The sequence below is a fragment of the Bacteroides luhongzhouii genome (genome assembly GCF_009193295.2).
Lineage (GTDB): Bacteria > Bacteroidota > Bacteroidia > Bacteroidales > Bacteroidaceae > Bacteroides > Bacteroides luhongzhouii.
The window spans coordinates 1,384,115-1,441,785 of sequence record NZ_CP059973.1; the positions used below are offsets into that span (position 1 = coordinate 1,384,115).

The 57,671-nt window shown below is 40.9% G+C and carries 37 protein-coding genes (2 of these 37 running past the window's edge); 21 read left to right on the forward strand and 16 right to left on the reverse strand.

Going from position 1 to position 57,671, the window contains the following annotated elements:
* The 12 genes from GD631_RS05100 to GD631_RS05155 form a co-directional block, all read left to right on the forward strand.
* Window positions 1-1,069: the 3' portion of a PKD-like family lipoprotein gene (locus GD631_RS05100; RefSeq protein ID WP_143256647.1), read on the forward strand. Its footprint begins 629 nt before the window's first position; the window shows 1,069 of its 1,698 coding nt (coding positions 630-1,698); the start codon falls outside the window, past its left edge; it ends in the stop codon at window positions 1,067-1,069.
* A 76-nt stretch (window positions 1,070-1,145) separates the two neighbouring features.
* The gene (locus GD631_RS05105; RefSeq protein ID WP_143256648.1) at window positions 1,146-3,491 is read left to right on the forward strand and encodes a S9 family peptidase; all 2,346 of its coding nucleotides are present in this window, start codon (window positions 1,146-1,148) and stop codon (window positions 3,489-3,491) included.
* A 13-nt stretch (window positions 3,492-3,504) separates the two neighbouring features.
* Window positions 3,505-6,243, forward strand: coding sequence for a S9 family peptidase (locus tag GD631_RS05110; protein WP_143256649.1), 2,739 nt, complete (start codon window positions 3,505-3,507; stop codon window positions 6,241-6,243).
* A 5-nt stretch (window positions 6,244-6,248) separates the two neighbouring features.
* Window positions 6,249-6,665: a lipocalin family protein gene (locus GD631_RS05115; protein WP_143256650.1), complete on the forward strand. Its 417-nt coding sequence runs from the start codon at window positions 6,249-6,251 to the stop codon at window positions 6,663-6,665.
* 230 nt (window positions 6,666-6,895) lie between these two features.
* Complete coding sequence (locus GD631_RS05120; protein WP_143256651.1) at window positions 6,896-7,465, forward strand: RNA polymerase sigma-70 factor; 570 nt, start codon at window positions 6,896-6,898, stop codon at window positions 7,463-7,465.
* An 89-nt stretch (window positions 7,466-7,554) separates the two neighbouring features.
* On the forward strand, window positions 7,555-8,739 hold the full coding sequence (locus tag GD631_RS05125; RefSeq protein ID WP_143256652.1) for a FecR family protein: 1,185 nt from the start codon (window positions 7,555-7,557) through the stop codon (window positions 8,737-8,739).
* Between the two features lie 38 nt (window positions 8,740-8,777).
* Window positions 8,778-12,158 carry a SusC/RagA family TonB-linked outer membrane protein gene (locus tag GD631_RS05130; RefSeq protein WP_143256653.1) on the forward strand — a complete coding sequence of 1,127 codons (3,381 nt, stop codon included), beginning with the start codon at window positions 8,778-8,780 and terminating at the stop codon, window positions 12,156-12,158.
* 23 nt (window positions 12,159-12,181) lie between these two features.
* Complete coding sequence (locus GD631_RS05135; protein WP_074705678.1) at window positions 12,182-13,615, forward strand: RagB/SusD family nutrient uptake outer membrane protein; 1,434 nt, start codon at window positions 12,182-12,184, stop codon at window positions 13,613-13,615.
* A gap of 136 nt (window positions 13,616-13,751) precedes the next feature.
* Entirely contained in the window at window positions 13,752-14,330 is a 579-nt protein-coding gene (locus GD631_RS05140) for a DUF4843 domain-containing protein (RefSeq protein WP_229067639.1), read from the forward strand.
* Window positions 14,331-14,349: 19 nt separating this feature from the next.
* Window positions 14,350-15,987: a PKD-like family lipoprotein gene (locus GD631_RS05145; RefSeq protein WP_185911579.1), complete on the forward strand. Its 1,638-nt coding sequence runs from the start codon at window positions 14,350-14,352 to the stop codon at window positions 15,985-15,987.
* Window positions 15,988-16,061: 74 nt separating this feature from the next.
* Window positions 16,062-18,647 (forward strand): zinc-dependent metalloprotease, encoded by a 2,586-nt coding sequence (locus GD631_RS05150; RefSeq protein ID WP_143257069.1) that lies wholly within the window; start codon window positions 16,062-16,064, stop codon window positions 18,645-18,647.
* Between the two features lie 8 nt (window positions 18,648-18,655).
* The gene (locus GD631_RS05155) at window positions 18,656-21,262 is read left to right on the forward strand and encodes a zinc-dependent metalloprotease (RefSeq protein ID WP_143256655.1); all 2,607 of its coding nucleotides are present in this window, start codon (window positions 18,656-18,658) and stop codon (window positions 21,260-21,262) included.
* Window positions 21,263-21,438: 176 nt separating this feature from the next.
* Here GD631_RS05155 and ybeY read toward each other — a convergent pair whose 3' ends face one another.
* Window positions 21,439-21,858, reverse strand: coding sequence for an rRNA maturation RNase YbeY (ybeY, locus tag GD631_RS05160; protein ID WP_143256656.1), 420 nt, complete (start codon window positions 21,856-21,858; stop codon window positions 21,439-21,441).
* Between the two features lie 16 nt (window positions 21,859-21,874).
* Window positions 21,875-23,107, reverse strand: a complete 1,233-nt coding sequence (locus GD631_RS05165) for a nucleoside recognition domain-containing protein (protein ID WP_143256657.1) — start codon at window positions 23,105-23,107, stop codon at window positions 21,875-21,877.
* Between the two features lie 127 nt (window positions 23,108-23,234).
* Here GD631_RS05165 and ruvB point away from each other — a divergent pair, with 127 nt between their 5' ends.
* From ruvB to GD631_RS05195, 6 genes are all read left to right on the forward strand, one after another.
* A complete protein-coding gene (gene ruvB, locus GD631_RS05170) occupies window positions 23,235-24,266 on the forward strand; it encodes a Holliday junction branch migration DNA helicase RuvB (protein ID WP_004313748.1) in 1,032 nt (343 codons plus the stop codon).
* Window positions 24,267-24,304: 38 nt separating this feature from the next.
* Window positions 24,305-25,081, forward strand: coding sequence for a carboxylesterase family protein (locus tag GD631_RS05175; RefSeq protein ID WP_185911580.1), 777 nt, complete (start codon window positions 24,305-24,307; stop codon window positions 25,079-25,081).
* 30 nt (window positions 25,082-25,111) lie between these two features.
* A complete protein-coding gene (locus GD631_RS05180) occupies window positions 25,112-26,608 on the forward strand; it encodes an oligosaccharide flippase family protein (RefSeq protein ID WP_143256658.1) in 1,497 nt (498 codons plus the stop codon).
* Window positions 26,609-26,610: 2 nt separating this feature from the next.
* Complete coding sequence (locus GD631_RS05185; protein ID WP_143256659.1) at window positions 26,611-27,966, forward strand: TIGR00341 family protein; 1,356 nt, start codon at window positions 26,611-26,613, stop codon at window positions 27,964-27,966.
* 19 nt (window positions 27,967-27,985) lie between these two features.
* Complete coding sequence (locus GD631_RS05190) at window positions 27,986-30,127, forward strand: S46 family peptidase (RefSeq protein WP_143256660.1); 2,142 nt, start codon at window positions 27,986-27,988, stop codon at window positions 30,125-30,127.
* Window positions 30,128-30,265: 138 nt separating this feature from the next.
* On the forward strand, window positions 30,266-32,914 hold the full coding sequence (locus GD631_RS05195; RefSeq protein ID WP_143256661.1) for a glycoside hydrolase family 78 protein: 2,649 nt from the start codon (window positions 30,266-30,268) through the stop codon (window positions 32,912-32,914).
* A gap of 121 nt (window positions 32,915-33,035) precedes the next feature.
* Here GD631_RS05195 and GD631_RS05200 read toward each other — a convergent pair whose 3' ends face one another.
* From GD631_RS05200 to GD631_RS05245, 10 genes are all read right to left on the reverse strand, one after another.
* Window positions 33,036-34,961, reverse strand: a complete 1,926-nt coding sequence (locus GD631_RS05200; RefSeq protein WP_143256662.1) for a DEAD/DEAH box helicase — start codon at window positions 34,959-34,961, stop codon at window positions 33,036-33,038.
* 114 nt (window positions 34,962-35,075) lie between these two features.
* Window positions 35,076-36,143 (reverse strand): tyrosine-protein phosphatase, encoded by a 1,068-nt coding sequence (locus GD631_RS05205; RefSeq protein ID WP_143256663.1) that lies wholly within the window; start codon window positions 36,141-36,143, stop codon window positions 35,076-35,078.
* Between the two features lie 162 nt (window positions 36,144-36,305).
* Window positions 36,306-37,775, reverse strand: a complete 1,470-nt coding sequence (locus tag GD631_RS05210; RefSeq protein WP_143256664.1) for a glycoside hydrolase family 125 protein — start codon at window positions 37,773-37,775, stop codon at window positions 36,306-36,308.
* 38 nt (window positions 37,776-37,813) lie between these two features.
* Window positions 37,814-38,974, reverse strand: coding sequence for a glycoside hydrolase family 76 protein (locus tag GD631_RS05215; RefSeq protein WP_143256665.1), 1,161 nt, complete (start codon window positions 38,972-38,974; stop codon window positions 37,814-37,816).
* A 22-nt stretch (window positions 38,975-38,996) separates the two neighbouring features.
* Complete coding sequence (locus GD631_RS05220) at window positions 38,997-40,502, reverse strand: sulfatase family protein (protein ID WP_143256666.1); 1,506 nt, start codon at window positions 40,500-40,502, stop codon at window positions 38,997-38,999.
* Window positions 40,503-40,512: 10 nt separating this feature from the next.
* The gene (locus GD631_RS22410) at window positions 40,513-40,929 is read right to left on the reverse strand and encodes a sulfatase-like hydrolase/transferase (RefSeq protein ID WP_143256667.1); all 417 of its coding nucleotides are present in this window, start codon (window positions 40,927-40,929) and stop codon (window positions 40,513-40,515) included.
* Window positions 40,930-40,972: 43 nt separating this feature from the next.
* Window positions 40,973-42,481: a sulfatase family protein gene (locus GD631_RS05230; RefSeq protein ID WP_143256668.1), complete on the reverse strand. Its 1,509-nt coding sequence runs from the start codon at window positions 42,479-42,481 to the stop codon at window positions 40,973-40,975.
* A 114-nt stretch (window positions 42,482-42,595) separates the two neighbouring features.
* Window positions 42,596-44,263, reverse strand: a complete 1,668-nt coding sequence (locus tag GD631_RS05235) for a hypothetical protein (protein ID WP_223225805.1) — start codon at window positions 44,261-44,263, stop codon at window positions 42,596-42,598.
* A 32-nt stretch (window positions 44,264-44,295) separates the two neighbouring features.
* Window positions 44,296-46,149, reverse strand: coding sequence for a RagB/SusD family nutrient uptake outer membrane protein (locus tag GD631_RS05240; protein WP_143257071.1), 1,854 nt, complete (start codon window positions 46,147-46,149; stop codon window positions 44,296-44,298).
* A gap of 21 nt (window positions 46,150-46,170) precedes the next feature.
* On the reverse strand, window positions 46,171-49,326 hold the full coding sequence (locus GD631_RS05245; RefSeq protein ID WP_143256670.1) for a SusC/RagA family TonB-linked outer membrane protein: 3,156 nt from the start codon (window positions 49,324-49,326) through the stop codon (window positions 46,171-46,173).
* Between the two features lie 409 nt (window positions 49,327-49,735).
* Here GD631_RS05245 and GD631_RS05250 point away from each other — a divergent pair, with 409 nt between their 5' ends.
* The 3 genes from GD631_RS05250 to GD631_RS05260 are packed head-to-tail and all read left to right on the forward strand — an operon-like array spanning window position 49,736 to window position 54,056.
* Complete coding sequence (locus GD631_RS05250; protein WP_143256671.1) at window positions 49,736-51,115, forward strand: sulfatase-like hydrolase/transferase; 1,380 nt, start codon at window positions 49,736-49,738, stop codon at window positions 51,113-51,115.
* A gap of 22 nt (window positions 51,116-51,137) precedes the next feature.
* Window positions 51,138-52,499: a sulfatase family protein gene (locus tag GD631_RS05255; protein ID WP_143256672.1), complete on the forward strand. Its 1,362-nt coding sequence runs from the start codon at window positions 51,138-51,140 to the stop codon at window positions 52,497-52,499.
* Between the two features lie 27 nt (window positions 52,500-52,526).
* Window positions 52,527-54,056 carry a sulfatase family protein gene (locus GD631_RS05260; protein WP_143256673.1) on the forward strand — a complete coding sequence of 510 codons (1,530 nt, stop codon included), beginning with the start codon at window positions 52,527-52,529 and terminating at the stop codon, window positions 54,054-54,056.
* Window positions 54,057-54,153: 97 nt separating this feature from the next.
* On the opposite strand, the gene GD631_RS05265 is transcribed toward GD631_RS05260, so the two are convergent.
* The 4 genes from GD631_RS05265 to GD631_RS05280 form a co-directional block, all read right to left on the reverse strand.
* Complete coding sequence (locus tag GD631_RS05265; RefSeq protein WP_143256674.1) at window positions 54,154-55,755, reverse strand: SusR-related protein; 1,602 nt, start codon at window positions 55,753-55,755, stop codon at window positions 54,154-54,156.
* 201 nt (window positions 55,756-55,956) lie between these two features.
* The gene (locus GD631_RS05270) at window positions 55,957-56,877 is read right to left on the reverse strand and encodes a carbohydrate kinase family protein (RefSeq protein ID WP_143256675.1); all 921 of its coding nucleotides are present in this window, start codon (window positions 56,875-56,877) and stop codon (window positions 55,957-55,959) included.
* Complete coding sequence (locus tag GD631_RS05275) at window positions 56,865-57,470, reverse strand: SIS domain-containing protein (RefSeq protein ID WP_143256676.1); 606 nt, start codon at window positions 57,468-57,470, stop codon at window positions 56,865-56,867. Before GD631_RS05275 ends, GD631_RS05270 begins: the two co-directional genes overlap by 13 nt.
* A gap of 4 nt (window positions 57,471-57,474) precedes the next feature.
* Window positions 57,475-57,671 carry the end of an LOG family protein gene (locus GD631_RS05280; protein WP_143256677.1) on the reverse strand. The gene runs 337 nt beyond the window's last position, so only the last 197 of its 534 coding nucleotides appear in the window; its start codon lies off the right edge, out of view — the gene reads right to left on this strand; it ends in the stop codon at window positions 57,475-57,477.

Below are 57,671 nucleotides of genomic sequence, written 5' to 3' on the forward strand. Positions count from 1 at the left end.
TGATGAGCTTGTTGTCATGCAAGGTAGTAAATGGGTGGAGCTAAACGGTAATTCGCTGATGAAATCTGTATATACAGAAGAGGAATTTAACGGAGACATTCCTGATGATTTTTCTCCGGTGGATGCTGTGATGACTTATTCTTCTAAATTCTTGTTTAATCAGAATGGGTATATATACTATAATCAAAGGGCTGTTGCCAATGATTTTCATGCAGGTTTTTATCTATCAGATCCAATATGGGGCGGCACTCGTTTCAAAAAGATGTATGGTATACAGAAATTTAATGATTATATGCGTACAATTCCTGTATTGACTACTGATAATTCATTACAGTATATTTGGGATGGGGGGCTGACATATGAATTTCCTATAATCCATATGAATACTTTAATGTATAGTGGTAATGTATATGAAATAGTAGATAATGAAGGAAAGAGCGATTCACGCTTTCAGAATATGGAATATGAGATTATTAACATGTTGCCAGCCTCTACTGAAAAGGATGATTGGTATGATACTTGTATGCCAAGATGGGTGGCTCTACTGAAAAAGGACGGCAATTATTTTTTGCGTAATTTTTCATTAGATACTTATTATGTGAATCCTCCTGTAAAAGTTGGAGATTATTTTGAAAAGAATATTAAAAGTGAGATGTTTGCAGATTATAAAGATATGGTGGTCTTTCAAAATAAGCGATATGTCGTAATTGCAAATGGTGCTGAACTATGGTATTGTTCAACTACTGATGAAGGTGACAGTGGTATAAAAATAAAACTGGAAGATGGGGATGTATTGCCTGGTGAAATTGTTTCATTATCTTATTTAGATATCAATTTCAATACGGAGAAAGAGCCTGTGAATGGACATTTGGGAGTTGCATTTGCTAATGGCGAGTTTCGTATTTACGAAGTAATTGAACAAAAAACAGGTGATACTGCTACTGAAGTTACTTTGAAGAAGTTATATCCTAATAAAGTCTCAAATTTGCAGGGAGACAATAAATTTGGTACTATTGTTGATGCAATATACAAATTTGGAGATTGTCTTAAAATCACAGTATTTAAATAAACTAAAGCAAAAGAAGGGGGAGGATATCTGATCACAGAGATATTCACACCTTTCTATTTTTATCAATATAAAAAGTATGACTTTAAAGAAAATAGTTTTTGTTGTTTTTGGGGTATGTCCTTTTCTGATACAATTACAAGCTCAAGAAATTGCACAGCAACAAGCCAACTATGAATTGACTGATAAATTTCAGGATTTTACTTTAGGAGGTAAATTGTCTAATATTAGTCTATCGGTTTACCCTCGAGAAATAAACAATACAGATAATTTCTGGTTTGAGTTTCAAACAACATCAGGCAAGGAATATTATTATGTGATGCCTGCTGCAGGAAAACGTGAACCTCTATTTGACAAAGGGAAGATGGCTATGCAGTTAAGTGAATTTACCAAAGGTGTAGTAGATAGAAATAAACTGGATATCTCATCTGTGACTTTTGCTAAAGACCAAGGCTCGTTTGAATTTGATTATAAGAGTAAACGATACAGCTATAATCGTCTGACGGGCAAGTTGACATTAGTAGAGAAGAAGGAAGAAAAGAAGGAGCCGGAAGAACCCGTATATAGCTGGATGACTTTTTCACCTGATAAAAAGTATATTCTGTATGCTAAGAATCACAACCTGTATGTAAAAGGAAATAAAGCATTGGGAGTGGATACAACCGAGGTACAGTTGACTACGGATGGAGTGGAAAACTTTTCTTATGCTCGTGAAGAAGAGGCCGGGGAGAACGGAGAAGTGCCGACAACAGCACTTTGGTGTCCGGATAATCGTCATATTTATGTGGTACGTGATGATAACCGTTTGTTGCGGGATTTTTGGGTAATTAATTCATTGGAAGATTCTCCTTCATTGATAAAGTATAAATATGAGTTTCCAGGTGACAAGTATGTTACTCAAAATGAATTGGCGATTATCGATATTGTAGAAAAAACGGTAAAGAAGGCGAAGATAGATAAATGGAAAGATCAATATATAAAGCCTCTTCATGTTACTTCGGATAGCAAATACTTGTTTTTTGAACGTACTAAGCGTACTTGGGATGAAGTAGATGTATGCTCTGTTAATCTGTCAACTTTGGAAGTGAAAGAAATTATTCACGAAGAAGATAAGCCATATCGTGACCCGCATGCTCGTAATGTTGCGATCTTAAATGATGGAAAAGATATTCTGTTCCGTTCAGAACGTACTGGTTGGGGGCATTATTATCACTATGATGGAGAAGGAAATCTCAAGAATGTGATGACTTCCGGTGAATGGGTAACAGGATATATTAATTCTATTGATACGTTGAAACGCAAAGTTTATCTGTATGGATATGGAAAAGATAAAAAAGTAAATCCTTTCTATTACATGCTTTATGAGGTTGACATTGACAGAGAAGGAGTAACTCCTTTGAGCACGGAAGACGGACAGCATAATGTGAATTTCTTGAAATCTCATAATTACTATGTTGATACCTATTCAAGAGTGGATATGGAGCCTAAGATTATGTTGAAGGATCGAAGAGGCAAGGTGATTATGGAACTGGCAAAACCGGACCTGGACCTGGTCTATGCGTCAGGTTGGAAAAAACCGGAACGTTTTGTCGTGAAAGCTGCTGATAATATTACCGATTTGTATGGGGTGATGTGGAAACCGTCTAACTTTGACCCGGAAAAGAAATATCCGATTATTTCAGTCGTTTATCCCGGACCTTATTTTGGATTTGTACCTACAAGTTTTACGTTGGATGATAGTTATTGTACTCGTATGGCGCAGCTTGGTTTCATTGTAATTACAGTAGGACATAGAGGTGATACGCCGATGCGTGGCAAAGCATACCACCGTTATGGTTATGGCAATATGCGTGATTATCCGCTGGCAGATGATAAATATGCGATTGAACAGTTAGCTCAACGTCATGCGTTTATTGACGGTAAGAAAGTCGGTATTTATGGGCACTCTGGTGGTGGATTTATGGCTGCGGCTGCTATTTGCACTTATCCGGACTTTTATACGGCTGCTGTCTCTTGTTCCGGTAACCATGATAATAATATCTACAATCGTGGTTGGGGAGAGTGTTATAATGGTGTGAAAGAAGTGGAAAAGGTAGTGAAAGACAGTCTGGGTAATGAGACGAAAGAGTACGAGTATAAGTTTAGCGTGAAGTCGAATGCAGAAATTGCCAAGAATCTGAAAGGTCATCTGATGCTTGTAACAGGAGATATGGATAAGAATGTGAATCCAGCACACACTTATCGTATGGCTAAGGCACTTATTGAAGCTGGTAAAGACTTTGATATGTTGGTGATACCGGGGGCTGGTCATGGATATGGTTCTGCTGATAAGTATTTTGAAAGGAAAATGTATCGCTTCTTTGCCAAACATTTACTGGGCGATGCTCGTGCAGACTGTTGGGAAGACATAAACCGTAGTAAATAAGACAATAAACTATATGAAGAACTCTTTCTTTAGCTATTTGTGTTTGGTAGTTGTGCTGCTATCATACACCTCTGCCGGAGCACAACAAAAAGCGAAAGATCAGCCTGCGGAACAACAGTCTCATTTATTGAAACCGTTGGATATAGCAGCTTGTATGTCGTGGAAGCGCGTTGAATCACCAGATATTTCCCCGACAGGTCGATGGGTGACCTATCGCATTGCTCCCATGGAATATAATCCGGATGATAAGGAGTCGAAAATATTGCATTTGTTTGATTCGCGTACACGAAAAGAAATGGTATTGCCTGATGTCGAACAGATCCAATATTATGATGCAGACCGAGCTGTTTATTACGAACAAGCGGATACTGCCGGAAATATGAAGACTATATTGATGTCGTTACCTTCCGGAGTGAAGACGGAGTGGACGTATAAAGAATCTTTCCGCCCTGTGGAAGGGGTTCCTTATTCGGTGTCTGTGACCAATGTACCGGAAGATACGGTCAACCATATTCCGTCTTTCGATTGTTTGGTGGTACGTCACCTTAAGACTGGAACTGCATTTCAGATTGATAGTATAGGTTATTATACGCTGTATAATCAGAATCGTTCGATTCTTTTTATTCGTAAACAAGCCAAAGGAAATGCTTTGTGTTATGGCCCGTTGGTAGGTCCCTACCGAACTATTTATCAAAGTTCTGTCAAGAAAGAACCTTCTTCTTTCAGTCTTGACAAAGAACGGATGACCGGAGAGTTTACGGTGAAGGATTCATTATGGTATAATTTCTCCTTGAAGAATAATACTTGCGACCTTGTATTCGACCGTAAGGGGATTGTCATTCCTGCGGGAATGGAACTTGTCCGGGCTAATCTGTCAAGTAGCCAGAAGTTTCTGACAATGGAACTCAGACCTTATCAGGAAAAAGTAAATAAAGCTAAGAAAGAAGAGGAAATAAAGCCGGATAAGAGTTTTGAACTGGAGTTGTGGACTTGGGATGAATATGAAGTACCTACTTTGCAGACGCGCGACCGTTATTCCCATCCTCAATATTCGAAATATATCTATGATGTTGCTTCTCAAAAATTGACGGAAGTAGCTCCCGGTCATGCTGATTTGTTGGAGCCGGATCGTGCGGAAGAGATTCATTATGTACTTTATACAGACGAAACGCCTTATCGTGCGCAGAAAGACTGGCTTAATGAAATGCCGTTTGACATCTATTCTGTGAATATACATACGGGAGAAAAGCAATTGGTAGGACGTAGCTACCGGACAAGACCGAGGTGGTCGGTGAACGGCAAATGGGCTGTGATGTATGATCCTGTTGCACAAGTATGGAATAAGTTTGATGGAAAAACGGGTGAGGTTACTGATATTTCAACAGCTATTGGTTATCCGGTATTCGAGGAAACTTATGACAAACCGAATCCTGCACCAGCTTATGGTATTGCTGGTTGGACTGCTGATGGTAATAATGTGTTGATTTACGACGCTTATGACTGGTGGAAGATAGATTTGACCGGAGAACGTCAGCCGGAATGTATCACTAAGGGGTATGGTCGCAAAAATCAGAGATCTATCCGTAAAATGACTAGCAATATTGATAAAGAAGTATTCAATCCGGACGAGACGATTATAGTTAGTGTATGGGATGAAAACACAATGGATGAAGGTATTTATTCACTTGACATGAAAGGTCGCTTGAAGAAGCTCACAGAAGGTCCTTATATCTATTCAATTCATCGTTTTTCTGACAATCAGAAGTATTGTATCTGGAATCGTCAGAATATATCAGAATTCCGTGATCTGTGGTGGAGTAAATCGGATTTCTCTGATCCGGTTCGTATAACGAATGCTAATCCTCAACAAAGTGAATACAAATGGGGTACTGCAAAGTTAGTGGAATGGACTAATTATGAGAATAAGCCTAACAAGGGAATACTTTACCTGCCGGAAGATTATGACGCTAAGAAAGAATATCCCGTATTGGTACAGTTCTATGAAACACATTCCGGAGGACTGAACACTTATCACGCTCCTATGTTGAGTAGCGCAATGGCGGATGTGATGTACTTTGTAAGTAATGGGTACATTGTATTTATGCCGGATGTGCATTTCACCATAGGAACACCGGGACAGAGTAGTTATGATGCAGTAGTGAGCGGTACGAAATACTTGATAGAGCAGGGGATAGCGCACCCGGGAAAGATAGGTCTTCAGGGACATAGTTGGTCAGGTTTCCAAACTAGTTATCTGGTGACGAAGACGGATATATTCGCTTGTGCTAATATCGGGGCTCCTATTACTGATATGGTAACCGGTTATTTGGGTATTCGTGGTGGAAGTGGTTTACCGCGTTATTTCATGTATGAAGAATGGCAAAGCCGTATGGGAAAGAGTCTGTGGGAAGCCAAAGATAAGTATTTGGCAAGCTCTGCTATCGTGGAAGCTGATAAGATACATACTCCATTATTAATTTGGCATAATGATAAGGATGAGGCTGTTGCCTATGAACAAGGTCGTGCACTTTATTTAGCTATGCGTCGTTTACAACGTCCTGCATGGCATCTTAATTACAAAGGTGAAGGACATTTTCTTGGTAATCAGGCTGCACAGAAAGACTGGACTATCCGGATGAAGCAGTTCTTTGATTATTACCTGAAAGGAACAAAAGAGCCGCGTTGGATGAAAGAGGGTATTCATCTAAGAGAACGCGGAATTGATCAGAAATATGATTTACTAGAAAAATAAATAAAATGAAGAAACTATTAATGACAGTTATGACTCTGTCTTGCTTTGCATTCAGCAGCTATGGACAGAAAATGGAGAAACAAATTATTGGTAAATGGTGCAATCCTTATACCTATGAATCTACAGGGGAACTCAAAGGGTTTGAGTTTAAAAAAGGCGGTAAATGTTCTGCTATCAATGTACCGTCTTTAGACCTTAGAACATGGAAGATAGACAACGGCTATTTGATTATAGAAGGATTTAGCAAAGAAGACAACGGAAAAGTAGAAGTGTATAAAACACGTGAACGTATTGGTTATGTAACCTCAGATTCATTGGAATTGGTTGTTCAGGAAGCACAGCCGCGGCTAGCCTTTCTGTATCTGAACATGAAATCAATCAAGAAATTGGTTACTCCAGAAGTAGCCCCTGATAAGAAGTAATAAATCTCTCTCTTAAATATAATTTAGTGTTTAATATTAGCATGTTGTTGCTAATGAAAGCGCCTCGTCGTAGTGATTACGATAGGGTGCTTTTTATTTTTTTAGTATCAGAGTTGTAACTTATTATGTAAATCTTTATCGAATTCTTGCGATATGCTCTGAACGATTTTATAGTGTATTTAGTATGGAATATCGCTATTTAATTGTATTTTTGGCACAAAATACCCAAAATGGATAGCAAAGAGATTTCCATAGAACAGATAAATAAACTGGATGCTACAGCTTTCCGTATGCTTTATAAGACTTATTATAAGGCATTGGTTTGTTATGCAATACAGATAACAGGGGAATCTGGAGTTGCGGAGGATATTGTGCAAGAACTGTTTTCTACCATTTGGGAAAAGCAAATGTCATTTAAGTCATTGGTGTCATTTAAGGCCTATTTATATAATTCCGTTCGGAATGCTTCAATTGATTATCTCAAGCATAAGGATGTTGAATTTGATTATTTGCAAAAGATTATCGAATCACATCAGGCATACAGAGTCGGAGATGAGGAAGAAGATGATTTCTTCACAGAGGAGATTTTTCGTCAACTTTTTATGACCATTGACTCTTTGCCGGAACGTTGCAAGCAAGTCTTTTTGTTGTATATGGAAGGTAAGAAGAATGAGGAAATAGCAGCCGCACTTTATGTTTCTCTCGAGACCGTTAAGACACAAAAGAAACGGGCAATGTCTTTTCTCAGGAAAAAATTAGGCTCATATCATTTTGCACTGCTTTTGTCTATTCTTCCATAAAAAAAGATGTTTTCTGAAAAAAAATAGCTTTAACTTGTCCCTCATTTTATTTGTTTAGTCGTCTTTTATATAATAATGCAAAATATATAATGGAACGCAAAAGAAATATAAATTCTGTAATTCATGATCAGCTACTAGGACAGCTTTCAGAAGAAGAAAAGAAACGATTGCAGGCTTGGATTGAAAGTTCTCTAGAAAATAAAAAGAATTATGAATGTCTAATGCAAGATACTGAGTTGTCTGAAAGATATCGTCAGTTTGCGACAGTAGACGAGGAACAGGCTTGGGAAATCTTTCAGGAAAAACATTTTCAAGTTCGTGGAATCTATCGCAGGATGCTTTGGAAATATGCTGCTATCCTTATGATACCTATAATTATTGGTGCTGCTATTTGGATGGGAATGTGGCGAAATGCCGATACCGGACCCGTAAGAGTACAGGACGATCAATTGGCAATGTTGCGGTCGGAAAAGATGGGAAAGCAGAAAGCTACTCTTGTATTGCCCGGTGGGCAGAAAATTGAATTGAAATCAGTTACCAATCAATCATTGCAGGACTCGGCTATCTTGTCGGTGCCGTCTCCTAAAGTTGTGAAAGAAACGCAATCAGAAAATGAAGAAGTCTCTGTTACTGACAATAATAAATTAGTCACTTACGATGATAGTGAATTTTGGCTCACCTTTGAGGATGGAACAAAAGTTCATTTGAATTATAATACGACTTTAAAGTATCCGTCGCATTTTAGCGCAGTTAGCCGTACTGTTTATCTGGACGGAGAGGCTTATTTTCAAATAGCTAAAGATAATAAACGTCCGTTTCGGGTTATAACGGCAAATGGGATTGTCAAGCAATATGGTACCTCTTTTAATGTCAATACACATGTAGCCGGAGTTACGAAAGTGGTACTGGTGGAAGGGTCTATCAGTGTTCTTCCTAATCAAGGAGATGAACATAAGATACATCCGGGAGAACTGGCTGTACTAAATGGAGTAACACAGGAGGTTCAAATCAGTAAGGTAGATATAGAGCCTTATATTGCTTGGAATAGTGGACGTTTTGTATTTGATAATTGTTCTTTGGAAACCCTTATGGAGGTGATATCTCGTTGGTATGATAAGAAAGTTATGTTTGAAGATGAAGATATAAAGACAACACGTTTTACAGGTGATCTTGATCGTTATGGTTCCATAATTCCTATATTAAAAGCAATTCAAAGAGTTACTCATCTGAAAATGGATGTTGAAGGCGAAGCTATTATTATTAGAAGAGAATAAACAATTATTAACCACATTTACTAAAAAAGGAGGAGTCCATGCAAATAAAAAGGGCCAGAGAGCGTATTGTGATGTCTCTCTGTATTATTTTTCTGTTGTTCGCACCGATATCGGCAACAGCGCAGTCTAATTCAATGAAAGTATCCCTTAATTTAAAGTCTGCATCAGTTAAAGAGTTTTTTGATGCAGTGAAAGCTCAGACAGGCTTGAACTTTATTTATAACACTGAGCAAGTAAAGAGTATGTCTCGTATCACGATCCAAAGTAAGGGGCAACCTATCACTGAAGTTTTGGATAAAGTATTGGCTAATACAGGCTATACTTACGAGATTGAAGGCAATATTGTGACTATTGTATATCAACAGCCAAAAGAGAAGAAAAAAACTTTCACTGGAGTTGTTGTAGACGAAGGAGGGGAACCCTTGCCCGGTGTTACTGTTCTGATTATAGGGAAAGAGAAGAATATCGGCACGATGACAGATGCGGAAGGGGCTTTTTCTTTGGGGCTGCCTAACAAGGAGGTTATTGTGCGTATTTCTTTCGTCGGGATGCAACCAATAGAGATTAATACCGCAAAGTTGAATTTGGACAAGACGCATACATTTCGGTTGAAACCGGACTCAAAGCAATTGGATGAAGTGGTGGTGACCGGCTATGCGAAAATCAGTAAGAACAGTTTTACAGGTACGTCTGTAACGGTATCTGCCGATCAATTGATGTCCGTTTCAAAGACAAACGTACTGGGTGCTTTGCAGGTGTTCGACCCTTCATTCCGTATTGCGGAGAACAATTTAGCCGGCTCGAACCCTAACAATGTCCCCGAGCTTTACATCCGTGGACGTTCCGGTATCGGGACAACAGAACTGGACGCGGAGAGTCTCTCAAAATCGGCATTAAAGAATAATCCGAATCTTCCTACGTTTATTATGGACGGTTTTGAAATCAGTGTACAAAAACTGTATGATATGGACCCGAGCCGTATTGAAAGTATAACAATTTTGAAAGATGCGGCCGCTACAGCTATGTATGGTTCACGTGCTGCTAATGGGGTGGTTATTATTACAACTGTGACTCCGAAGCCGGGAAAAATTAATGTAAATTATAATTTTACCGGTACATTGGAATATCCGGATCTAACGGATTATAATTTAATGAACGCCCGGGAAAAATTGCAGACAGAAGTTGCGGCAGGACTGTTTAAAGCTGATCCGGAAAGTAATACATTTGTTTCCGATCAAGCGTCATTGGATGGAGTTTATAATAAGAAATTGAATAATGTTGTTCGTGGTGTAGATACTTATTGGTTGTCAAAGCCCTTGCGTACTGTGTTTAACCACAAGCACAGTCTTTATTTAGATGGTGGAACAGATGATTTACGATGGGGAGTTGACCTTTCTTATAATAAGGATGCCGGTGTGATGAAGGAATCCTATCGCGACCGTATGTCTGCCGGTCTGTCATTATCTTATCGTTTGGGCTCTTTCCAGCTACGTAATTATTTCTCATATACTTACACGAATTCGGCAGATTCTCCTTATGGCAGCTTTTCTGATTATACGTCCAAACTGCCTTATGATGAATATCAGGATGAATTTGGAAATTATCTGAAGACAACTTATGGCTGGAACGGCACAAGCGGTTCGGAAAATCCTTTGTATGAGGCTACACTTGGTAATTATAGCCGCGATAAATCATGGGAGTTAATCAATAATGTTGAGTTGTTGTGGAATATTAATCACTATTGGCTGTTAAAAGGGCAATTTAGCATCACAAAGTCCAATTCGGAAGCAAACGACTTTTTGGATCCGCGTTCAAAAAAGAATGCTGAGATTCTTGGGCTTACCAATGTGATATCCGGACAGTTGGATGTTACGACAAATAAAAGTGTAGGATGGGATGCTACAATGACATTGTCTTATAATCGTACTATTAAAAAGAATAGTTTGAACTTCCTGGCAGGTGTAAATGCTACTTCAAGTACTGGAGACGGGCTTGCGATTTCTTATCGTGGTTTTCCTTCTGGTTCCCTTTCTTCTCCAGGATATGCACATTCTATTTATGGTAACCCTTCTGCTTCCGATGCAAAGAGCCGTTTGTTAGGTGCGTTGGGGACTTTCAACTATTCGTACGATGATGTTTATCTGGCAGACGTATCTGTTCGTTTTGATGGTAATTCGGAATTTGGCTCTGATAAACGTTTTGCTCCTTTCTTCTCTGGTGGTGTTGGGCTTAATGTTCACAACTATAAGAGTCTGAAGGATTGGGAATGGCTTAATCGTTTCAAGATACGTACTACTTATGGTGTGACGGGTAAGGTTAACTTTTCTCCTTATGATGCTCAGACCATGTACCGGATTGTGAATGATAATTGGTATAAAACAGGTGTTGGCGCTTCTCTGATTGCATTAGGTAATTCCAATCTGGGATGGGAAAAAACAGGTAACTGGGATATAGGTGTTGATCTGGATTTATTCAATGGTTTGTTTCAAATGGATTTTTCTTATTATCGTAAGAAAACGGTAGATTTGGTGAACAATGTTACTTTGCCAAGTTCGACAGGCTTCACTTCCTATAAGGATAATATTGGTGAGGTGATGAATAAAGGTGTCGAAATTCAGTTGAGGAGTACAATTCTGAATACAAAAAACTGGTTTGTTGCTGTATTTGCGAACATCGCCCACAATAAAAACGAGATACTGAAAATCTCTGATAGTTTGAAAGACTATAATAACAAAGTGTTAGCTAAATATGACAACTATGATGATGCCTGGAACAGAACCAACGTAGATTATGCCAATACACATCTGCAGTATGTGGAGGGTGGCTCATTGACTTCTATATTCGGAGTTCGTTCTTTAGGTATTAATCCGGCAGATGGTCAGGAAATCTTTGTTAAGAGAGACGGATCCATAACATACGATTGGAGTGCAGCGGACCAAGTGGTTATCGGTAACGAAGAACCTAAGGCACAAGGTACATTCGGGGTGAATCTGCGATGGAAGAATTTTACATTATTTTCCACCTTTATGTATGAATTTGGCGGGCAGCGTTACAATTCAACATTGGTAAGTAAAGTGGAGAATGCCCGTATTTCTTCTCAGAATGTAGACCGCCGCGTATTGGACGGTCGTTGGCAGAATCTGGGTGACCGGACACCTTATGGTAAATTGCAGACAGAACTGATTGCAACGACACGGCCTACCAGTCGTTTTATTCAGGACTATAATGTTTTGTCGTTCAACTCATTGACGCTAGGGTATGATTTTAATACTTCTTGGTTGAAGAAGTATCATTTGGGCATGTTGCGATTGGAACTTTCAGGTAATGATTTGTTTCGGGCATCAACTGTTCGTGCGGAACGTGGGTTAGATTATCCTTATTCACGTTCATTTGCATTATCATTAAAAATGAGTTTGTAAGTTGATTTATTTTAAGTAGAACAATGATGAGTAGAAAAAGAAATATAGTGTGTTCGTTGTTTGTTATGTTACTGACGATGAGCAGTTGTAGCTGGTTGGATGTTTCTCCAAGTAATGAAGTGAATGAGGAAGACATGTTTAGCAAAGGCGATGGATATCGTAATGCGTTGAATGGGCTCTATTTGAAACTTAGCGAAAGTTCTTTTTATGGACGGAACTTGAGTTGGGGATTTATAGAGGTACTTGGTCAGCAATATCTGACAGATTTTATGGAGAGGACTTCTACCTACTATAAGGCTGCCGGATATAAATATGACGATGCAGATGTGAAGTCTGTTATTTCCGGTTTTTGGTCTACTGCTTATAATGGGATCGCCGGTTGTAATCACTTGATATTCAAGGTAAGTGAGGCGGATTTGTCTGTTTTCCAAGAGCGGGAAATGGAAAGAAATATGATTTGGGGTGAAGCATTGGCCTTACGTGCGTTGTTTCATTTTGACATCATGCGTTTGTTCGCTCCTTCTATGGAAACGGATGACGGGAAGAAATATATACCTTATGTAGACTCATATCCTGTGATTAGCACTACATATTATACAAATACGGAAATATTAAAGAAGATAGAGAGCGATTTGCTACAAGCAAGAGATTTGGTGGCGAAATGTGATATCGAAGAGCATCCCGAATGGATGGAGACTAGCTATCGCATGTTTGCTCGCGGTATGTCCAGTGAGCTTCCGGAAGAAGTGTTCTTTGCTTACCGTGGCTATCGTATGAACTATTACGCAATTACAGCTTTATTGGCAAGAGTCTATTTGTGGGAGAAGGAATATAAAAAGGCTTTTGATTGTGCAGAAGCAGTGGTGAAAGCTACTCATAATGATAGGCTTCTCTTTGGGTTTGTCGGATCATCAGAATTGGGAGGAGATGTAAAAGACTCTGAAAGTTTGATTTTTACAGTATCGAATGAAACGCTGACCGATGATTTCAAGCCTTTTATAACTTCTGATAGTAAAACACGCTTTCTCTTCAGCGGAAGCAGCATTTTTGAAGGTTCTCAGGAAGATCAGCGTGGAAGTTCTTCTATGATAGGAAATCAGGAAAGTGTTCAATATTCCAAGAAGTATACATTGGCAGAGGGAACAGATGGTTACGACATGATTCCGGTTATCCGTTTGAGTGAGATGTATTATATTATGGCAGAGTATTACGCTCGTAATGCAAACTTTATTGAAGCAGGAAAAATGCTGGATGCAGTTCGTTCTGCTCGTGGTATAATATCAAATACTTCTAATATTATTTCACTGGATGACTTCATCAGTAAATTATTGAAAGAAATCCGCAAAGAACTGATAGGTGAGGGCCAATTATATTTTCAGTACAAACGACTGAATAATAATTCTTTTGCCGATGGAGTGAAATTTGTGTTCGACCGTCCGGAGAATGAAGAAATTTAATAAGTTAATTATTTTGATTATGAATATACACATGAAATCCTTTATTTTATTATTGTTTTTGTCTTGCTGTCTTTTTTCTTGTTCAGAAGACGAGATAAAGTCTTATCATGGTGATCAGTATTTATATTTTAGCCAATTGAAAGGCACAGAAGACAAGTCTGTCAATGTGTCGTTCAATAATTATCCGCTTGATGATGAACTAACTGTAAAGATAGCTATGGGGTTGGTCGGTGATCCTTTTTCGAGTCCGGCTCCGTATAAGATCGGAATTCTTGCGGATAAGACAACAGCTTTAGCTGAAAATTATTCTTTGCCGGAAGCACCTAGTTTTAAGGCAAATTCTGCTACGGATGAATTGGAGGTTAAGTTAATAAAAACGGAAAACCTGACAGAAGATGTATCGCTTCTTCTGAAAATAGAACCTAATGATTATTTTGGAGGGAGTATCTTACATTATGATACAATTCGGATTGTATTCAACAATGTAGAAAGTCAACCGTTGTGGTGGGATAAAGAAGTGACGAATGTTTATCTTGGTACTTATTCTCGGGCAAAATACAGGGCACTGGTGCAATATGGAGGTGAAGAGGCTCTCAATTTCGGAGAACTGAATGCATCACAGAGACGTCGGTGTGCCCTGCGTTTGAAGGATGCTATTGCCGAATATGGCCTGAAAGAAGAGAACGGAAAGTCGATGACGGTACCTATTTATTAATCTGACGAATGAAATGAATATGAAGAGGATAAAATTGAAGTTAGCGACGGCTATACTTTTAGGGTCGTTAATGTCATCTTGTTATGAGGATAAAGGAAATTATGATTACGAGCAAATGAATGATATTACAGTGGGAATTCCACTGGAAAGTAGCGATTGTGTATTAGGTGATGTGCTGAAAATAACTCCTGAATTGAAGTTCTCAACAGGAAAGGAAACGGAAAATTTAACTTATCTATGGACATTTGATGGACAGGAGATAGCGACAGAACGGGTATTGAACTGGACTGTTGATAAAGATGGAAAGTATAAAGATCTGCGTTTGGCAGTGAAAGACCAGACTACCGGAGTTACATATTTCGGATCTGCGCTGTTGTCTGTGATTTCCCCTTATACAACAGATGGCTGGGTAACGCTTTCCGCCAAGGAAGACGGGACTTCGATGTTAACGTATATGCGTCCTACTACGAAAGATCAAAAATACACATGTGTAGTGACAAAGGATGTATATGGTCTTTCTAATGGTGGGGCTACTTTGGGTGGCAAGCCGATTTTTATGAGCCAGCATTTTGTTTCTCCATGGGGGAGTGGTGAAGATAATACCAGTTGGTTATGGATTACTCAGCAAGGTGGGCAAGGCTGTGTCGATGTTTCCGGAAGTTCTTATCAAACGGAAGGCTATCTGCCTGCTATGTTTATTAATGGTGGCTATCCACAAGGATTTGAACCACAACGGGTGTATGATATGGTTTATCTTTCAATGGCTATCGGGAGAAACGGAGAGATTTATACTCGTGTGAAAGAGTCTCTGAATCTATTCAACTCCAATTACTTTTTGGATGATAGAGTTCTGTCATATAATGGACAGCCAATAGACGGTACAATGATAGCGATGACCCCAGAATTTTATGAACACGGAGGAGTACTAGCTTATGATAAAAATTCCAATCGATACTTGCATATAACAGACCTGAAAGCGAGTACTCTTGTTATTGGTAGTGGGATGGTAGATAAATATTATTCCGGTAATGTGTTAGCGTTGGAAACATGGGATAGTAGCGATCCTTTTGATGATATGACGGGGTATACGGTGCACTATATCGGAGCCTGTGTCGGTCCTTATGGACAAGGAGGTGGCTCTATTGGCTATATGTCTGTTATTGAAAAAGATAGTCGCTTTTTTATACAGCATTTTGAAGTTGATGATTGTAGCGGAAAATACGCTCCCGGTGCTTATATCACTACTCCTTTGCGGGAAGTCCCATTTGCGGATATCGTTAATGCAAGTACGAAAAATGTATATGCACTTTGTTATTATCAGAATTCCGGTCGTCCGTATTTATTGTTGAGTAGTGATAACGATCTTTATCTGTATTACTTTAATGGTGATAAAGGCAAACAATTAATAAAGTTTGCTACATTTGATGCCCCGATAACCGGTATTGATACTGGAGGGGGGGCTTATGAAGGCCATGCAGGAGTAGGGCTGGAAAATGGAGAATTTTATGTATTGGATTTGAGTTTATCTGTTTTGGAGGAAATCATTAAAGAAGGTGATAGTGAGAAGAAAGTCCTGTTTAAGGAAGAAGGTCTAGGAAAAATAGTACAGGTTCTGTATAAGCGTGAAAGAGCACGTGACTATGGTTCTTGGGATTAAAGAGAAAACATTGAAATTAAGATTATATGCGAAAGAAACTGTATTTATTTCTTTTAGTTGCATTGTGTGGGGCTATGATTAATCCCGCTGTAGCAAAGAAGAAAAACAAGAAGAAAGCTTCTACGGAGGCTACTGCAAAGAAGAAAGAGAAAAAAGAAACCAAGTACGACAAATTGTTTAAAGACAAGAAAGTAACGACAGCTAAAGGTTTCATTACTCTTCATCAGTTTGACAACAAGGTCTACTTTGAGTTACCGCTTAAAATTCTAAACCGGGACATCCTGTTGGGATCTACAATTGCAGAAACAACGGATAATCAGTTTGGATGCGTAGGTGAGAAGTCTGGTGATCCTTTTTTGATTCGTTTCGTGCAGCGTGATTCAACAATTACATTGCGCCGTGTGCAGGCCGGACAATTCTCTGACGACCGGGAGATTAAAAAACGTTTGCAGAGCAGCACAATGCCTGCTATCGCCGAGACATTCGAGATAAAGGCTTACAATAATGACAGTACTGCCGTTGTGTTTGATATGACCGGTTACCTGTTGAGCGATAAGAAAATGCTTTCTCCTTTCTCTCCTTATTCATTGATAGAAATGATGGGAGGGAGTATTGATAAGAATTTTGAAAAGGAAAGTTCTTTTATACAAGGCATCAAAGGCTTTGAGGACAATATTTGTGTCCGTTCCTTATTGACTTATAAAGTAAGCGTAGGGGCTAAAGGAAGTTATGCGATAAAAAATATGCCTTTCTCGGCTGTGATGAACCGTAGCTTTATCTTATTGCCGGAAAAACCGATGCGCCATCGTTATGCCGATCCGCGTATTGGTATTTTCGAACACTCTATTGTTGAGTTTGCTTCCGAAGGACGTGGATTGCGTACTCGCCATATCGCTCATCGCTGGAATCTTGAACCGTCAGATTCTGCCGCATATCTACGTGGAGAATTGGTAGAACCTAAAAAGCCTATTATTTTCTATATTGATGATGCATTTCCGTTGAGTTGGAATAAATATATCCATAAAGGAGTTGAGGTATGGCAGAAAGCATTTGAGAAGATTGGCTTCAAGAATGCGATTGTGGCAAAGGATTTTCCTAAAAACGATCCTAACTTTGACCCGGAAAACATAAAATACTCTTGTATTCGTTATGCTCCTTCTACAGTAGCCAACGCAATGGGACCTTCTTGGATTGACCCTCGCTCAGGAGAAATTATAAACGCATCGGTAACGGTATATCATAATATTGTGCAGTTGGTTCAGTACTGGCGTTTCTTACAAACTGCCCCGGCAGATAAGGATGTTCGTGATGTGGTGTTGCGTGAAGACTTATTGGGAGACTGCATCGCCTACGTACTTTCTCATGAAGTAGGGCATACTTTGTCTCTGATGCACAATATGGCAGGTTCTTCTTCCATTCCTGTAGAGTCGTTGCGTGATCCGAAATTTACTCAGGAATATGGAACGACTTATTCTATCATGGATTATGCACGTAATAACTATATAGCACAGCCGGGCGATAAGGAAAAAGGAGTACGTATGACACCTCCTGAACTTGGTGCTTATGATTATTATGCGATCTCTTGGTTGTATAAACCAATATTTGAAGCAAAAACATCTGAAGAAGAAATTCCTATACTGGACAAATGGATCAGTGAGAAATCGGGTGATCCTAAGTATCGTTATGGTAAGCAGCAGTTCAAACGTCGTTTCGATCCGAGTTCCGTAGAAGAAGATTTGGGGGATGATCCAGTGAAAGCTTCAGAGTATGGGCGTCGTAATTTGCAATATATCCTGAAACATATTAATGAATGGGTAGCAAACAAAGATAAGGATTTTGAGTTTCGTACTGCCTTATATGATGAAATTGTCTATGGATATATACGCTATTTAAGCTTCGTATTGGCAGATATCGGAGGTATTTATTTGAATGAACGTTATGACGGAGATCAGCGTCCGAGTTATCAAACTGTGTCGAAAGAACAACAGAAGAAGGCTTTGAATTTCTTGCTGAATGAGTTGAAAGATCTTTCTTGGTTGGATGCGAATGAAACCTTGAAGGAGTTTCCTATCCGTACTTCTGTAGCTATGCAAATGGAGGATGCGATTATTGATGGTATTTTATCTCGTTGTGGTGCTGTTTCTATCTGTTCGAATAAGGCTACATCCGCTCCTTATACTCAAAAGGAATACTTGGCGGACATTGAACGTTTTGTATGGGCATCAACACGTGCTGGTAAAACTTTGACAGATACGGAGATGCGTCTGCAGATGAATTATTTGACAAAATTGATAGAGGGCTCTGTAACTGGGGTTGCTAAAAATGCGACTCGTAAAGGTATTACGGACATGTATGACATTATTAAGGTTCCTGAATGGCTGAAGGCTGCTTCGCGTGAGCGTTTTGGTATCATTTCAGAAGAATTTATGGGATGTTTTAATAATAAGCATGCTGAGATGCAGGCAGCCCGTTTGGAGGAAATTAGCGGTTTTGAAGATGATGTTGATTTAAAGGCTCCGTTGGAACCGATGGAACACGTTTATTTCGGTGAGCTGAAGAAAATCCGCAGCTTGGTTGCAGCAAGCGCTTCTACTGGTTCTGCTGATACGCAACGTCATTATCGCTTATTGTTGTACAAAATTGACCAGGCATTAAAATGATAGGAAGTATGAGAAATAGATATAGTAAGATACTTTGTTTATTGCTTCTTTTTATGTGTTGCCTGCCACAAGACGGAAATGCGTTTTGGCCTTTTAAAAAGAAGAAAAAAGAGGAAAAAAAAGAAGTATTAACACCTTATCAGAAGCTTTTCAAGGATAAGAAGGTACAGACAGCTCATGGGCTGATGACTATTCATAAGGTGGAAGATAAAGTGTATGTTGAGTTTCCGGTTGCTATGTTAGGGCGGGAACTGTTGCTGACTTCCTCTATAGAAAATACGAGTGACGGTGGGGAAGGTGCACCGGGACAGTTGGGAGGAACAGATGTACGTTTGCGTTTTGAGATGATCGATTCTACAATCGTGGCACGTATGCCTTTGTTGAGCAAACCTGTCAATACAAGTGGTGACTCTGATATTGCCCGTGCACTGAATAATTCACATAATCCGGGTATCTTCAAGAGTTTTAAAGTATTGGCATGTACACCGGATAGTTCGGCTCTTGTAGTGAATATGAAAAGTTTATTCTTGGAAGGTTCGGCTTTTACTAAACCTTTCCCATCGACTTCAGCTAACGGCTATTATGGTTTTGTATCTCGCGACCACTCATTAGAATCTGATAAATCGTCTATCTTGGGTGTTTCCGCTTCAGGAGATAATATTACCGTTCGTGAAGAACTGGTATATAAGGTAAACCATACCTTGATGGGAGCTTATAGTATGTATGAAAATGTTCCGTTGACGGCTGTGGTAAATAAGATGTTATGTGTCTTGTCGGAAGAGCCGATGACTCCCCGTCTGGCTGATTCACGTCTTGGATTGAATACACAGTTGAAGAGTGACTTTGTCGGAGCTGGGCAAGAGGTGAAGAATATACGTTATGCAAAACGTTGGCGGATTGAACCTTCGGATTCTGCTGCTTACCGTCGGGGGGAACTGGTGGAACCGAAGAAGCAATTAGTATTCTATATTGATAGCTTGCTACCTATTAAGTGGCATTCTTATGTTAAAGCTGGAGCAGAATCTTGGAATAAAGCTTTTGAAAAGGTTGGTTTTAAGAATGTGATTTGTGTGAAGGAGTTTCCGAAAAATGATACTTTGTTTAATGCGTACAGTTTGGATTGTATGACCATCCGTTATTCTGCTTCGTGGATGAATAGTGCACAAACGACGCTTCATGTAGATGCTCGTACAGGGGAGATATTGAATGCTTCTATTCTGATCAATTCAAATATGATCAGTGTGCAATATATGGATCGTATTGCGGCAACTGCTGCGGTTGATCCTCGCGTCCGTACTGATATTTTCCCACAAGAGATACAGGGCGAGTTGATTCAGGCTGCTATTGCTCAAGCTGTAGGGACAGGATTGGGACTTGCTCCGAATTGGGGAGCTTCTGTTGCTTATCCGGTAGATTCTTTGCGTTCTGCCAGCTTCACACAAAAGTATGGTTTGGCTTCTTCTGTTATGGGAGGGGTAGTGATTAATGATGTGGCTACGGCAGATGATGTACGGAAAGGAGTGCGTTTGGTTAATACGAACCCTGGACCGTATGATGAGTTGGTTATTAAATATCTGTATCAGCCTATTTACGCTTCTTCATTACAAGAAGAGAAAGCTATCTTGGATAGCTGGATTCGTCAACACACAGGAGATCCTCGTTATGCTTATATACGTAGTCAGTCTCGTTTCGATTCAGATCCTCGTAATAGTCGTGGCGGCTTGGGAGACGATCATTTGAAGTCATTTGATTATATGCTTTCCAATATCCGTACCGGTTGTGAGAATTATTATACTTGGTTTTCAAAAGGAGACAAGGATATGACAATGCGTAAGCGGGTATATTCGGCACTTTGCGAACGATTGAACAGTCGTGTATATGCGGTTCTTTCGTATGTCGGTGGTATTTATCTGAATGATATTCGTGAGAAAGATGTGATTCCGAGTTACTCGATGGTAGACCGTGAGAAACAAAAAGCAGCATTGAACAGGGTTTTGAGCCTGGCAAAAGATCTGGATTGGATAGAGAATACAGCTCGTGCTACAGATTTCACAATTGCTGATAAGAAGACCGATATGATGCGTTTGGATATATTCAAGAATATCTTTAATCGTTTGCCTTATATCGAAGTGTGTACGGAACGTTTCCCGGAAACTGCTTATACGGCTTCCGAATATTTGGATGACATTTACAATGTAGTATGGGAAGGAACCCTGAAACATCGTCCGTTGGATAATGTTGAGAAAGCTCTGCAGACAGCTTTTCTGGAAAGTATCATTTCCACCTCTACGGTAACTGCACCTATTGGTAGCTTTAAGGCTTCAAAGACGTCATTTGCTGATACCTGGAAGTCGGAAATTAATCTGACAGCTTTACGTGAAGGAGAGAATGTAGAACATCATTTGCGTTCTTTGCAGGCTCCTGAAGAAATAAGTGGCTTCTCTTCTGTTCCGCCTATTTATACGAATCAGACCAAAGTTGCTGCATATTATTTCGATCTGTTGATGCGTACGAAAGAGATGTTGGAAAAGAGTATTTCGGCTATGCCTGAAGCTGATCGTTCACATTATGAGCTTTTGATATATCGTATAAATAAAGCGGTAGAGATAAAATAGTAAATTTCTCTCTCTCTTAAATAAATTAGTGTTAGCATTACGTTGCTAATGAAAACGCCTCGTCGTAGTGATTACGATGAGGCGTCTTCGTTATACAGTATTTATACAGTATGTTGCAGTATAGTCTGTTTTAGTAAACCGTTTGTTTATTGAAATCGTTTGCAGTTGAGGCTTGCTTACGCTTGTCGCATAGCCAATGCCTTATTCTCCGCAGCTTCCATTATCTCCCGTTCTCCGGGACCTTTATCGTTAATGCCGCACAAGTGAAGAATTCCGTGGATAATCACACGATGTAGTTCGTCTTCGTATGAGGCACCAAACTGTTCTGCATTGGTACGTATCGTATCCAGGCTAATGAATAAGTCACCTGATAGACGATCGCCTTCACAATAATCGAAAGTAATAATATCCGTGTAGTAGTCATGTTGCAGATACTGACGGTTTACCTCCAGAATCTTTTCGTCCGAGCAGAAGATATAAGCGATTTCACCGAGTCTTTTCCCGTAAGAAGCAGCTACGGCCTTTATCCATTCCGTAGTCTCACGTTTCTTGATATCAGGCATTTTTACGCCTTCTGTTTGATAAGTTACAGCCATAATTGAATGTTATGATTTAAAAGAAAAATAAATAACTGATTAAGATAGCGGCTATGATACCCGAGAAGTCTGCTATCAGACCGCAAGTCACCGCATTACGGGTCTTGGTAATCCCTACACTGCCGAAATAAACGGCCAGAATGTAGAATGTGGTGTCCGAGGCTCCACGTACTACACAACTCATACGTCCTACAAACGAATCCGGTCCTAGTTCTTTCATCGTATCGATCATCAATCCGTTCGCACCGCTACCGCTAAGCGATTTCATCAATGCGGTAGGCAGTGCACCTACAAAGCTCGTGTCAACTCCGCATGAACCTACTATATAGCCGATGCCTCCCACCAGAAAATCCATTGCTCCCGAAGTGCGGAACACTGCAATTCCTACAAGAAAAGCAACCAGATAAGGGATGATGCGTACAGCCGTCGTAAACCCCTCTTTAGCCCCCTCCACAAACGAATCGTATACATTGATTTTTTTCCTGACTCCCGTCAATATAAACAGGATGATGACGCTGAACAGCAAAATATTCGCTATCAACGTAGAATAGGTGCCCATATCCTCTCGTGAGACACTTAGGAACAAGTAAATCAAGCTGGAAAAGAGAAGGCAAATAATGCCCGTTAAAATGAGAATAGGCTTATTTATTAAATTTATCTTTTGAGCGATGCTCACTGCTATGACTCCTACCAGAGTTGAAATGAAAGTACTTATCAGAATAGGAATGAATACATCCGTAGGCTGTGCAGCCCCCATTTGCGCACGATACACCATGATACTGATCGGAATAATAATGAGACCGGATGTATTAATCACCAAAAACATAATCATCGGGTTGGAAGCAGTGTCCTTTTTCGGGTTCAGTTCCTGCAGCTCTTTCATAGCTTTCAGCCCTAATGGAGTGGCTGCATTGTCGAGGCCAAGCATATTGGCAGACATATTCATGAAGATGGATCCTAACACCGGATGCCCTTTAGGAATATCCGGAAACAGTCGGCAAAGCACCGGACTAAGAAAGCGAGCCAGTGCGTTAATCAATCCACTGTTTTCTCCGATTTTCATGATGCCCAGCCAAAGAGCCAGTACGCCTGTAAGTCCCAGAGATATCTCGAATGCTGTTTTTGAAGAATCGAATGTAGCGTTCATGATAGCCGTAAATATCTCCGTATCTCCCAGAAAAATCACTTTTACAAGGGCGATGATAAAGGCGACGACAAAGAATCCTATCCAAATGTAATTTAGAACCATAGTTGATAGCGTGTATATAGATAGTGCAAAAGTAGTTATTACGTTTCAAATAAACTAAATCTTCGTCTTTCTTATACTGAAAATGAATGTAAATCTCTATCTTTGTCTCCTACTTTTCAAAAAATAAATGGAACAGGAAGATTTTAACATACGCGAACATCAGCTTACTTCAAAAGAACGGGATTTCGAGAATGCACTCCGTCCGTTAAGCTTTGAAGACTTCAGCGGGCAGGACAAGGTGGTGGAAAACCTTCGCATTTTTGTGAAGGCGGCACGCTTGCGTGGCGAAGCACTCGACCATGTGCTGTTGCATGGCCCTCCCGGATTAGGAAAAACAACTCTTTCAAATATTATCGCCAACGAATTGGGAGTCGGTTTTAAAGTAACTTCCGGTCCGGTGCTAGATAAACCGGGTGACCTGGCAGGTGTATTGACCAGCCTCGAACCGAACGACGTACTTTTTATTGATGAAATTCATCGTTTGTCGCCCGTAGTGGAAGAATATCTTTATTCGGCCATGGAAGATTATCGCATCGATATTATGATCGATAAGGGACCTTCGGCACGCAGCATCCAGATCGATTTGAATCCTTTCACGCTGGTTGGTGCAACCACGCGTAGCGGTCTGCTGACGGCTCCGCTTCGTGCACGTTTTGGTATTAACCTTCATTTGGAGTATTATGACGATGATATTTTGAGTAATATCATCCGCCGTTCTGCATCCATACTGGATGTACCTTGCTCGGTACGTGCAGCATCGGAGATTGCTTCCCGCAGTCGTGGAACACCCCGTATTGCCAATGCTTTGCTCCGCCGGGTACGTGACTTCGCACAAGTGAAAGGCACCGGTTCTATCGATACGGAGATTGCCCAGTTTGCGCTGGAAGCATTGAATATCGACAAATACGGGCTGGATGAGATAGACAACAAGATACTCTGTACAATTATAGACAAGTTTAAAGGCGGCCCTGTCGGTATAACGACCATTGCTACGGCTTTGGGAGAAGATGCGGGAACCATCGAGGAAGTTTACGAACCTTTCCTGATAAAAGAAGGATTCATGAAACGTACTCCCCGTGGACGTGAGGTGACCGAACTTGCCTATAAACATTTGGGAAGAAGTCTTTATAACAGTCAGAAAACGCTGTTCAATGACTGATGCAAACGGTATAAAAGAACTTTATAAAGGATAGTTGGATGATGAAGCAATGGACTACTTTATTTGTTTTTCTCTTTTTGAGCCTTTCTCTATCGGCTCAACAGGGATATGGAAGAGATATTTTTGTTTCTTCTAAAGGAGATTCCTTACCTTACCGGATGATTCACCCCGAATCGGTGAAACCGGGTGAGAAGTACCCCCTCGTGCTGTTTTTGCATGGAGCCGGCGAACGGGGAAATGATAATGAGAAGCAATTGACTCATGGCGGGCAGATGTTTCTTAATCCGGTCAATCAAGAAAAGTATCCTGCTTTTGTTCTGATTCCGCAGTGTCCGACAGATGGTTACTGGGCTTATACGGAACGTCCGAAGTCTTTTATACCTGCTGAAATGCCGGTAGGACAGGAGATTAGTCCTATATTACAAACACTCAAACAGTTGCTCGATTCTTATCTGGTGATGCCCGAAGTGGACACGCAACGGGTTTATATTATCGGCCTTTCAATGGGAGCGATGGGAACGTATGATTTAGTAATACGCTATCCGGAGATTTTTGCTGCTGCAATTCCTATCTGCGGTATAGTCAATCCGAGCCGGTTGTCGGCTGCCAAGGATGTGAAGTTCCGTATCTTTCATGGAGACGCGGATGACGTCGTTCCGGTGAAAGGTTCTCGCGAAGCATATAAAGCATTGAAAGCTGCCGGTGCAGATGTGGAATATATTGAATTTCCCGGTTGTAATCATGGAAGCTGGAATCCGGCTTTCAATTATCCCGGATTTATGGATTGGTTGTTCAAGCAAAAGAAGAAACGTTGAACCAATCTGAATGATAATTACTAATAAAACATGGCTGGACTAAAATCATTAGCTAAAGATACTGCAATTTATGGGCTGAGTAGTATTGTCGGACGATTCCTTAACTACATGCTGGTACCCCTGTATACAGCCGTATTGCCGGCTGTCACCGGAGGTTATGGAGTGGTGTCAAACGTGTATGCGTTTACAGCCCTGATGCTCGTACTGCTTACGTTCGGTATGGAAACGGGATTCTTCCGTTTCGCCAATAAATCGGGGGAAGATCCGATGAAAGTATATGCCAACTCCCTATTGTCAGTGGGAGGCGTATCTTTGATTTTCGTTCTCCTTTGCCTGTTGTTCCTGCAACCGATTTCCAATTTGCTGGATTATGGCGATCATCCGGAATTTATAGCGATGATGGCTGTTGTGGTAGCTTTAGATTCTTTTCAATGCATTCCTTTTGCCTATTTGCGATACAAGAAACGTCCTGTCAAGTTTGCGGCTATCAAACTGCTCTCTATCATTGGCGGCATCGGTTTGAATCTGTTTTTCCTGTTGGTGTGTCCGTGGCTGAATGTACATTGTCCGGCAACCGTCTCTTGGTTTTATGATCCGGACTATCTGGTGGGATATATCTTCATTAGCAACCTGATAATTTCGGTTGTTCAGATGTTCTTCTTTATTCCCGAACTGACAGGATTTGCTTATAAGTTGGACCGGGTGTTGCTGAAGCGAATGGTAGTATACTCTTTTCCGGTATTAATCTTAGGTTTGGTAGGTATTCTGAATCAGACTGTAGACAAGATGATCTATCCGTTTCTCTTTGAAGATCGACAGGAAGGGTTGGTACAACTGGGTATCTATGCGGCAACCAGTAAAATAGCGATGGTGATGGCCATGTTTACACAGGCTTTCCGTTACGCTTACGAACCGTTTGTATTTGGCAAAGACCGCGAGGGGGATAACCGGAAAATGTATGCGGCTGCGATGAAATATTTTCTTATATTCTCGTTGCTGGCTTTCCTTGCTGTAATGTTCTACCTCGATTTGCTGCGTTACCTCGTGGCAAAAGGTTACTGGGAAGGTCTTGGAGTAGTAGCTATTGTGATGCTTGCAGAAATCTGTAAAGGGATCTATTTTAATCTGTCCTTTTGGTATAAACTGACGGATAAGACCTATTGGGGAGCTTACTTCTCGGTGATCGGCTGTGTCATTATTGTTGTATTGAACATATTATTTGTGCCGGTTTACGGCTATCTTGCTTCGGCATGGGCTTCTGTTGCAGGATATGCGGTAATCTTGCTGTTATCCTACTGGATAGGACAGAAAGAATACCCGATTCGTTATGATTTGAAAAGCCTCGGGCTTTATGTTCTGCTGGCAGCGGCACTCTACGTTATTGGAGAACAGGTGCCTATCTCTAATCTAGTGCTTCGTCTCGCTTTCCGTACCGTACTCTTATTGCTATTTATAGCTTATATTATCAAGAAGGATTTACCATTGAGTCAGATTCCTGTTATTAATCGCTTTATAAAGAAGAAATAACTATGAAGACAGATGAACGTAATAAGTTTGCTATCAAGTCCTTTCTGGGAGAATATCTGGACTTGAAAAAAGACAAGGATAACGAACTGGCCACCGTAGATTCTATCCGTAAAGGTGTAGAGTTCAAAGGTGCCAATTTATGGATCCTGATTTTTGCCATCTTTATGGCATCACTCGGATTGAATGTAAACTCTACCGCAGTAATTATCGGTGCCATGTTGATTTCTCCGCTGATGGGGCCTATTATGGGAGTAGGACTCTCTGTCGGACTGAACGATTTCGAATTAATGAAGCGCTCTTTAAAGAGCTTTCTCATAACGACCGCTTTCAGTGTGACAACGGCTACTATCTTCTTCCTTCTTGCTCCTATTGCCGGTTCACAGTCAGAGCTGCTGGCACGTACATCGCCCACTATTTATGATGTATTCATCGCGCTTTTTGGTGGTTTGGCAGGCGTGGTAGCTCTCTCTACCAAGGAAAAAGGAAATGTGATTCCGGGTGTTGCCATTGCTACTGCATTGATGCCACCGCTTTGCACGGCCGGTTACGGATTGGCTTCCGGTAATCTTATTTATTTCCTGGGTGCTTTTTATCTTTACTTCATCAACTCTGTTTTTATTAGTCTGGCTACTTTCCTTGGGGTTCGTGTGATGCATTTCCAACGGAAAGAGTTTGTAGATAAAACCCGTGAGAAGACCGTACGTAAATACATCGTTCTGATTGTGGTGCTTACCATGTGTCCGGCTGTTTATCTGACATTTGGAATTATAAAAAGCACTTTCTATGAGGCGGCAGCCAATCGTTTTATTAGCGATCAGTTGAGCTTTGAAAATACACAGGTACTTGATAAAAAGATCAGCTATGAACATAAAGAAGTGCGGGTTGTTTTGATTGGTCCTGAAGTGCCCGATGCTTCGATTTCTATTGCTCGTAGCAAGATGAAAGAATATAAGTTGGAAGATACGAAGCTGGTTGTATTGCAAGGGATGAACAATGAAGCGGTAGATGTGACTTCTATCCGTGCCATGGTCATGGAAGACTTCTACAAAAACAGCGAGCAGCGACTTCAGCAACAAGCGGTGAAGATTTCCCAACTGGAGACAACGCTGGAGCAATACAGAACATACGATGCAATGAGTCGTAGATTAGTGCCCGAACTGAAAGTGCTTTACCCTTCCATCACTACGCTCTCCATTGCTCATTCGCTCGAAGTACGGGTTGACTCGATGAAGACCGATACGGTAACATTGGCTGTTTTGAAATTCGACAGACATCCGTCTGCTGCCGAGAAACAGAAAATCAGCGAATGGCTGAAAGCCCGTGTAGGTACGAAAAAGTTGAGGCTGATTACCGAATAATGAATCTAAAAATAGCAATATGAAATTCAGACTAACCGTCTTGATAGTCTTTTCCTTCTGTCTGTCGAATGTATTTGCCGATGAGGGAATGTGGCTACTGGGAAATCTCCGCAAGAACAAACAGACAGACCGGGTAATGAAAGAACTTGGTTTGCGGATGCCTGTGAATAAAATATATAATCCGAAGAAACCCTCTCTTTCAGATGCTGTTGTCAGCTTTGGAGGTTTCTGTTCGGGAGTGGTGGTTTCCGAAGACGGTCTGGTATTTACCAATCATCATTGTGGTTTTAGCAGTATCCAGCAACACTCTTCTGTGGAACATGATTATCTGAAAGATGGTTTTTTTGCACATAGCCTTGACGAAGAGCTGCCGAATCCGGAGTTGTATGTCCGTTTTCTGCTTCGTACGGAAGACGTTACCAAACGGGTATTGTCTGCCGCCCGTCATGCTAAAACGGAAACAGAACGCCGTGTAGCTGTCGATTCGATCATGAATGTAATCGGTATGGAAGTTTCCGAAAAAGATTCTACGCTGACCGGTATCGTAGATGCCTATTATGCAGGTAATGAATTCTGGCTTTCCGTTTATCGTGATTATAACGATGTTCGTTTAGTCTTTGCACCTCCTTCTTCTGTCGGGAAGTTCGGATGGGATACGGACAATTGGATGTGGCCGCGGCATACGGGCGATTTCAGTGTATTTCGTATCTATGCCAATACGAAGAATGGTCCGGCCGATTATTCTCCTGACAACGTCCCTTATCACCCTGAATATGTAGCACCCATCTCATTGGATGGATACAAAGAAGGTTCTTTCTGTATGACACTTGGTTATCCGGGAAGTACGGAACGGTATCTTTCTTCGTATGGTATCGAAGAGATGATGAATGGAATCAACCAGGCAATGATTGATGTGCGGGGAGTAAAACAAACGGTTTGGAAACGGGAGATGGATCGTCGTCCGGATATTCGTATCAAGTATGCTTCAAAATACGATGAAAGCTCCAATTATTGGAAGAATAGCATCGGAACAAACAAAGCTATCAAGCATCTGAAGGTATTGGAAAAGAAACGGGCGGCTGAAGCAGCCCTTCGTGACTGGATTCAGTCTCATCCGGAAGAAAGAGAGAGACTGATTCGTTTATTTTCTTCTTTGGAGTTGAGTTATAGTAATCGCCGGGAAACAAATCGTGCGTTGGCTTATTTCGGCGAATCGTTTATCAATGGTCCCGAATTGGTGCAGCTTGCTCTTGAAATTCTCAATTTCGACTTTGAGGCCGAGGAGAAGCTGGTGATTACCCGCATGAAGAAGCTATTGGAGAAATATGATAATCTCGATCTTTCCATTGATAAGGAGGTTTTTGCTGCCATGCTCAAAGAGTATCAGTTGAAAGTGGATAAGAAGTATCTGCCTGCTATGTATGAAAAGATTGATACGCTCTATAACGGGAATATTCAGGCTTATGTGGACTCTTTGTATGCAACTTCCTGTATAACATCCCCTAAGGGTTTAAAACGTTTTCTGGAACGGGATACTACGTATAATCTGATAGAGGATCCGGCTGTTTCTTTGAGTCTGGATCTGATCGTGAAGTATTATGAGATGAATCAGAGTATTTCCGAAGCTTCCGAGCAGATAGAGCAAGGGGAACGCTTGTTCAACGCTGCCATGCGCCGTATGTATGCCGATCGGAATTTTTATCCGGATGCCAATTCCACCATGCGGCTTAGTTTCGGAACAGTTGGGGGATATACTCCCTTTGATGGAGCCACTTACGATTATTATACCACTGTGAAAGGCATCTTTGAGAAGGTGAAGGAACATGCGGGTGATATTGACTTTGCCGTCCAGCCAGAGTTGTTGAGTTTGCTTTCTTCCGGTGATTTCGGAAGATATGCCAATGCACAGGGAGATATGAATGTTTGTTTTATTTCTAATAATGATATTACAGGCGGTAATTCCGGCAGTGCCATGTTTAATGCCAAGGGAGAATTGCTTGGGCTGGCTTTCGATGGTAACTGGGAAGCAATGAGCAGTGATATCGTATTTGAACCTGACTTGCAGCGTTGCATCGGAGTAGATGTGCGGTATATGCTCTTTATTATGGAGAAATACGGTAAGGCGGGCAATCTTGTTCAGGAGTTGAAGATAGCCCGATGAAGTAAATAATCCGATAAAGCATTTATCTGCTAACCGACCACTTTATATTCATAATTGAGTATGCAATTTTTCGTAATTTAGCCCACGATACAATATAACATCCGATTGAAAGAAAATACAAATTAATTTTTTGATAAAATGAAACGATTGACATTATTACCGGGACTACTATTTTTGATGCTGCAAGCAGCATTTTCGCAGGAATCAGGCAGCTGCAAACCAGTGAACTTAGTTTGTGATTATTTGGTGAATCCTTTGGGAATAGATAATCCTGCTCCCCGGCTTTCATGGATGTTGAATGATACTAGGAAAGGGGCACGGCAGACGGCTTATCAAGTCACCGTAGACAAAGACTCTCTTGAATTGGTCGCAGGAAAAGGAAACGCTTGGGATTCGGGTAAAAAAGACTCCGAACAGATGCTGATTACTTATTCCGGACAGGAACTTCGTCCTTTTACCAAGTATTATTGGAGAGTAAATGTTTGGGATAAGGATGGAGTTAAATCTTCTTCGGATATTAATAGTTTCGAGACGGGCATGATGGGGATGGAGCACTGGCAAGGGACTTGGATTGGAGATAACAGAGATATTAATTATCGTCCGGCTCCCTATTTCCGGAAGGTGTTTGATGCAAAGAAGAAGGTTCGGTCTGCAAGAGCATATATTGCTGTAGCAGGCTTGTATGAACTGTATATAAATGGTGAGAAGATTGGAAATCATCGCTTGGACCCGCTATATACCCGGTTTGACCGGCGTAACTTCTACATCACTTATGATGTTACTTCCCAAATACAAAAAGGGAAAAATGCGATTGGAGTATTGCTGGGTAATGGATGGTATAATCATCAGTCAATGGCTGTGTGGGACTTCCATCGTGCACCATGGCGCAATCGGCCGGCTTTCTGTATGGATATGCGGATTACTTATGAAGACGGTTCTGTTGAGGTTGTTTCTACGGAGCGAGACTGGAAAACTTCATCAGGAGCGTTGATATTCAATAGCATTTATACAGCCGAACATTACGATGCCCGTCTGGAACAGAAGGGCTGGAACACTGTCAACTTCGATGATTCCAAATGGAATGGAGTAGGATATAGGGCTGTTCCTTCACAGAATGTAGTGTCTCAGCAAGTGCAGCCGATCCGTGCAGTAGAAACGATACCCGTAAAGACGTGGAAGAAGCTTAACGACACGACGTATGTATTCGATTTTGCCCGTAATATAGCAGGAGTCACCCGCATCAAAGTGGCCGGAGAAGAAGGAACTGTGCTGAGGCTGAAACATGGCGAACGGTTGTATGATAACGGACGAGTGAATACGTCGAATATCGATGTGTATCATCGTCCTGTTGATGATTCCGATCCTTTTCAAACGGATATGCTGGTTTTGAGTGGAAAGGGAGAGGATGAATTTATGGCACGATTCAATTATAAAGGTTTCAGATACGTGGAAGTGACAAGCACTAAACCTGTTATGTTGAATGAGAATAGTCTGAATGCTTATTTTGTGCATAGTGATGTTCCGCAAAAAGGAGAGATTCATACTTCGAATGCGCTTATCAATCGCCTTTGGTGGGCTACGAATAATGCCTATTTATCTAATTTGATGGGTTATCCTACCGACTGTCCCCAACGTGAAAAAAATGGATGGACCGGTGACGGTCATTTTGCTATTGAAACGGCATTGTACAATTATGACGGTATCACCGTCTATGAGAAATGGCTTGCCGACCATAGAGACGAGCAACAGCCTAATGGCGTACTTCCCGATATTATCCCTACAGGAGGTTGGGGATATGGCACAGATAATGGCTTGGATTGGACAAGTACTATTGCCATCATTCCATGGAATATTTATATGTTTTATGGTGATAATAAACTGTTGGCGGACTGCTATGAGAATATAAAGCGATATGTAGACTATGTGGATCGTACCAGCCCGACCGGATTAACTTCATGGGGAAGAGGCGACTGGGTGCCCGTAAAGTCACATTCTTCGAAAGAACTGACTTCTTCTGTCTATTTCTATGTAGATACTAAGATACTTGCCAATGCTGCAAAGATGTTTAATAAGACGGAAGACTATGAATATTATTCTGCTCTTGCCAACAAAATAAAGAACGCAATTAATGATAAGTTTCTGAATAGAGAAACAGGCATTTATGGTAGCGGAGTTCAGACAGAACAGAGTGTTCCCTTGCAATGGGGGATCGTTCCCGAAGAGTTAAAGAGAAAAGTTGCCCGGAATCTGGCCAAGCAGGTAGAAGCTGCGGGTTTTCACTTGGATGTAGGTGTGTTGGGTGCAAAAGCTATATTGAACGCGTTAAGTGAGAATGGTGAAGCCGAAACAGCTTATAAATTGGCTGCACAAGACACTTATCCGTCATGGGGCTGTTGGATTGCCAATGGTGCTACCACATTATTGGAGAACTGGGATTTGAATGCTACGCGCGACATCTCGGACAATCACATGATGTTCGGTGAAATTGGCGGGTGGTTCTATAAAGGATTGGGCGGAATCTTCCCCGACCCCGAGAATCCCGGATTCAAGCATATTCTCCTTCGCCCTAATTTCCCCAGTGAATTAAAAGAGTTTGAAGCCAAACATCAGTCGCCTTATGGAGAAATTTGTTCTAAATGGGAACGTAAAAAGAATCGTATTATCTATCATGTAACTGTCCCGGCAAATAGCACTGCTACATTTTATGCACCCGACAATGTGAAGGGAGAGCGTGTAGTAAACTTGGAAGCGGGAGAGCATATAATGGAATTGAATTTAAAACATTGATTAAGGTTGTGGAATATTATCGAAAATAAGAGATTTACATTTATGTAATATTTACTAAATAGAAAGGCAACTAATCTGTGAAAATTAGTTGCCTTTGTTTTTTATTTAAATGAATTTCTTTTTACTTTTTCGGCTTTCTACGTGCCCATCCTTCCTCGCTGAAATCAGGCTCTTTGTCTTTGAAAAATTCTTGCCAGTCATCTTTTCTTTTCGGACCACGGGCATCAGAATATCCTCGTTCTGCACGACTGGGTTTATCTTTTTTAGCCGATTTAGCACCTTTTGCAGAAGCATCTTTCGATTTTCTATCCTTATTCTCATAGCGTGGTGCACGTTCGTCACTTTTGCCGCCGAATCGTTTACCTCCCTTGCGCTCATTAGAACTGCTTTCGCGTCCTTTTCCGCTTTCTTCACCGGCTATTTCAATAACGACCTTACGTCCGTTCCATTTAGCTTTGTTCAGCGCTTTAATTACATTGGTCGCTTCCTTTTCAGGTACTTCAAAGAAAGAATAGTTCTGCATCAGGTCAATGCGTCCTAATTCGATGCGTCCTCTTGTATTGCTGTTCAACAGTCCGATAAGGTCACTTGGAAAGAAGCTGTCCGTTTTACCTAGATTGATAAATAAGCGGTTGAAGCCTGGAGCAGCTTTTCGGCTTCTTTTTTCGAAACCAGCCTCTTTACGATCACCTCGTCCGGCACGTTCTGCACGGATATCGGTTGGCTGTTCTATTTCAGGACGGTTGCGGTAATATTCTGCAAAACGGTTGAATTCGTGAGAAACCATTCGTTTAATCAAGTCCTCTTTGTTTAACCATTCCAGTTTACGATAGATTTCCGGCATAAAGTCGGCAATCTCTTCTTCGTTTACTTTCACTTTTTCGAGATCATCAATTACCTTAATCAGCTGTTTCTGACAGATACCTGCTGCTGTCGGCATTTCTCCGACAATGAATTTCTTACTGATAATCCGTTCGATTTCTCTCATCTTTCCCTTTTCGCGGAGGTTGATGATGGCAATGGAAGTTCCGGTTTTTCCGGCACGTCCTGTACGTCCGCTACGATGCGTATAACTTTCTGTATCATCGGGCAATCCGTAATTGATGACATGTGTCAGATCGTCTACGTCAAGTCCACGGGCAGCTACGTCAGTTGCAACGAGCAGTTGTAGATTACGGATGCGGAATTTCTGCATAACGGTATCCCGTTGTGCTTGGGAAAGTTCACCATGCAAAGAATCGGCATTGTAACCTTCCTGCATCAATTTATCTGCAATTTCTTGAGTCTCTTTACGGGTACGGCAGAAAATGATACCGTATATTTGTGGGTAGTAATCGACGATACGTTTTAAAGCTTCATATTTATCTTTAGCCTGTACAGTATAAACAACGTGTTTAACGTTATTGGTACTCTCGTTCTTACGGCCAATAGTGATTTCTTTCGCGTTACGTAAGTAGTTCTTGGAGATACGTGCGATTTCCGGGCTCATTGTTGCAGAAAACAGTAGTGTGTTACGTTCCTGCGGCACATCAGCCAGGATGGCATTGATACTCTCTGTGAATCCCATATTAAGCATTTCGTCCGCTTCATCCATTACAACGTTGTGAATGGTAGATAAAGATACGGTTTTGCGCTCCATCAGGTCGAGCAAACGTCCCGGTGTGGCAACGATGATATGTACACCTCGTTTCAGGCTGCGTATCTGGCTATCAATGGAAGAACCACCATATACAGGCAACACTTTTAATCCATCAATATATTTGGAATAGTCGTTCAGATCTCCTGCTATCTGGAGACAAAGCTCACGGGTAGGGCAGAGGATAAGCGATTGTGGAATTCTGTTTTTTACGTCAATCTGTTGGAGCAAGGGCAAACCGAATGCGGCTGTTTTACCTGTTCCTGTCTGTGCAAGAGCTACTACATCATTATTTTCTCCTAAAAGGTACGGAATCACTTCTTCTTGTACCGGCATGGGATTCTCGTATCCCATTTCTTCAATTGCTCTACGTATCTCCGGAGAAACGCCAAGCTCTTCAAATGTCTTCATTAAATCTCTGTATATCTTTTATTTCGTCTGCAAAGATAGTTAATTTAGTTGATAATGAATGGTTGATAACGGATAATTATTGTAGACGTCATCGTATTTATCATTTATCAACAATCAATTATCAGTTAATAGAATGCTGTGTAACCGTTTTATATCTTCTGTAGAAAGTCCGATTCCTTTTTTCAGATAAGTTTGTATACTCCCATATTCAGATTCAATCTGTTCCTTTGCGGCATTCAGGAAATCTTCTTTAGCCGAGTAAATGGTAGTGATTGCCTCTTGAGAGTTGACAGGTAATTTATATGCGTATTTAGAGGCTTTGGGAATATTGAAATAATCGTTACTCAAACGATAATCTTCCATTATCACATCTTCATTGACGCCGAGAGCGGCGAGTAGGAGTGCGGAAACAACTCCTGTACGTCCTTTCCCGGATGTACAATGAATGACAACCGGATAATTGCTACGGTCGAGAAGAACGGTGAACAACTCTTTGAATTCCTTTTGGTAGTTTATAACTAATTCCCGGTTCATTCGTTCTACCAGACGGTAGATGGTATCAGTTTTTATTTTTTCTTCCCGAATACCTTGCAGAATTTTCTCCATGTTCCCTGTGAGGATGGGGATATGTACGATTTTAAACTTGTCATCATGTAGTTGTGGATAGTGGTGGCGTTCATTTTCAGAACGTAAGTCTATAATTGTTCGTATTCCCATATTTTTAAGCTCTTGACGGGAACAGGGAGGAATACTGTCTATTTGTGCGGAACGGTATATCATTCCCCAACGAAGAGATTTTCCGGTGTCAGCAGATTCGTATCCTCCTAAGTCGCGGAAGTTCTGTACACCAGGGATATTGATGTTGCGGGTAGCTACTTTGATCCGGTATTTGTTGTTAAACACCATCAAGTAGTAATAACGTTGGGATGGATCGTTGGTTACGATTGTCATTTTACCACTGGAGATGTTAGCCATTGCAATGGGAGAATCTTCCGGAATAATTTCCGGAGAAGTAGAGGTGTATACTTTTACCTGTCCTTTTAATATCGGTGCCGTTTCCCATTTGATAATACAGTTCCCTATATTATTTTCCTCACATACCACAGATATAGCAGGTGATGTGCCGGAGCACGACGGGAGCACTAATAAAACAGTAAGCCAGCTTAACAGGTTTTTATACATAGTTTCTTTGTCTTGAATCGTATACTGCAAAGATAAGAATTACCCGAAGATGTGATAATTCCTTTGCGATAATTAGCCAAAGTTAATAGTAATTTACGCGTTAAAAAAGGGCGCATCTTCCGGTGGAAGAGCGCCCTGAATGAGAAGTTGCTTGAATCAGCTTTATTGAATACTGTTTAATAAATCCGTTTTTCCTTCATTGATTAACTTTAGAATAAGTTCGCCAAATAAGGTATTTTGCCATGCGAACCAAGCGCGGGTGAAATTATTAGGGTCATCTTTGTGAAAAGATTCATGCATAAAGCCTGTCCCTGCATCCGTATTGATCAGCATTTTTACACAATCCTTGATCTCCTGATCGTCCTGGCTGGTAAATGCTTTCATCATGATGCTCATCGGCCATACCATATCATAACCGATGTGAGGCCCGCCAATACCTTCTCCTGCTTTTCCCTTGAAGAAATAAGGGTTATCTTTGCTCCATACAAAACGGCGTGTATTTTGATAGATAGGATCGTTGATTTCTACATCACCAAGATAAGGCATTGCCAGCAAGCTTGGTACATTAGCGTCATCCATTAAGAAATGATTTCCGAAGCCATCTACTTCAAAGGCGTAAATTGTACCATATTTAGGGTGATTATAAGTCGCGTATTTTTTTAGTGCAGCTTCTACTTCTTTTGCCAGATCTGTGCATTCTTTTGCCAGTTCTGCATTTTGATTTACAGCATTTAGAATTTCAGCAGCTTTCTTTAGCGAAGAAACAGCGAAGAAATTGGAAGGGATAAGAAATTGCAAGGTTGTAGCATCGTCAGATGGGCGGAAAGCTGAAACAATAAGTCCGACAGGATTTACCGGAGCACCTAGGCCATTATTGTTCAATGTATCGAGTGCACGTTCTGTTTTGCGTTGAAATTTATAAGGCCCCACTCCTTCTTTGCGTTGCTGTTCCTTAAAAGTAGTCAGGATGTTGGTGATGGCTTGTATCCATTCACTGTCGAAAATACTTGCGTCACCGGTTTCTTTCCAATATTGGTAGGCCAGACGTAGTGGATAACATAGAGAATCTATTTCCCATTTTCTTTCATGTAATTCAGGTTTCATGTCGGTCAGGTCGGACATCCATTCCCCTCCGACAGCTCCGTCATTAAAAGCATTAGCGTATGGATCAATATTGATACATTTAAATTGTCTGCGGATTACTCCTTCAAGCATTTTCTTTAACTCCGGATCTCTATTGGCCAGTTGTACATAAGGCCAAACCTGTGCTCCCGAGTCGCGTAGCCACATGGCATGAATATCGCCTGTATAAACAAAAGTATCAGGCTTACCGTCTGTTGTACGATAATGGACCGTTGTTTCAAGGGTATTGGGAAAACAATTTTCGAACATCCATGCCAATTTTTGATTAGTAAGTAACTTTTTTACCCTGATAATTTCTGCTTCCACGGCTTTTGATGTAAAAAGACGTTTGCTTACAGGTGGACGGTTACTTTTATAAGCGGCAATTTCAGCTGCCTGATTGACTACATTGGTATGATCTTTAGCAAGAATAAGCTCTGTAGCGTTCGCATGACTTCCCATTAATAGGGTGGTTGTAATAATACATATTCCGATGTTTCTTTTCTTCATCTTTACAGTGTTTTTGAGAGGGTTATTAAAAGTGGTTATTATAAATTGATTCCGGCTAATCTGCCATACATTTCTACAAAAGCAGCTTGTGTCAAAAGCCATTTTTTCTCATTTTTATCTGCTCCGCTCCAATCTGTTTGGAAGAGTCCCCGTTCATCCCTGGCATATTGCCATGCATAATCAAGGCTTTTTTGGAAGTCGGCTAGATAGGTCTTATTATGATCAGTTTGATAAAGCTCTATAAATCCTCTTAGCATGACTGCTGTGAACCAGATATTTCCTTTTTTCAGTAATTGAAATGTTTGTCCGTTTGGAGAGGTGAAATGAGTGAAAAAGTGCTTGTGACATGCTTCGGCTATATTTTGAGCATCTTCCAAATAGTTTTTCTGTTTTGTTATTTGGTAGAGTAGGGCGGCAGCTTGCATCATTTGACCACTATTATAGGCGAATTTGGCACGCCCGATTTTCTTATTGAGTGCAATGTTGTCAAAGTATAAATGATCTTTTGGATCTTCTAAATTCTTTTTAGTCCATTCGTATAACTCTTTCCCTTGTTTCAGATAGATGCTGTCTTGAGTTGCCTGAAATAGCTTGAGAGCAAAAACGGCTCCAGGTGCATTTGAGCAAGTGTTTTTGGACTCTTTTTTTTGTTCACACCAGTAGATTCCTCCTCCAAGCACTTCGTCTTTACCGCTAAGAATAAACTCCCATATCAGTTCGGCTTTTTCCAGATAGGCTTGTTTTTTAGTCATACGATAAGAATCGGTAAAATCAATGCCTAGCCAAACGTTGTCATCATAAAAACGATCGGAGAGAGGTTGATTACTGATATAGGATGAGTAAGCGAATGGTTCTCTTCGTGTGTCGAAATACTCTTCCAATCCGGGGAGTACTTTATTTTCCAGAAGTTTCTTGTATTTTTTGTTTCCGGTGCTTTCCAGTAATGCGTTTACTGCAGAGAATGTACCCGAATATGGCCAAAGATAAGAATATTCATTATGCCTTTTTGCTTGTTCTTCTGACGCCAGATAAGTTGCTTTGGTGTTCTGGTCAGAAGGATAATTTTCGCGCAGCAAACAAGTATTGGGTGCTGCATAATATTTGTAGAGGGCATCCAAAGTTTGTTGGGCTCTTTCTGCGTTAGGACTGGTGGTTGATAGAGTCAATGCACAGAAAATGTTCACTAGTAAGTAATGCATGGTTTTGTTGTTTTATAAATGATTATTGCATAAAAATATTTACCTGTTCCCAAGCGTTCTCAGTGTCGTTTGTTACTGCTGCTCCTGGTGTAGAACGTCCTTCCTTCACATATTTCCTAATGAGTCGTGTCATCTTTTTTACTTCCTTCTCGTAACGTTTATCATGGATAATATTTTCTTTCTCCGAAGGATCTCTTTCAAGATCGAATAACTGCATTGGAGGTAACTTTGCTAAATCAGCAGGCTTATTGGGATATCCCCATCCGCCTGATCCTCCATAGAATACTAGCTTAAGCTGTGGTGTGCGTAGAGACAGATATCCTTTCCCTGATTCATAAATAAGATCCTTTCGGGTAGAAGTCCCTTCTTTACTTAATATAGGCCATATACTGTAGCTGTCTACAGCTTCCTCGGTTGTTAGTTTATGATTGATCATTTGTGCAAAGGTAGCATATAAATCGGTAAGAGAAACAAGGGAATTGTTTTTTTTGTTGGAAAATTTTCCTTTCCAAGATATAATTAGGGGAATTCTGTGTCCTCCTTCATATATATCTGTTTTATATCCTCTGTAAATATAACTAGGAAAATGTCCTTGCTTCTCCATTTCTTTAACACCGATATACGGAGCACAACCATTATCTGAAGTGAAGATAATGATAGTATTATCTAGTTGGTTGTTTTTCTTTAATGTTTCCACGATCTGTTGTACCATATCATCTATCATGACTACAAAATCTCCGTAAGCTCCTATCGTTGTTTTACCTTTATATTCATTTGCAGGTAATACCGGTGTATGAGGAGCTGTGATGGGCAAATACAAGAAAAAGGGTTTCTTGCTGTTTTTTTGTTTGCTGATATAGTTTATGCTGTGACGGATGATATTGGGCAGGCAATCTTGTGGATCAAAGTCAGCTCCTGCCACTCCCCCATGCATCAGTTTAAGTCCTTTTTGAGGTTCGATTATATGATTAGGAAGAGCAGTCACTTTGTTATTTTCTACATAGACATAAGGTGCTATGTCAAGAGAAGAAGGTATGCCGTAAAAATAGTCGAATCCCCTGTCTGTAGGACCATTTTTGATAGGGAGTGAAAAATCTACATCTTTTTTATTTTGGGCATTTTGAGGATATCCCCAGTCCCAGCCCAGATGCCATTTACCAATACAAGCAGTGTTATAACCATTTTCAGATAACATTTGGGCTATTGTTCGACGATCAGGGGTAATCATGGCAGGAGAGTATCCGTCAAGCACTCCTTCTTTTAATTTAGTACGCCATGGATATCTTCCGGTGAGAATGGAATATCGTGAAGGTGTTGACAAAGCGGAGGAGGAATGTGCATCCGTAAAAGTAATCCCATCTTGAGTCAGATTATCAATGTTGGGAGTGGAAATCTTAGATTCTGGGTTGAATGCTGAGATATCTCCATAACCTAAATCATCTGCTAATATAAATATTATATTGGGAGATTGGGCGTTGATGGCAGTTGTTGTAAATAATGCCGATGAGAGTGTTATTAATTTATTCATATAATTTTATTTAGTATGAGTGTAATATCTGGTCTAACCCCATGTCCTTAGGGGTTTCTAATAAAGGAAATTCCGGTAATATGCGCATAGGCACTGCAGGATCTCCCATATCCTTTTTGATAGGATTTGTTTCCTTAGAATCGTTTATCGTGTCGTAAAAATTGCCATCAGAATAGAGTTTATATTGTATATCCCTAAAAAAATATTTTGCATTTTTACTTCCGGAAGTACCGAATCTTACTCCTGTTTCCGAAAGTCTGTCAAGGTTTGGGAGTTGATAGGTACTACCGTAGCATCCTAAACATTCGCGCCCCATATCATCAGCTAAGATTAATACGATATTAGGTTGACTGTTGCCCGTTTGGGACATCAGAGCAGAAGGAAACATTGTGAGACATTCCCATAGGAGACAATTAATCGCTTTCATTCGTTAATATTTTGAGACATTAATATTTAAATTTTAATTCTACCTATTGCATGAAAATTTCGATTTGCTCCCAGCTATTGCCTGTATCATTCGCGCTCTTCTTTCCGGGTGTGGAACGTCCTTCTTCTACATACTTCCTGATTAGTTGTGTCATTTCTTCTACATTTTTCTTATAACGTTTGTCACCGATGAGATTCTTTGTTTCCGACGGATCTTTCTTCAGATCGAAAAGTTGCATACTAGGCAACTGGGCAAGTTCGGCAGGCTTGTTCGGATAACCCCATCCGCCTGAACCACCGTGGAATACTAGCTTCAATTTGGGAGTGCGCAGAGAAAGATATCCTTTGCCCGATGCATAAATAAGGTTCTTACGCGCAGACGTCCCTTTTTTGTTTAGTATTGGCCATATGCTATAACTATCCTCTGCTTCTTTATCCTTTAGCCGATAGTTCATCATTTGGGCAAAGGTAGCGTAAAAGTCGGCAAGTGAGACCAGTGATCCATTGATTTCGTTTGCGTATTTTCCCTTCCAGGATACGATGAGCGGTATACGGTGTCCACCTTCGTAAATATCATTTTTATAACCTCTGTAGATGTAACTTGGGTGATGTCCTTTCTCTTCCATTTCTTTAACACCTATATAAGGAGCGCATCCGTTATCCGATGTAAAGATGATGATGGTATTTTCCAGTTGGTTATTTTTCTTTAATGTTTCCACAATTTGTTGCACCATGTCATCTATCATGACTACGAAATCGCCATAATCTCCTATAATTGTTTGACCTTTATATTTCTCTGCCGGTAATACGGGCGTATGTGGTGCGGTGATGGGGAGATAGAGGAAGAACGGTTTCTGACTGTTGCGTTGTTTGTCGATATAATCCACGCTGTGGCGTATGATATTAGGCAGGCAGTCTTGCGGCTCAAAATCGGCGCCTGCTGCTCCGTTGCGTATCAGTTTGATTCCTTTCTGTGGACCGATGGTACGGTTGGGAAGAGCGGTCACTTTGTTGTTTTCTATATAAACGTGTGGAGCTGTGCCCAGCGATGCTGGTATGCCGTAGAAATAGCCAAATCCTCTCTCTGTAGGTCCGTTTTTGATGGGTTGTGAGAAGTCTACATCTTTTTGCTTTCTCTGACTATTTTGTATGTATGCCCAGTCCCAGCCAAGATGCCATTTCCCGATGCAGGCAGTGTTGTAGCCGTTTTCAGAAAACATTTGGGCAATTGTCCGGCGGTCGGGAGTAATCATGGCTGGAGAGAACCCATTCAGCACTCCACTTTTCATGGTTGTCCGCCAAGGATACCTTCCGGTGATAATGGAGTAGCGCGAGGGAGTGGAGAGTGCGGAAGATGAATGGGCATCCGTAAAGGAAATTCCGGAGTGTGTCAAGTTATCGATGTTCGGAGTATGGATTTTGGATTCCGGATTGAATGCCGAAATGTCCCCATAGCCTAAATCATCTGCTAATATAAATATCACATTGGGCGATTGCGCCTTTATGGCAGTTGCCGCAAGGAGTGCGGATGAGATTGTTATTAGTTTGTTCATCACTTTTGATTAGATCTTTTTGTGAATTCTATATCTTTATCAATTAGTCTATGTGAGTCCAATGAATTTTCAGAGTAATATAACGTGAAAAATCATTGAACTCACATTTGTGGTTTATTCTTGTACTATAACATTTATAGGACAGGTGAATCCATTCTCAAATTTGGGGGTTGCCGTGCCTGAGTTAGGCAGTGAATCGAATATGAAAGTGAATGTTCCCGCTTTATTTAATAAGGTACTTGCATCCGCATTGAAATCGACATACGATATGAAGTACTTTTCATTTAATTTTGGATCTTCAAAGAAATGAACGGTCTCATTACTTTTCTTGTTGGCTGTTCCAGCTCCAATTTTGGATTTGTTACCGGCTACTTTTACAACATCTGGTGTGTAGAATCCTCTAAACCAGTTGTTCTTACTGTCATCATGCGCTTTGAAGTTATAGCCTGTTGGTGCTGTAGCCCCTTCTGACTTGTATGTTGCAAACCAAATGCGCAAAGCAATATTACCTCCAAGTGCCTCTCCTTTGGTTAGAATTTTCGTTTGCTGGTTACTTTTGTATACCAATTCTCCTCGTACTGCTTTTACGGGATTACTTTCTGTAGGTTCCCAATCTTCATTGAAGGTCGGTATGTCAGTATCAGTAGTAAGGTTTGGATTGACAACAAATCCGGACACCGGATTTTCAGTAATTGTAAATTCAAAAGGCACCCATCCTGTTTCTCCTGTGACAGGATGTTTGGGAAAATACTGCACGATGTCATTACCGGCATCTGTATTTGCATACTTGATGTATATCTTATAGTTACCAGGCTTTTCGATATAAGACTTGGGCGTTGAAGCACTGATAGTCCAAGATGCGGATGACATGGGACGTGTGCGGTTTCCGCCATAGAGTATATCAGATGTGTTTTCGTCCCACATGCCTACAGAAATTGGTTTTGAGTTTGTCCCATGAAAGAATATGTCATTTTCTCCCCAAACGTGGCTTAGAGTGCCGTCTTTTAATGTAAAAGCTTCGGGGTATTGTTCGATGTTTTCTTGGGTGGGAGTAAATAAGGTAAGTGCTTTTACGCCATTTTCTTCGGTAAAACTGGGGCGAATGGCATTATTGGCAATCATAATGGAATTGTAACGTAGGTTAGCAACACAGTTGTATGTAAGTCCTGCAGTTTTGATTTCTGTGGAGGGACTGGACATTCGCGCATACCAAAATATTTGTTCGTTTTGTGCTCCGGGCACTGGAGCAGATTGATTTACCCAGTTAATTTCTCCACCGAGAAGAACAAAAGGTTTCTCACTGGTAGGAATGAGTTCACGTGCAGGACGTTGAGTGCCCTCAGCCCAAATTGGAATTGTTTTAGTGACAGTAGTGCCAATTTTTTCTCCATCTTCAAAAATATCAAATGAGATGGGTACCGACCCGTCTTGCGTTGGGGTTCCGCTTATTGGGAAATAAGCATATTGTTTATCTCCCTGAAAGGAGAGTTGTACCTCTCCGTCTTCTATTTTCAATCCGGTTTCGGATGACCGATCAACAAACTTGACGAGTAGTTTCCGACCAAACCCGTTGACGAACGGGATACCCAAGCGGTCACCCGGTTCGTTTTCATCACCAGCAAAAGCAGGGGTACCTTTAGCCAGGAATCCGTCTACATAAATGGTTGATTCTTGTACGTTCAACCCCTTTTCTTGTACAATATATTCCATTCCGGGGTGTTCGCAAGAGCAGAACAGACCTGAAATAAACAATATGGATAGTAATGCGGTAATCTTATTCATAATCATGTTTCCTTTCGTTTATATAACATTTGTTATCTTGCACCATAATTCTGTGTCAGCTTAGGATTGGAACGTATCTCTTGTGACGGAATAGGAAATAAGGTACAGTATTGGTCAATCTCAAATTTTTCGCTCTTCATATAGTAGTTGTTCACATTAGGAGAGCTGTTGGAAGTATAAGCATTATAGAAATTGGTGAAGTGTTGGTTCATTACTTCTACTGCTTTCCCTGAGCGTACGAGATCGAACCAGCGGTGTCCTTCGAACGCCAATTCCAATGTTCGTTCGTCATAGATTGCTTGGTAAACCTTTTCCGGAGTATCTAGAACCCATTCTTTATTAGAGTCTCCAGACGCAAGGTACGGAACAATACCAGCCCTTTCCCGTACAAGGTTGATTGTATTATTCAAAACGCTTTGTGACAGAACTCCGTCACTTATATGTGCTTCCGCTTCTGCCAATAACAGCAGTACGTCCGCAAAACGGAGAATATACCAATTGTCATCAGAATCATTTACTTTATATTCTGATGAACCCATGTATTTGCCGCACATCCACTGGTCGTCTGCGCTAAAGCCTTTGACAGAAGTCCGGAAAGAGGTACCAGTATAAGGGTCGTAAGGATATGCGACGTTTTGTGTATAATCTTTGTTCTCATTAACCGGAAGATAAGAAACACCGTCTGTGTCTAATTTGATATTACCATTGCTGATGCGTGTATCGGTGTAGATAACATCATCGAATTTGCGTACTTCGTATTGATAATCGGGATACATGGAATCCCATTTCTTTGCCATGTCCATAAAATATCCGGTCGGTGCGCATGCGCCATTTCCTTGATTTGAAATGGGAGATGGGATATATCCGTTTGAGTTGGCTTTATTGCGGGGTGCATAAGATGCGGGTGAGAAAAGAGTGTAGAACGGGCTGCCCAATCCTTCTGCCTGACCTGTTTTGTATTCCACTTCCCATATAGATTCGCTTGAATGTTTGTTTGTGGGCTTGAATAATTCACTGAAATTCGGGTACAATTCGTATCCTCCATTGTTTATCACATCTTCTAGATAATACTTGGCGGCTTCGTATTGCGTAGTGGTCGTTTCCGGATAAAATACGGTAATGTTTGGATTGGCAGATATATCTTTCCATGCTTCTACGTTGGGGTAAGCAGCTTCTGTGATGTCGTTCGGCATGGATAGAAGTACTTTTCCCAGTAAAGCTTCTGCCGCATATTTGTTAACTCTTCCTGTTGGAGTTTTCTCTCCGTTATTTGTTGAGCGATAAAGATTGTTAGATTCGATGGCGGTGGTCAAATCGGTGAGAATCCGTATATACACCTCTTCTGTTGATGCACGCAGATGACCTCTGGAATCGGTGTATTCTTGCGGGATATCCATAATGATGGGTACTCCGCCGTAAGCGCGAACTAAGTTGAAATAGAAAAGGGCACGTAGTACTTCGGCCTCTGCAATGTACTTCTGAACAGCTTCATCATTCCCGAAAAGTTCTTTTCCTTTTTCGATGACCGTGTTGGCTCTTATGATTCCTTTGTAGTGATGAGCCCAATAGTTTTGGTTTCCGCTGTTGTTGGCAGATATGGTAAATTTTTCAATTTCATGTCGGAAAGTATTGGCATAATAATTGGTCTGATTTGGGAATGCGACATCCGAACGCACATCACCGAAGAGATAGATGCTGGCCGAATACAGTCCGTTGTCTCTCAAAGAAGAGTAAGTTGAATACAATGCCGAACGTATATCATCGGGTGACTTGTAGAAATTCTTACCCGTTAAAGTGGTTTCCGGCTCAATGTCTAGAAAACCGGTACAAGCGGACATACAGGTAGTAACCAATGCCATTGTAAATATATTCTTCAAATTTTTCATATTCTTTTTCATGCTTTTGATTTATAATGTAACTTTCAGTCCCATGGTGAAATTTCTGGATAAAGGATATCCGGTACGGTCGATGCCCGGTGCGGTAGCCGAACGGAATGTGTTGGCTTCGGGGTTCATACCGGTATATTGGGTGAAAGTATGCAAGTTGTCGATATTGAAACTTAGTACTAATCCGTTTAAAAAGGTTTTTCGAAGCATTTTTTTGTCGAATGTGTACGAAAGCTGGATATTACGGATGGACAGATAAGAACCATCTTCGAGATATCGGTTGGTAAATTTGCTCATTTCCGTGGTTGGACGTACATCATTGGAGGTGTAAGTACGGTCTGCTAAACCATTACCCGGTGATTCGGGCGAACGCCATCTGTCTACTACTTTGATGGAAAGGTTGCTATTGTTGTTTCCGCGGAGTGTTTCACGTAATGTATAGTTGTAAATCTGATTTCCGTATTGTCCGTTCAACTGAAAACTAAATGAAAAGTTTTTGTATGAGAATGTGTTGACCATACCGGCATTGAAACGCGGATAAGGATTTCCTATAATAGTACGGTCATTGTCATCATAAAGTCCGTCACCGTTGAGATCATACCATTTACAGTCTCCCGGACGAACGTTCGGGTCGAAAGCCAGTCCCGAATAGGGGTCGTTCCGCAGTGCTTGAATCTCCTCCATTGACTGATAGATACCGCCGAATACATTTCCGTAGAACATACCTATCGGATAGCCTACTTTCGTGATGTTTGATTCTGCTACTCCATCAGTGATGGCTTCAGAATCGAGTCCTAGTGCCAATACCTTGTTTCGGTTGGCAGAGATGTTGAACGTAGTTGTCCATTTGAATTTGCCGGTCAGGTTGCGTGATACGATATTGAACTCGATACCCTTATTCTCAACGGAACCGACGTTTTGTAGCATACGTGAAACTCCTAAAGTGCTTGGAACGATTGTATTGAGAAGCATATCGGAGGTGATAGATTTGTATAAATCAAGTTGCATGAATATTCGGTTGTGGAAAAGCCCTATATCTATACCTAAGTTTGTCTGTTTGGACACTTCCCATTTCAAATCTGGATTAGCGATGTTCGATGGAGCCCAGCCACTTACAACAGAACCGTCTACTATATACGATTGCTGTGACATTTTGGTCTCATAGTTGTAGTCTCCGATAGCATTGTTGCCGGATAACCCGAAGCTACCTCGCAATTTGAGTTCACTAAGTACTTTCCTGAGTGGTTTCATGAACTTTTCTTCCGTCATGGCCCATCCTGCAGAAATGGAGGGGAAATAACCATATTTGTTGTTCTTTCCGAAGCGGCTTGAACCATCTGCACGGAATACTCCTTGAACCATATATTTTCTTTTGTAGTCGTAGGTCAGTCGGGCTATGTAGGATAGCATACGGTCTTCAGTCTTATTATAAGATCCTCCGTTGACTACACCTCCGTTGATGGAAGGGAGAGACTCTGTTGCAAAATGATAGGCGGATGTGTAGAGCTTGTTGAGCTGGTTGCTTTGTATAGTCATACCTCCTACGGCACTGATATTATGGTCTCCGAACTCTTTCTGATAGGTCAGTATGTTTTCGTTAATCCACATGAGCTTGCGGGTCATTGTGGTGGAAGCTTCAGAGTCAGTACGGTTTTTGCCAATGGAAGCCGGATACCATATTGAGTTTTCGGATGACATGATATCGATAGCCAATGATGGTTTGAACGTTAATCCCTTGGCCAACTTTAATTCGAAGTTAAGACCGCCAACAATGCGATTTTGACTCGTTTCGTTTTTGTATTCGTGAGCGATTCTGACTGGGTTGTCTTGATTGTCAGCCAATGGCGAATCGGTAAGAGTGGGGAATGCGCCGGTTTCGGGATCTCTTGAATCGGTTGCCTTAGTCGGTGCCAGGTTGTACTCTAATGTGGAGAAATATTCTCCATTCGGGAGTTTGACCGGGAAAAAGGGATACATGGAAATTGCGGTTCGGATTACGCTGTTCGAGCCTTCTCCACCTTCTCTGGTCTTTTTCTGGTTAATAAACGTAGGAGCAAAGTTGACAGTTACTTTGGCCCATTTATTTAATTCGATGTCGAAGTTGGAACGGAAAGCAAATCTTTTCATTCCGGTACATATCAGAATACCTTCCTGGTCGAAGTATTCTCCGGAGATTCGATAGCGCATATTTTTACTTCCTCCTGCGATAGACAGATTGTATTTCTGCTGAATGGCATTTTGGAAGATGGCATCTTGCCAGTCTGTGTTGAGGTTTTCGTCGAAAGGAAAATAATCCTGGCTCTGGTTTGTTGTGTAACGGAATCTTTCATTCAGATTCTTATCTTTATAATATTCCAGCAATTGGGCTGTGTTCATCAATTCAAACTTATGTTGTATTTGTGCTATGGTGGTTGCGGCATTGATAGTTACTGTCGGTTTGGCACTTTCACCGCGTTTGGTCGTGATAAGTATTACACCATTGGCACCACGCGAGCCATATACAGCGGTTGAGGCGGCATCTTTCAGAATCTGAATGTTGGATACATCATCAGGATTGACTGCTGACAGGCCGCCTTCCATCGGTATTCCGTCGACAATGTATAAAGGTTCCGAGCCAGCAGTAACGGTACCGATACCACGAACTTCTACATTAATATCACCACCGGGAGTTGCATCGGAAGTCTGTATACGAACTCCGGGCACTAAACCCGAGATGGTCTGTTCGATGGAAGAACCTACATATCCAGATAATTCTTCGGATTTGATGGAGGTCATGGCAGACGTTATTGTTCTTTTGGTCTGCGTTCCATAGCCAATGACTACAGTTTCATCCAACATATAGCCGTCTTCAATCATGACTACCTTAATAAGTTTCTTTGGATCTTTGATTGTGATCTCTTGTTTTTGAAATCCGATAAACGAAAATTCAAGAATTGGATTTTTACCTTTCGTTTGAATTTTGAAAGTGCCATCAATAGTAGTGGTGGTCCCATAATTGGAATTTTGGCAAAGGACATTCACGCCGGGTATAGGCTGTCCTTGCTCGTCAACAACAGTTCCTGTTGCAAATGTTCGGGCATTCTGGGCGTATGTATTTCCATCTGTATATGAAGAAACTGCAAATATGGAAAATACAATAATTAGGAAAAGAATGCGGATAGAAATAATATTTCTCATATAGTAATAAATTTAGTTATGCCACAAAAATACAATCAATATACTAATTTTTTATAGGATGTAAAGCCGCCAAAGAGAATTTGTAAAATAGTATAATATGTAATATGTTGAATAGTAGTTGTTTATGTGTAGTGGGCGATGGGGAAAATGTAATAGGTCTGTGAACTGTTTATAGTTGAGGAAGGTGTTGAATATGGAGATATCGGATTTTATATTCATTTTTACCATAACTACATAAATTGTCTTTATTTGCAATGTATTCATTTGATATATAGAACTTTGTCTGTTGGTAGACTTACTTTTATCTTAAAATGGAACCAGATGTGGCTCAATGGTATTAGCATTTCGTATATTTGCATAAATATAAAAGTATTTGTTTTCCCTTTCAACAACTAAAATCGCATAAAATATGAAGAATCACTCAAGACATTTTGTAGCCGCTACTTGTGCTTTAGCAGCATTTTCTCCTGTTGAAATGATGGCTCAGAAACAACCTAACTTTGTTATTATCGTTGCAGATGATATGGGATATGGTGATGTGGGCATATATGGTAATGAGTATATAAGAACCCCGAATATTGATCAAATGGCCCGGAAGGGGATGATGTTCACAGACTTCCACTCGAACGGTTCAGTTAGTAGTCCGACGCGTTGCGGGCTATTAACCGGACGTTATCAACAGAGAGCTGGTTTGGAGAGAGTTCTTTTGGTGCCCCGGAATGATAAAGATAAGGAGGTGGGACTTCCATCGGAAGAAATAACCTTTGCAAAAGTCTTGGGAGACAACGGATACCGGACAGCTTTGATTGGCAAATGGCATTTAGGATATTTGCAGAAACATCATCCGATGAATTTCGGCTTTCAGAAGTTTGTAGGCTTTAAGTCCGGAAATGTCGACTATCAGAGCCACCGCAACCGTTATGGTGATATGGATTGGTGGGATGGACTGGAAGTGAAAGATATGCCGGGATACACAACGACCCTGTTAACAACGCTCTCCGAAGATTATATAAAGGAAAATAAAGATAAGCCGTTTTGTCTGTATATAGCACATGCGGCTCCTCATTCTCCCATGCAGGGCCCTCATGAGAAAGCGATTCGTACAGAGGCCACTCCGGAAGGGGATAAAAACTCTGATAGATCGAATAAAGAAATCTATAAAGATATGGTAGAGGAACTAGACTGGAGTGTAGGGCGTATTCTGGAGACACTGAAGAAATATAAACTGGATGAGAATACTTTCGTTGTCTTTTTCTCCGACAATGGTCCGGTGATAAATAATGGAGGTTCTGCCGGAGGATATAAAGGTGCTAAAGGAAGTCCATGGGAAGGTGGTCATCGTGTTCCTGGCATTTGTTATATGCCCGGTACTATTAAAGAGGGTACAACATGCGAACAAACAGTGATGAGTTTCGACCTTTTTCCAACTATGCTGGATATGGCTGGCATTCATTATAACGATTCAAAGAAGAAACTGGACGGAACCTCTCTGGTCCCTTTGTTCAAAGGAGAAAATCTTGCTCCAAGACTTTTATTTTGGGGTAATGGTAATAAGACTATATCAGTGAGAGACGGTAAATGGAAACTGGTTCGTTACAATCAAAAGGGGGACATTACGCTGCATTTGTTTGATTTGAACAATGACCCATACGAGAAAAATAATTTGAGCAAGCAGGAACCTGAATTGGTTGAAAGACTGGACAAGGAGATTACCCGCTGGGCTGAGTCCGTCTATTCGGAAGTTCCTGATCAGTTTGCTCGAAAAGTACAGCGCACGAATAAAAAATAACACGTTAACATACATAGTAACTATGAAGATAGAAAAAACAGCCTTGTTGGCATTGGGAGCTGCTATGACTTCCGGTGCGGCTTTGGCCTCGAATACGGTTGATAAAGCGACTCCTAATGTCTTGCTGATTCTTGTAGATGATCTTGGATTGGGCGATTTGTCCTGCCAATATGCCAAAGATTTGAGTACTCCCAATATTGATCGCATCTTTGAAACGGGAGTACGTTTGGATAATTTTTATGCCAATTCATCGGTATCTTCTCCTTCGCGTGCCGCACTGTTGACCGGGCGTTTCCCGGCTATGGTAGGAGTGCCCGGAGTCATACGTCCCTCCATTGACCAAAATTGGGGTTATTTCGATCCGTCTGCCGTCACTATGCCCGAGGTGCTCAAGAGTGGTGGTTATAGAACTGCGCTGATTGGTAAGTGGCATTTGGGTTGGGAAAGTCCGAATCTTCCTAATGAAAGAGGATTTGATCATTTTCATGGCTTTCTTGCGGATATGATGGATGACTATTACACGCATCGGCGACAGGGAGGGAATTATATGTACCTCAATGACAAGGAAATCGATCCTAAAGGCCATGCTACCGAATTGTTTACTTCATGGAGTGTGGATTATATCAAGAAAGAAGCAAAAGAGAAGAATCCCTTTTTTCTTTATCTTGCCTACAATGCTCCCCATTCTCCTTTGCAACCTCCGGTAGAATGGGTGAACAAGGTGCAAGAGAGAGACAAGTCTCTGCCGGTTAAGCGTGCAAGGCTGATAGCCCTGATTGAACATTTGGATTATAATATAGGTAAGGTGATACAATCTCTTGAGGAAAGTGGTCAATTGAATAATACGTTGGTGATATTTGCTTCTGATAATGGAGGAGACCGGGGAAGTATGGCGAACAATGGTTCTACCCGGGGTGCCAAAGGCGATATGTTTGAGGGTGGTATTCATGTCGCTTGCGCATTGAATATGCCGGGAGTTTTCGAAGGCGGCCGACGTGACAAACACTTCGTGGTGATGATGGACCTTATGCCTACTATATGTGACTTTGTAAATGTACCGGTCAAGCATGAGATAGATGGTATTTCCGTGTTGGATGCCATTAAGGGAAAGCCCCAGAACACAGAAGACCGCTTTGTCTTCTGGCTCCGAAATGAAGGTGGTGCGCAGTTTGGTGGCAAGTCACAGAGTGCTGTGAGGTATAATGAGTACAAACTATTACAGAATCTTCCCTTTGAAAAGGCGCAGATGTTCAATTTGGAAGAGGACTCTTTAGAAACTACTCCGTTACCTTTGCAAGGGGATATGTTTCGGAAATTGAACAATGCAATGACTAGGCATTATCGTGCTTGGGGGGCAGTCCCTTGCCAGGCACCGTCTAAGTAGAAACTTAAATCATAAAATAAAACTAGTATGATGAATTTCAAAATGAAAAACAAGACTCTGTTCTTATGCCTTCCGGCAATGTTGAACATACCTTTTGGAGGCTCTTCCGCATTCGGAGCAAATCCAGAAAAAGACAATAAAGAAAATAGCCCGAAACGCCCCAATGTACTTGTATTGCTAACGGATGACCAGACATTCAGCACTATCCATGCCTGGGGTAATAACGAAATTCAGACTCCGAATATGGATAGGCTTGTCAACCAGGGTATATCATTCACCCAAACTCACGTAATGGGCGGGCTCAATGGTGCCATCTCGCAGCCCAGTCGTGCGATGCTCCTTACCGGACGCGGTCTGATGGATGTACACCGCAACGGACAAGTCATCCCCAAGAATGAGAAAACATTTCCCGAACTGTTCCGCGAGAACGGCTATACAACCTTCGGAACCGGCAAATGGCACAGTGACAAAGCTGCATTCAACCGTTCGTTCTCTACGGGTGCAAACATTTTTTTCGGGGGAATGCATCCCTATGGAAATGAAAAGGAAGAAAAGGGACACCGATGCCCTTATCTGCATGAGTACGACCCGACAGGGAAATACAAAAATGGCCAATGGGTAAACGCATCACTCAATACTTTCTCGTCTGAGTTGTATGCCGATGCCGCCATCAAGTTCATTGAAACAAATGCGTCGAACGATGATCCGTTTCTGATGTATGTCGCATTTACTTCGCCGCATGATCCGCGTAACGTGTTACCCGATTACGGACGCAAATACGGCAGCAAGGAAATTACGATGCCAAAGAATTTTGTCACACAGCATCCGTTTGATAATGGAGACCTTAATGAACGTGATGAAAAATTGTTGCCTACTCCGCGTGTACCGGAACAGGTGCTTGCTGAAAGGGCCAACTATTATAGTATGGTGAACGAGGTAGATGTTCAGATAGGACGTATCCTTGATATGCTTGAAAAAAGCGGCAAAGCCGATAACACCATCATCGTATTTGCTGCGGACAACGGCCTTTGTGTCGGAGAACACGGACTGTTGGGGAAACAGAACTTATATGAAGCGGCGGTAAGAGTGCCTTTGGTGATATGCGGACCTAATATCCCGCAAAATGTTATGAGCGATGCCTACTGTTATCTTTATGACCTTTACCCCACTCTCTGTGATCTTTCGAATATAAAGGCACCGACTACTGTTAAGGGTATTTCATTAGCGCAAACCATACAGAACCCGAAAGTGAAAAAGCGTAAGGACATATTGCTGACATATATTAACCTTCAACGAGCTATCAAGAAGGATGGTTTCAAACTTATACTTTACAATGTAGACGGTCAGCGTCATCCGCAGCTTTTTGACCTTAAGGCGGATCCAATGGAAATGAATAATCTTTATGACAATCCGAAGTATAGTAAAAAACGTAAAGAGCTTACTAAATTACTTTATGCTCGAATGGCGTCTGTTGGCGATTTCTGTGATCCTACTAAACCGGATTGGGGCTATCCGACGAAACTGAAATGGGAACAAGTTGTCAAAGTCAATCCTTGATGTAGAAAAATGTGTGTTCGGGGCTTATATAGCTCAATGTGAAAAAAATATCATTCCCACTGCAATAAGAAAAAACAGCTTATTGCAGTGGGAATTTTTATTGTCCGATGCGTCCTACTCTTTCTTCGAAAGAGTTACGATCACCAATGGCTTTGCTTCTCATTTTCGAGCGGTAGTTGTAGATAGTTGATAATGAGTATTGCAGGAAATGGGCTATTTTCACACTATCTGTAATTCCTAACCGAATCAGTGCAAAGATTCTCAGTTCGGGAGTCAGTAGTTTACCAGTACCAGGTATTATAGCATTTTCGGGTGATAAGAGTGCGTTAAAGTCCGCTACGAAGTTTGGGAATAAGTTGAGGATTGCTTTGTCGAAATTATTATAAAACTCTGCCAGATCTCCTTCTGTATTTAGCGAAGACTTGAGGAAAGAAACCACTTTATTGATATCTTCACTCTTTGCTATTTTAAGGGCTCTTTTCTTGAAACTGTCTATCTGAGTGATATAGTTGGTATATTGTTCCATATATAATCCCACATATTCTTCCTTAATTTTACTGCTATCAGCCAGTGCAGAATTTATGTTTTGTATTTCATCCAAATGGTATGACAGGCTTTTATTGGCTTGTTCCACTTTTTTCTTTTGCTTCTTTAGTTGGGTGAAAAGTATAATTAATAGGATACAGACAAGGCACAGCGAACTGAGTAGGCTATTGATAATAACAAATTTGCGTTTCTCTTTCTCTTGAAAGGCCTTGTCGATGAAGAGATACATATCCGAGGCTTCGATAGTATTAATTCTTGCATTACATAAAATCGCATCTTCCATTGCATTTTTCATGTATGCGTATGCCCGATCTATGTCTCCACTTTCAAAAATAAGTTTTGCCAATATTCGCAAAGAGCGGTTCTCTCTTGTTCCGCTTATTACATCGGATATGGCGGATATGGCAAAGTATTTGATCGCATTCCTGGAGTCGCCTTTGCCTTGATAGGCGGAGGCTAATGAATAAGCTAATATGCCGGCATTCCGTGAATATTGGGGATAGCTTAAATAAGCGCTATCCAGCATATGGATGGCATCATTATATTTCTTTTTGTGTAGCAGGATAGGAGCAATTGTGAAAGCCCGTATATTGGAAGGGACTTCTGCGCATTGAAGTAAGGAGTCACGATAAGTTTGTTCTATCAAATCATTCTTGCGTGATTCTATTTCACTGGAAGCAAAATTCTTCTGGTGATTGTAGATAGTGGCTTGTCCGAGGAAGTATTCCACTCTAAGTTTGGGAGACAATAATTCATGTTGTATGGGATTGACAATGGACAATGCTTCTTTGAAAAATCCCATGGAAGATAAAATACGCGCATAATCTAACTTGGCTTCAATGATAAGCTCTCCATCTCCACTTTCTTGAGCCAACTCATTCATATGAATAGCATAGGTTAAAGCGGAATCTTTTTGAAAGGAAGAATAGGCGAAACATAATAATTCGGCTATTTGTACTTTTTTGTGTATTTTATGGTGTAACTTCAGTTCTATTTTGAGACTATCTATTTGCTCTTGCTTTTGTTCTGCATAATCTAATTTATACTTTAGGGCTTTATCTAATGTTTTTAGTAATGACTTGATTTCATCGTTAGCTGTAGCCGGATTGATAAAAATAAAGCAGAGTAACACAGGTAAAATAAACTTTCTCATGATTATATTAGATTTTATCGCTAAAGCTGAATTTGGGATAAAGGTAAATATAATATTTGATAAATGCTAGCTTGTGATTTAATTCTCATGTCTAAGATTTATAATTCCATACCGAACCGTAAAAGTGAATACCGGTTTGATATGGAATGTATGATATGGAATCTTTTTCAGAAATGTCTATATAAAATTAGGGAATAATTGTTATTTGTATTTCTTAGCAAACTCCACCGAAACAGAATTGCTGAAACTTCCGCAAACCTCCGCTGCGAAGTCTTTTCCGCATTGGATTATTTTATCCCAGATTTCTTCATTCAAGTTATTTAGATCGCGGTATCGAACATCATATTTGAGTAATCCATAAATGAGTCCTGCGTTAAAATTGTCGCCGGCTCCAATGGTGCTGACTGCCTGTAACGGTTCTACCGGATAATCTTTGTTGACCAGATTGGTGCGCAACGTTACCTTTTCCCCGCCTGCAGTACAGATGAAGCGTGGGCAATAGAACTTGATTTTATCCTTGTATATCTTGTCTATATCCTGCATATTATACATATAGAGGAAATCCTCCAATGAACCGCGTACAATGTCTGCATATTCAAGATTTTCAATAATGGTTGGAGCCAGTTTCATGGCTTCGTTCTTATGAGAAGAGCGGAAATTCGGGTCATAATAGATGATGGCTTTCTTTTCTCGTGCCTGATCGAGTAATTCGAGAACCTTTTCCCGTAATACCGGATTCAGTGCATAATACGAACCCACCATCACAATGTCATCCTCCTCTAATTTAGGGAATAGGACGTCCAAGCGCTGTTTTGGGTAATCTTTGTAAAAGATATACTCTGCATCGCTTTGTGCATTCAGGAAAGCCAGAGATACCGGTGATTTTCCGTCCGGGAATACGTTGACGTGATCCGTGGGGATATTATTCTCACGCATAAACTGCAGGATAATATTGCCTACACGGTCATTTCCGGTTTCACTGATGAAGCCGACGTTTATTCCCATTCGTCCCAATGAGACGATGCCGTTGAATACAGAGCCTCCCGGTACGGCTGCGGAAGGCTGGTCACCTCGAAAGATGATATCGAGGATTGTTTCTCCAATACCGATTACTTTTCGCATAGTGATCTTGATTTTTCTCCCAGATAACCACCATGATGGCGTTTTGAGTATTCGGCGATCGTAAATCCTGTTTCTTTCATGGTTTGTACCACCAATATATCTCCGATCACTGTCATGGCAGTGGTAGAGGTAGTAGGAGTCATACCTAACACACAGACTTCAGCCGGCTTACCGGTACTAAGACAAACATCCGACTCTTTTGCTAACGGACTGTCCGGATTACCAGTAATAACAATAAACTTCAAATCCGGATTCAGATTATGAGCCAGACGGGTTAATTCCACAATTTCCCGTGTCTTGCCCGAGTTGGAGATCAACAGGAGTAAATCATTTTCTTGTAAAATACCCAAGTCCCCGTGTTGCGCCTCGCTGGGATGCAGAAAGACGGATGGAATACCGGTGGAACAGAAAGTTGTAGCAATGTTCATGGCAATCTGTCCGGCTTTTCCCATACCGGAAGTTACCAGTTTTCCCTTTTTCTGATGTATTTGTTCTACAATCAGTTTCACTGCTTTTTCATAAGCGTCTGTTACAGGGATATTGAGCACAGCTTGTGCTTCCTGTTGCAAAAGTTGTTTGATGGAGTCTATCATATAATCAGTTTATTTTTTCTTTTAATTCGTTCAATGTGTTTGCCACTTCGTAATAAGTTGAGAATGGTTGCCGTGCAAAACCTTTATCCTCCAGGGTGTGGAGTGCTTTCAATAGTTCGTCATAGAAACCATATTCATTGTAGAAGATGACCTTTTTCCGGTGATAACCGATAGAAGCAGCGGCTATTACATGGAAAATCT

What these genes read in the sequence shown, in the direction of transcription:
- GD631_RS05105 (WP_143256648.1), top strand. Translation starts at nt 1,146, where the DNA reads ATGACTTTAAAGAAAATAGTTTTTGTTGTTTTTGGGGTATGTCCTTTT.
- GD631_RS05110 (WP_143256649.1), top strand. Translation starts at nt 3,505, where the DNA reads ATGAAGAACTCTTTCTTTAGCTATTTGTGTTTGGTAGTTGTGCTGCTA.
- GD631_RS05115 (WP_143256650.1), top strand. Translation starts at nt 6,249, where the DNA reads ATGAAGAAACTATTAATGACAGTTATGACTCTGTCTTGCTTTGCATTC.
- GD631_RS05120 (WP_143256651.1), top strand. Translation starts at nt 6,896, where the DNA reads ATGGATAGCAAAGAGATTTCCATAGAACAGATAAATAAACTGGATGCT.
- GD631_RS05125 (WP_143256652.1), top strand. Translation starts at nt 7,555, where the DNA reads ATGGAACGCAAAAGAAATATAAATTCTGTAATTCATGATCAGCTACTA.
- GD631_RS05130 (WP_143256653.1), top strand. Translation starts at nt 8,778, where the DNA reads ATGCAAATAAAAAGGGCCAGAGAGCGTATTGTGATGTCTCTCTGTATT.
- GD631_RS05135 (WP_074705678.1), top strand. Translation starts at nt 12,182, where the DNA reads ATGATGAGTAGAAAAAGAAATATAGTGTGTTCGTTGTTTGTTATGTTA.
- GD631_RS05145 (WP_185911579.1), top strand. Translation starts at nt 14,350, where the DNA reads ATGAAGAGGATAAAATTGAAGTTAGCGACGGCTATACTTTTAGGGTCG.
- GD631_RS05150 (WP_143257069.1), top strand. Translation starts at nt 16,062, where the DNA reads ATGATTAATCCCGCTGTAGCAAAGAAGAAAAACAAGAAGAAAGCTTCT.
- GD631_RS05155 (WP_143256655.1), top strand. Translation starts at nt 18,656, where the DNA reads ATGAGAAATAGATATAGTAAGATACTTTGTTTATTGCTTCTTTTTATG.
- ybeY (WP_143256656.1), bottom strand. Translation starts at nt 21,858, where the DNA reads ATGGCTGTAACTTATCAAACAGAAGGCGTAAAAATGCCTGATATCAAG.
- GD631_RS05165 (WP_143256657.1), bottom strand. Translation starts at nt 23,107, where the DNA reads ATGGTTCTAAATTACATTTGGATAGGATTCTTTGTCGTCGCCTTTATC.
- ruvB (WP_004313748.1), top strand. Translation starts at nt 23,235, where the DNA reads ATGGAACAGGAAGATTTTAACATACGCGAACATCAGCTTACTTCAAAA.
- GD631_RS05175 (WP_185911580.1), top strand. Translation starts at nt 24,305, where the DNA reads ATGATGAAGCAATGGACTACTTTATTTGTTTTTCTCTTTTTGAGCCTT.
- GD631_RS05180 (WP_143256658.1), top strand. Translation starts at nt 25,112, where the DNA reads ATGGCTGGACTAAAATCATTAGCTAAAGATACTGCAATTTATGGGCTG.
- GD631_RS05185 (WP_143256659.1), top strand. Translation starts at nt 26,611, where the DNA reads ATGAAGACAGATGAACGTAATAAGTTTGCTATCAAGTCCTTTCTGGGA.
- GD631_RS05190 (WP_143256660.1), top strand. Translation starts at nt 27,986, where the DNA reads ATGAAATTCAGACTAACCGTCTTGATAGTCTTTTCCTTCTGTCTGTCG.
- GD631_RS05195 (WP_143256661.1), top strand. Translation starts at nt 30,266, where the DNA reads ATGAAACGATTGACATTATTACCGGGACTACTATTTTTGATGCTGCAA.
- GD631_RS05200 (WP_143256662.1), bottom strand. Translation starts at nt 34,961, where the DNA reads ATGAAGACATTTGAAGAGCTTGGCGTTTCTCCGGAGATACGTAGAGCA.
- GD631_RS05205 (WP_143256663.1), bottom strand. Translation starts at nt 36,143, where the DNA reads ATGTATAAAAACCTGTTAAGCTGGCTTACTGTTTTATTAGTGCTCCCG.
- GD631_RS05210 (WP_143256664.1), bottom strand. Translation starts at nt 37,775, where the DNA reads ATGAAGAAAAGAAACATCGGAATATGTATTATTACAACCACCCTATTA.
- GD631_RS05215 (WP_143256665.1), bottom strand. Translation starts at nt 38,974, where the DNA reads ATGCATTACTTACTAGTGAACATTTTCTGTGCATTGACTCTATCAACC.
- GD631_RS05220 (WP_143256666.1), bottom strand. Translation starts at nt 40,502, where the DNA reads ATGAATAAATTAATAACACTCTCATCGGCATTATTTACAACAACTGCC.
- GD631_RS22410 (WP_143256667.1), bottom strand. Translation starts at nt 40,929, where the DNA reads ATGAAAGCGATTAATTGTCTCCTATGGGAATGTCTCACAATGTTTCCT.
- GD631_RS05230 (WP_143256668.1), bottom strand. Translation starts at nt 42,481, where the DNA reads ATGAACAAACTAATAACAATCTCATCCGCACTCCTTGCGGCAACTGCC.
- GD631_RS05235 (WP_223225805.1), bottom strand. Translation starts at nt 44,263, where the DNA reads ATGAATAAGATTACCGCATTACTATCCATATTGTTTATTTCAGGTCTG.
- GD631_RS05240 (WP_143257071.1), bottom strand. Translation starts at nt 46,149, where the DNA reads ATGAAAAATTTGAAGAATATATTTACAATGGCATTGGTTACTACCTGT.
- GD631_RS05245 (WP_143256670.1), bottom strand. Translation starts at nt 49,326, where the DNA reads ATGAGAAATATTATTTCTATCCGCATTCTTTTCCTAATTATTGTATTT.
- GD631_RS05250 (WP_143256671.1), top strand. Translation starts at nt 49,736, where the DNA reads ATGAAGAATCACTCAAGACATTTTGTAGCCGCTACTTGTGCTTTAGCA.
- GD631_RS05255 (WP_143256672.1), top strand. Translation starts at nt 51,138, where the DNA reads ATGAAGATAGAAAAAACAGCCTTGTTGGCATTGGGAGCTGCTATGACT.
- GD631_RS05260 (WP_143256673.1), top strand. Translation starts at nt 52,527, where the DNA reads ATGATGAATTTCAAAATGAAAAACAAGACTCTGTTCTTATGCCTTCCG.
- GD631_RS05265 (WP_143256674.1), bottom strand. Translation starts at nt 55,755, where the DNA reads ATGAGAAAGTTTATTTTACCTGTGTTACTCTGCTTTATTTTTATCAAT.
- GD631_RS05270 (WP_143256675.1), bottom strand. Translation starts at nt 56,877, where the DNA reads ATGCGAAAAGTAATCGGTATTGGAGAAACAATCCTCGATATCATCTTT.
- GD631_RS05275 (WP_143256676.1), bottom strand. Translation starts at nt 57,470, where the DNA reads ATGATAGACTCCATCAAACAACTTTTGCAACAGGAAGCACAAGCTGTG.